The following is a 57,671-nucleotide window of genomic DNA, read 5'->3' as shown; positions in this document are numbered from 1 at the left end:
AAGAGAAACGAATTCACTGGTCTGGCCGTTTTTTATGTTTACTTACATGACGATTCTTGCATACGTTTCCTCGTTCTTGGTCTACCACTCTGCGATATTTCTCGGGTGGAGCTAAAACTCCAAGGGGAAAGAATGAAAAAAATTCCGGCAAATCTACGTATACTCGGGTTCTACGCCTTATGCTTTTTAAGCTTACTTACGATTTTTAGATTCGCGCTTTTAGCGATCTATTTCCCCAAGGTAGGGGATTCTCCCTGGTCGGAGGTCGCTCTTTCTTTTTTGATCGGAATCCGTTTCGATCTTTCGGTAATCGCGATCGTCCTCGGCCCCTCCTGGTTTCTCTCTTCCCTACATTTCGCCAATCGTTGGAAGACTTTCCGATATATTTGGGGAATTCTCCCCATTCTACTCTTTCTCTGGATGACTGGACATCTCATAGGAGACACCATATATTATGGAGAAGCCGATAAGCATTTAGGTTACGAAGGATTCGTATTCCTGGGAAAGGATCTTCTCATATTGATAGAGGCTGGAATCAAAAACGATACCCTAAAAGTGGTCTTAGGGCTCTTCGGAATTATGATCGGCCTACCGTCGTTAATTTATCTTTTCATAAAATACAACGGTTACGAGTTTTCACCCGACAAGAAAAGATCGGAACTCCTGCAAATTCCCATCTCCATCCTCGTCGCCTTGCTTCTATTTCGAGGAGGCTTCCAGTCTAGACCTTTGCGCTCGACCGAAGCCATCCATTCCGAAAACGGATTCTTGAACAATCTTCCATTGAACGGAGTCTTTACGACGATTATGGATCTAAAGTCCAAGTCCATTCTTCCCGAATTGCAGATGCAAAGAGAAGAAGCGATCCGGATCGTCAGAAAGGAAATCGAATATCCTGGAGCAGAATTCGTATCGGAAGAATATCCGATTTTGAGGGAAACGCGAGAAACCAGAAAAGGAACGCCTCCGAATATAGTGATCGTTCTTCTCGAAAGCTGGACCGGTAAATTTCTAAAGCCCAATGGAGACGGAATCGTAGGCGGCAAGGAACTCGCCCCTAATTTCAATGCGCTCGTTCCCCAGGGAAGATATTATCCCCGATTTTTCGCCACCGGAGGAAGGACTGTCAACGGGTTACTCTCTGTTTTGACCGGAATTCCGGACCGCCCGGGCATTACGGTCGTCCGCACGCACCAAGCCTTGGGAAGCTTCGGGGGACTAGGCTCCATACTTAAATCCCAGGGATACTCCACCTATTTCGTCCACGGAGGAGATGTGGGCTTCGATAATATGAGCTTTCTTTTTCCTCATTGGGGTTTCGATACGATCGTAGGAAAAACCGAGATGGAAAAGGAAGGAAAATATAAGTCGGGCGCTTGGGGATTCTACGACGGAGACGTATTAGAAGAATTGAATACGACTCTGGAATCGGCCAAACAGCCCTTTGCAGCGGTCACGCTCACTCTAACCACACACTATCCCTATCAGGTACCTGAGGGGATGCGAGACCCTTTTCCCGAAAGCCTAAAGGATTCGGATTATTTCAATACCTATAAATATTCCGACGATTCGCTGGGAAGATTTCTGAAAAAAGCGAGAAAATCCAAGTATTTCGAGAATACGGTCTTCGTATTCGTAGCGGATCATACCCATCACAGGGACCTGAATCCGTTCGAAGACAGAAACATTCCTTTTTTATTATATTCTCCCAAATACATCCGTCCCGGAACGGATCCCAGAATCTCCTCCCAGCTCGATATCATCCCTACGATACTCGGCCTTGTGGGAAAAAAAGTCCGATTCTCTTCTTTCGGAAAGGATCTGCTTTCTACCCCTACTACGAACTCCTCGGCCTATTTCGCTTTTTCCAGCGTGATAGGATGGATTGAAAACGATTACGCTCTTTATAGGTCAACGGAAGGAGAATTGAGGGAAGCCTATCCCATGCCTTGGAACCGAGCCGGAGAAAAATGTGCCTCCCTCCAAAAGACCTGCGATCTTTACGAATATAAGGCCAAGGCATTCTTGAATCTAAGCTACGATCTTCTGAATTCGAATCGGATCTTTCCGGATAAGTAGAATCTCAGAACTTAAGAATCCGAATACTCGAAAAGGAAGGGAGAAGAATTTCCCGAGAAATCCTTCCCTTCTTTCCCCCATATTCCGATCCTTGTACTATCTAAGTCGGAGGAACCCTAATCCGACGATTACTTACGGGGTAAAATGTCTTTTTCAAAAAGTTTTCGTATCGGGAATCGCTGGGAAATCGGTCCCGAGTCCCGACCCTTCCTTATCGCCGAAATCGGATTGAATCATAACGCGGATGCCGAGATCGGAAAAAGAACCATACAGGCAGCCAAAAAAGCCGGAGCAGACGCGGTTAAATTCCAATCCTACAAAACTTCCGATTTCCTGGACACGAAGAACCCTAAGGCCAAGGTCCTGGTGGATATCTTCCAACAATACGAACTCTCCGAAAGCTTGCACAAAACCTTCCAGAAAGCTGCGGAAGAAGAAGGTCTCTTTTTCTTTTCCACTCCTTTGGATAGCGGAAGCGTGGATCTGCTCGTCTCTCTGGGAGTCAAGGCCCTGAAGATCGCGAGCGGAGATGTCGTGAATCGACAATTACTTTCCAAATGCGCGTCCACAGGTCTCCCACTCCTTCTTTCCAGCGGAGCTGCGGAAGGATTCGAAGTCGTTCGAGCGTTGGAATTCTTGGAAGCCTTATCGGTAAAGGACCTATTGCTTTTTCATTGCGTCTCCTTATATCCGACTCCTCCCGAAAAAGCGAATCTGCAAACGATCCCCTACTATCGATCCATCTTCGAGGGGCCGGTAGGATTTTCCGATCATACTTCGGGAGCCCTGGCGGGGGCTCTTGCTATAAGTCTGGGTGCAAGTGCATTAGAAAAACATTTTACTCTGGATAAGTCCCTTCCCGGGCCCGATCATGGGATCTCCGTGGATCCTAAAGAATTCGAAGAATATGCCAAGAACGCTAGGCTCGCCTTCGAAATGCGGGGAGAAAGAAGAAAGATCGTCCAACCACAAGAAGCCTCCGGACGGTATTTCGGCAGAAGAGCGCTTTACTTAAGCGAGAAGAAGGAACCGATCGCTCTTAGACCGGATTTAAGCCAAGAAGATCCTATGTATCTAGACTCCTGGAAAATCCCGGAAGCGGAGGCCATTTTGAAAAAAGGCGATTCGGCTCCCAAACCGGGCGAGGCGTTCCGTTCCTAAGAATGAAGATTCTACGTTACGCATCCATCCTATCCATATTTTCCTGCGCATTGCATGCGGGACCTAAAAGTCACGGAGCCCTAGGATCCGAACTGGATTTTCTGGATTTCGGGAGAGTTACCGTGGCTCCGTTTTCCTATTCCGCATCTTCTTCCTACCATGAAGAATACGGAGCCTATAATCTCTTCGACGGGGATCCTAAGACATATTGGTATTCCTCCGCGGAACCAAAGCCCGAGTGGATCATAGTGGATTTCGGATCCAAACGTCTGATGAACGCCGTGGAGATCATCGTGCCTATCTTCCGGGGTAAAAGAGCCGTAAGCGAATATGAAATACAAGTACTACAACAGGAAAATTGGAAAACGATCTTTAGAAACGATCGGGTAGATCATATCAATTTCCATAATCTTCCCCCTCTGGATGCCTCCATTCTCAGATTGTATTTTCCTAAAACGGAGGATAAAAGCCTGGTCCTAGGAGGATTTAAGATTCTTTTGAACGGGATCTCCTTAAACTCCATTCCAGATCGTTTTACCGGTTATCTCTATCCCGTCCCAGACGGACTTTTGCCTGATAAGGATTACCAATTACCGGGGGCACCCAGAGAATACAGGAACGGAATCCACAAAGGGCTGGATATCTATTACAAAAAAGAAAAGTTCGGCCCTCCCAGAAGATTAACTTTCCAGGACGGACTCGTTTCTCCCGCAGACGGAATCGTGATCCGGGCTGACCTGGACTATTCTCCTATGACTCTGGCCGATTTCCAAAAGTATTCGGCGCTCGCCCAAAAGAACGGAGTCACTTACGTGGAAAAGGATTTCGGAGGGAGACAGGTTTGGATCGACCATGGAAACGGAATCATGTCGTCCTTTAACCATCTTTCTTCTATCCAGAAAGGAATCCGAGTCGGATCCAAGGTCAAGGCAGGAGAAGAAATCGGCAAAGCGGGAAATTCCGGACTCGTAGGAGAAGCAAAAGGGACCGACGAAAATATACATCTACACTATGAGATCTGGGTGGACGGAGAATATCTGGGTGCCGGGATTCCCACGAACCAGATGAGAAAACTCCTCCAATATTTCTTTTCCAAATCGAACCTAAACTAAAACTCGGAATAAAGATTCCGTAAATCTTCTCGATAAATACGCGTTAGCTGCATTATCAATTTCGAAAAATTTCCCCACCCTAATGGGTGGGGGGCCGAAGCTTGACGGCAGATAGGCTTTACGAGATGCGAAGCTTATAAATGGATCTTAGTATTTGGCAAGCGAAATTCATAAGTTTTCCGCATAATATTTGTTATATTTTATAATATCGGAATGCTTCTTAAATTTACGCGTTAGAGCAACTTGGGAGATCGGTAAACGGAACTATCGTTCCGATCGGATTCTCAGAAGCAGATCCGATTCCACAAGATGCCCGTTATGCAAAGATCGTTTATAATAAGAATTCTTCAAAAATACCTTTTCCTCCTCGCTGAGAGGCCAGTCCGTTCTTTCCTTTCGGACTCGAAGAAGTAAATGTGAAAGTACGATTGCGACCGTGACGGAAATATTATAACTCTCCGTGAAACCGTACATAGGAAGTTTTAGGAGTAGATCGGCTTCTTTCATAGCGTTAGCTGAAAGTCCGAACTCTTCGGATCCGAATAAGATTGCGGCGGGCTTGTCCAAAGGAAGAGCGTCCAACTCGTAGGAATTTTCTCCCGCGTGAGGAGAAGTCGCCACGATTCTATAGCCCCTTTCCTTCAGACCGCTTATACAATGTCTAGTATTGTCCGATCCCGGACTTTGGTATTTATGAATTTGGATCCATTTTTGGGCTCCCATTGCGATACCTTCGTTGGGTCGATAGAGGCTTTTATTCTCCACTACGTGAAGTTCCGTAAGACCTAAGCATTCCGAAGTACGCACCGGAGCACTAGCATTATAAGGTTGGAATATATCCTCCAACACAATTGTTAAGTACTTCGTGCGAAAGGAGACCACTTCCTCGATTTTCGCGGCCTTACTAGGGGATAACATGCTCTTTAGAGATTCTCCGATCTCTAAAGCCTCCTCTAGCTTTATGAAATCTGCATGTTCTCGTCGGCTTTCCATTCGGATCGAGTACCTTTTCCCGAAGAGTAGGTAGAATGCCACTACACATTCGTTTCGCAAATATACCATTCTCATTTTTGCGGACGAGAAAGCGGACTCTAATAGAAAAAATCGGGCTAAAATAAAAAAATTCTAAAGTTTTTTTAAAAAGGGATTGTACTTTGTTTCCGAAAATCTATTATGTCCCCATTCTTGTCCGGTGGTGAAGGAAAATGCCCGAGCAGTTGCAAAAGATTCTGAACAATATCAAGGAATTCTTCGGTTCCTTGGATACTACAAAGAAACTGATTCTAGGAGGAGTCGCTCTTACGGTAGCAATCGCCATAGGATTACTCGCCACGGTTTCCTCCCAAAAAAACCGAATCGTTCTCTTCCAAGATCTAACCGCTAAGGATTTTGCGGAGGTCACAAAGAAACTGGACTCCATGGGCTATTCTTATAGCTCGGGAGACACCAGTGTGATCAGCGTGGATCCGGAACAAAGGCAGGAAATCATCACGAAACTTGCCCAGGAGAACCTGATCCCCGCGGGAGTCCAGGGCTGGGAACTCTTCAACGTGGAGAAATTCACCGAGACCCAGTTCGATAAGGACATCAAGAAATACCGAGCCCTAAAGGGAGCCATCGAGCAATCCTTGATGACTCTCCGCTCGGTGGAAAAGGCCTACGTAAACATCGCCATTCCCGAAGAGGAACTCTTCAGTTCCAACGCCTCCCCGGTCAAGGCTTCGGTCATCTTACATTTCATTCCGGGCGTGGAAGGAATCTCTAAGAAGGAAGTCAAAGGTATCGTAAACTTGGTTTCCAGAGCCGTTCCTAAATTAAAGCCGGAGAATGTTGCGGTCGCCGACGCTGACGGTAAAATCATCTCCGATTTCGAAGAAGATCTCGAAAAGGAAAGATTGGAACTTCGTGTCGTCCAAGAAAAATTGCGGATCCAAGAAGAACAAAGGATCCAAAGACTCATCGACGTTCGCAACACCCTTCGCTGGTATCTGGGCGGAGAAGACAGAGTGGACATCACCCGCTTCGAATATATGTTAAATTGGGACAAGGAATCCTATAAGGACAACCAAGTATCTCCTGTTATAGAAAGACCGGACGATCCGAACACTCCTTACTCCGAATTAAAAATCGTGGACGGATACAGCCTGAAAGTTTCCTCCAAAGAAACCAGCGAAGAATTCAAAGGGAGAGGATTCACTCCTGACGGACCTGCGGGAACCGAACCGAACCTTCCTCCCGGGTATAAAGATACCGATTACCAAAAAGCAGAGTACAACAAAAAAGAGAATATCAATAACTACGAATTCAACAGAAGAGTCAGCGAAGTCCAAAAACAACCCTGGAAAATCGAGAAAGTAAATCTCTCGGTAGTCGTGGACGGGCAATGGACAAAAAAAGAAAACGCGGAAGGAACCGGGTACGATAGAACCTATAGCCCTGTTTCCGACGACGACCTAAGAACCATTCGTAAAAACTTGGAAGCCGCCGTAGGAATCGATAAGGCCAGAGGAGACCAGATCTCCGTAATCAGTATGGCTAAAGATCGCACGGCCCAATTCGCCGCTGAAGACGAAGAATTAAGAAAACAAAAAGCGATTCGCCAAATGGTTATCGCATCCCTCGTTATCGTGCTATTCCTAATTCTGACCATACTCATCTACAGAGCGATCAAGAAAGAGATCGCAAGACGCCGCAGACTCCGCGAAGAAGAACTCGCAGCGATGCAGCAGATGATGAGAGAAGCCGCCCTCCGAGTCATGGACGACGGAAGCGCGGAAGTGGAACTCTCTCTCGACGAAAAACTCAGAAGAGAACTTCTCGAAAACGCGATCAATCTTGCCAGGGAAAAACCGGAAGAAGTGGCACAACTTCTTCGCACCTGGCTCTCTGAAGAGGAAGCAACCTAATGGAAATCCTGTCCGGAAAGAAAAACCGGGCGGGACAGCTCCTCCGAATTCTGGGGGAGCATCTTCCCCCGGAAGTGTTTCGCCATCTCGGTCCCAAGGACACGAGCAAACTACTGGAGAGTTTTCACAGGACCGGAAAACTCGAAGCCAAACAGGAAAGAGAACTTCTCGGATCTTTCCTGCAAGGACTCTCCTCCCTTCCCAAAGAAGGGATCGACGGAGACACCTTAGCTCTCATCCAAGAATTAGAGAGCATCCTAAAAGAAGATATGGTCTCCGAACCGGATTGGCTGGGAGAGCTAAAAAATTACAAGAAGACGGAACTCTCCCGGATCGTGGCCGGAGAGAATTCGGACAGAATCGCACTGGTTTTCTGCTACGCGGATCCCGAGACTTCGGCCCGTGTTTTGGAGGAATTCCCCGAAGAGACCCAAGAGGAGATCCTACTTTCCATTAAGAACCTGGACCTGGCATCTGCAGGTCTTACGGACTCCTTGGAACGTTTCTTAAGATTCAAAAGAGAAGTCTTAAAGTCGCCGGGGACCTCCTCTTCTCCCACACAGGACAGAACCGGCAAGAGAGCCGCGGAACTTTTGGGCAAATTGGACCCTCAAGATTCCCAGAAATTATTCTCCCGGATACGCGAAAAGAGCCATTCGTTTGCCGAAAATATTAATAAGCATTTCTTCCGGATGGAAGACCTAATGGATTTAGGAAGGGAATCGCTAAACAGGTTCCTGGGAGAAATTCATCCCATTGTCACGGCTACCGCCTTTAAGGGCACCGAACCGGAGACAAAGCAGGTCTTATTAGAAAGACTGGATCCGTCCCTGGCCTCCTCGATCCGATTGGAGGAGGATTCCATGGGCCCTGTCTCTCTTGCCGAGATAGAAACCGCCCAAAACGGAATCCTTGAAATCTTTAAGGAATCCGTAGAATCGGGAAGAATCAAGTTCCGGAGAAAGAACTAAACCATGGCTAAACTCGTCTTCAAACCCATCCAAATCGCCGACATGCAGGATCAGGTCGAGCTGCAGATTCCGGATAAGTACAAGAAGTTCCATAGGGACGAAGACGCCGAAGAATTCGAAGTAGACCAGGAAGGAAATATCATCGAGCAATACCAGGGCCCCTCCATCGAGGAGATAGAGGCCGAACTCAACCGTTATAAGGAAGAAACGGAAGAGAATATCAAGACCATGCTCGAAGACTCCCGTCGCAAGGCGGAAGAGATCGAAGAGGAAGGCAGAAAGAAAGCCTTCCAGATGATCCAGGATTCCAAGGAAAAGATCAAACTCGAAGAGGACACCGGCAAGGCTAAGGCAGAGCAAATCTTGGAAAGAGCCAAGATGGAAGCCGAGAGGATGATTAAAGAGGCCGAGATAGAGCACGAGGCTTATTTAAAAGGATTCGAGGCCGGCCGAGAAGTAGGTTTCCGAAAAGGACAGGGAGAGGTGAGACGCCTCATAGACCGTTTGGGGACCATCGTAGGTAAAGCGATCGATATCCGTGCGGAACTCATCCAGGCTTCCGAGAAACAGATGGTGGAGATGATCCTAATCATCGCACGTAAGATCATCAAGGACGAGATCATCGAAAGAAAGGAAATCGTTCTGAATAATATCAGAGAAGCCTTGAAACGTATTAAGGACAGGGACAGAGTCGATATCCGAGTCAACTTTGCGGACTTGGAAATCACTACGGCCCACAAAGACGAACTCATCAAGCTTATGGAGTCCCTTCGGAAGGTCAATATCTACGAAGACTCCCGAGTCGACAGAGGCGGCGTCATCATCGAAACCGATGTGGGCGCCATCGACGCGAGAATATCCACCCAGCTCAAAGAAATCGAAGAAGCGATTCGAAATGCGGAGCCGATTTAATCCACCATTTACGTCCATCCCTAGTCTCCTACCCGACCGCTCCCAAAAGGGGCGGCCGGGTCAGGGGGTATTTCTTTATGAAACCTTCTTCTCCAAAAACGAAAACAGAACCGAAAGATATGGTTCCGGGTCCGGAGTTTGTAGTACCTTCTACCCTAGTGCCTATTCTTCCGTATGTGACATAATTCCATTACTTTCCCATTATCACTTGACTCGGGGGAAATTCCCAAGAAGAGTATGTGGAATCAGGTCTTAAGCTCGGTATGATCGAAAAGAAATTCCACGAGAAAGTCGACGTCATATCCAAGTATTTTCTGATTCTGGATCGGACAGAAACCATCCGTAAGTCCGGGCGTGTCGTTCGGGTTTCCGGAAACGTAATCTATTCGGAAGGACCTCCGGACTCCAAAATCGGCGAGATCATGGAGGTCCAAAAAGCGGGCACGGAAGGCTACCTGCAATGTGAGATCGTAGGTTTCGAAAATCACGTATACACCCTCATGCCTCTGGGCCCCGTCGAAGGGGTATATCCGGATGCGTTCGTATTCTCCTCGGGAAGAAGTTTGAATGTTCCCGTCGGGAAGGAACTCCTCGGCCGGGTATTAAACGGCGTGGGGAGACCCATCGATAAGAAAGGACTCATCATCACCTCCGAGGAAAAATCCCCGGACGGAGAAATCATCAACCCCTTGGATCGCCCTATCATACGGGACGTACTACTCACGGGAGTCAGAGCCATAGACGGAATTCTAACCGTAGGCCGGGGCCAAAGATTAGGTATCTTCTCCGGATCCGGAGTCGGTAAATCCAGCTTACTTGGTATGATTTCCCGATTCACAAATGCGGATGTAAACGTTATCGCTCTCGTGGGAGAACGTGGACGCGAGGTAAACGAATTCATCGAAAGAGACTTAGGAAAAGAAGGGTTAGCCCGGTCCGTAGTATTCGCCGCCACCTCGGACGCTCCTAAAATGGAACAAGTAAACTGCGCCCTACTCGCCACTTCCGTCGCGGAATATTTTAGAGAGCAAGGACTTCATGTAAATCTAATGATGGATTCCTTGACTAGGTTCGCTCATGCAAACCGGGAAATCTCCGTCTCCAATCATGAGCCTCCGATTACCCGAGGATTCAGCTCTTCCGTATTCACCAAATTGGCCAGACTCGTGGAAAGATCCGGGACTTCCAAATCGGGCGGAAGTATAACAGGATTTTATACTATTCTTACCGACACGGACGAAATGGAAGATCCGATCGCGGATGCGGTCAGAGGTTATATAGACGGCCATATCATTCTTTCCAGGAAGATAGCCGAAAGAAATCATTATCCCGCAATCGATATCCCCGCCTCCCTCTCCAGGGTCATGCAATCCATAGTGGACGAGGACCAATTTATGAGAGCCGGGATGATCCGGGAACTTTTATCCACATATAATTCCGTAGAGGAGTTGATTCTCTTGAATGCGTATGTGAGAGGATCCGATCCCAAGGTCGATCTCGCCATCCGAAAAAAAGACAAGATAGACTCCTTTTTAAGGCAAAGGCTCCAAGAAAGAAGCACCTTTCCCCAGACTATCTCTGGACTCAGGGATATTCTGAAGGAAGAAAGAGAAGAAGAGGAATTTTAATCCGTGAAGAAGTTCCGATTCAGACTAGAGCCTATTCTTCGATTGAAGAAGATACAGGAAGATAAAAAATTGAAGGAACTCTCGGAACTAGTCGCCGAGGTGAATCGCAGACAATCCGAGATAGACGGAAACGAGTCCAAGATCCAGAATCTTTCCGCCACCTCTTTGACGGGAACTGCGGACCTCAGAGAATATTCTTACCTTCAAACATACGTTAGGCAACTTCTCACCCGAAACGGAGAACTCCAAACGGAGATCCGTTCCTTCGACGAGCCCGTGGAAAAGAAAAGGGCGGAAGTATCGGAAGCCCGCAAAGAGAAGAAGGTGATAGAACTCCTAAAGGAGAACCGGTTCCGGGAATACATGCATTCATATCGTAAAACGGAGAGAATCCAGGCAGAGGAGCAATTCTTAGCGGAACTCTACAGGGAACAAAGGGAGGAAATTCATGGGGATGATAGATCTAAGCGGGATCCGAAAATATTTACCTACGATACGGGAAGCGTCGAACGCACAGGTACGGAAGATGCGGGACTTTCTGAGCTCAGAAAACTTTACGAGCGTTATAAAAAGTGACCTCCCCTTTTTGGAGGTACGTAAAACCGGATCTTCTTCCGATCCTATCTTAGGAAGCATGTCCGACCTCCAGGAAAAGATTTCCCATTTGGAAGCCAAAGCCGGAGAGTTGGAGAAGAAGATCAGCGGATCCAGATTGGACATTCGGGTTTAAGGAATCATGGCAAGTTTAACCGACAAAGCGAGAGCGGTATATTTAGTTCTTCTTATTTTCTTCCTAGTTCTTATCGGATTCTTCGCATTCGACTATTTTCAGATCATCAACGCCTCCGAGATTTTTCCCTTCTTAAGTAAGGAACCAGGGTTAGTAAACCCCGACTCGGAATCTCCCTCCGAACTGGAAAAACTAGAGTTCCGCAAGGAAATGGAACGCCTGGCGAAGGACAGAGACGAGATCACCCAAAAAGAAGAGGAACTGAAAAAGGAAAAGGAGCGCCTGGAAGCGGAGCTGGAAAAGATCGAGGAATTGAAACGAGGACTGGTCTCCAAGGAAAACGAACTCAAATCCTCCGAATCGGAAAAAAATAGCAGAGGCAAACTCGTAAAAGTCATGGCGGAAAAGGTGGCGAATATGCCTCCGGACAATGCCGTGCAAATGCTCATCAATTGGCCGGACAAGGATATAATAGACGTTTTCATCCAGATGGACAAGGATGCGGAGCAGGACGGAAGACAGACCATCACAACTTACCTTCTCACTCTTTTTCCTGCGGATAGGAGAGCCACGATTACCAATAAATGGCTTTCCCGCTCAGACGTAATTAAGGCACCGGAATCCAGTCCGGAATCGGAAGAACTATAAGGTTTTTATTATGAAACTAAGGATTCTAAACGGCTTTCTTCTTTTAATTTTATTCTCCAACGCGACGACTCTTTTTGCTAAGGGTAAAAAAGCGGCGGCACCGGCCAAACCGAAGTACGTCACCGGAGAGGAACTCGTAAACAATCCGAGTAAGGCAGTAGGAGAAACGGTAAGAGTGGCGGGCTACGTCTCACATGTTCTCTACAAAGGAAATTCCATCCGCTTTGTCGTTCCATTCTCCGGCAAACCGGTGGTATTGGATTCTGACGATTCCGGTCTGATAGGAAGAGTTTCCGTTGGATCTTATGTCGAAGTCTGCGGTTTCTATCTGAAAAACAAAAAATTGGAGTTGGATGGAAAACGCACCGATATGCCTTCGATAGTAATAGAGCAAACCTACTGCTCGAATTAGAATCCAGATCAAGCGGCTTTTTCTCACGAAAGCCGCTAAGAAGAATATACCGATTTTTCTTAATCTACACTATCTCCTATTCGATAGAAACTTTTCCACCCTATCTCTGGCATTCTTTCGGATGCTTGCGTAGAATAAATGGTAATCCACCAAATGTAGACTATCGTCTTTTCCTAAACTAGGAAAACCCCGAATCTCCGGTTCATGGACCCATAGAGCTCCCTTGTTGCATTGTGCGTCTGCAATTCCCGGAACCAAAGATCGGAAATTTCTCGCAATGCTTCCTGAATTTTCGGACCTGGCAGCGTATTCTTCGTCCTTTTTCCAGGAAAGAGGATTGATGCAGAGAGTTTCGGAATCGTATCTTTCTCCCAATCGGATCGGACGACTCCCCCATTCGTAGGAATTCCAATTGATCACGCATCCTGTTTGGAATTCGTTTGCGCAAGGTTGCAATCCCGTATCGCTTGCCTTGTAGGGAAATCCGATCGTATAAGCCGCCACTAGATTTTTAGAATATTCCGAATTTGCGATGAGTTCCTTCAGTAATTTCACGGAATGACGGGTTCCTTGGCTATGCGAGGCCAAAATCCAGGGTCTACCACGATTCCAATTTTTCATATAGTATAGAAATGCGGTCTTTACGTCCTCGTAGGCAAGATCCAATGCTTGTTTACCCTCCGTAGTATCTTCCATAAATGCGAAGAGTGCCGCTTGCCTGTAACGAGGAGCGTAAATCTTACAGCAATCGTTGAATACGCTGGCCTGAGTCCGGATCGGCATTTGGTCCGTTCTCTCGTTTAAACTCTCGTCATCTAAGTCTCCGTTCCAATGTTTCGCCACAAGATAGGTCGTGGGATGCACGAAGAACACGTCGGCCTCCGCCAGATTTTGCCTGTCTTTCAAGACGGACGCTTCCGGAACCGAATCTGCCGGGTCCTTTTTTTCGGGATGAGAGGCCCAGAATTTCAGATCCTCGTATTTAGGAGGAGTGAGGGTTTTGCTTTCGGAAATATCCCGATTCGGTTTCAAAAAGCTCCTACAATCGGAAAAAGATAGAATGAGAAAAAATGCGATCGGAATCCGTTTCATCGGTTCCCTATAAACCAAAATCTTAGGGAATTGCAAACTAAAATACGTTTGCCATCCGAAATCCGAATCTTAGCCTTTAGCATCATCTTCGTAAAATTCCGGCAAAAAGATTCTTAAGGATCCGTTCCTATCTTTTCGCCCTCGGTCGGTACATCCATGGATCATCATACTCACGAACACCATCACCACGAAACGATTCCGTCAAAAGACCCTATTTCGAAACAAGAAGACGTCTATTATTGTCCGATGCACTGCGAAGGGGATAAAACATATTCCCAACCGGGAAATTGTCCCGTCTGCGGCATGAATTTGATCAAATCGCCTAAACCGATAAAGGCCTTGCGTTATACATGTCCTATGCATCCGGAAATCATAAGGGATGCGCCCGGGGCCTGCCCAATCTGCGGGATGAACCTAGTTCCAATGGATGCGAATCCGGAAGAAGAGGATAAGACCTACGAGAATCTTCTCTTTAAATTCAAAATTGCTTCGGTATTCACCCTACCGATCTTCGGAATCGCTATGTCGGATATCATTCCCGGTAATCCATTGCATGAGATCCTGGATATAGGCAAATGGAATGTCATTCAATTGATCCTTTCCTTGCCTGTGGTTTTTTACTCCACCGGAAGCTTCTTCGTACGAGCCTGGAAGTCAGTTCTATCCAGAAATTTGAATATGTTTACTTTGATTGGAGTAGGAGCGGGAAGCGCTTGGGGTTTCAGCGTAGTCGCCGTATTCTTTCCGGGTATATTTCCGGAAGATTTCCAAATGCACGGAGCGGTGCATGTGTATTTCGAGGCTGCAACCGTAATTCTGACGCTTGTTTTACTAGGCCAGGTACTCGAAGCCAGGGCGCATAGCAGAACGAACGCAGCAATCAAGGAATTACTGAAATTGGCTCCTAACGTCGCGACTAGAATCGTAGACGGAAAAGAAGAGATCGCAAGTATAGATGCGATTCAAAAAGGAGATCTGCTTCGGGTCAAACCTGGAGAAAAGATACCCGTGGACGGAATCGTTACCGAAGGAGAAACCTCCATAGACGAGTCCATGATCACCGGAGAGCCTGTACCGGTGAGTAAGAAGCCGGAGGATAAGGTAAGCTCCGGCACCGTAAACGGAAACAGAACTTTTCTCATGCGGGCGGAAAGGGTCGGATCCGAGACTCTCCTTTCCCAAATCATCGAAATGGTGAACCAAGCAAGTAGATCCCAGGCCAATATACAAAAAATCGCGGATCGAATTTCCGGTTATTTCGTTCCGGTGGTTTTAGGAATTGCTCTCGCTACCGGTTTCATTTGGGCTTATCTGGGGCCCGATCCTAAATACGTATACGCTTCGGTGAACGCACTCGCAGTATTAATCATCGCCTGCCCCTGCGCTTTAGGTTTAGCCACTCCCATGTCCGTGATGGTAGGAGTAGGAAAAGGGGCCCAGTCGGGAGTCCTGATCAAGAACGCGGAAGCATTAGAAATACTGAATGTGGTGGATTTGCTTCTCATCGATAAAACAGGAACGGTAACGGAGGGAAAACCTTCGGTCGAAAAGATAATTTCTTCCGGTCCCGAGTTTTCCGAGAATTACCTTCTGGAAAAGGTTGTTTCGTTGAACTCCAGTAGCGAGCACCCGTTGGCCCAGGCGACTCTGCGTCTGGGAAAGGAAAAAGGCATTTTAGGTAAAAACGTAACCGATTTCGAGGCGGTCTCCGGAAAAGGAGTGATCGGTAAAATCGACGGCATTCCGCACGCATTAGGAAACCGTAAATTAATGGAACAGGTGGGAGCCTCGATTTTCCCTGGGTTATCGGAGCTTGCCAAGAAGGAACAACAGGCCGGAAAGACAGTATCCTTTCTTTCCGGCGGAAAGGACATCCTAGGTTTTATCGTGATTTCCGATAAGATCAAGAAAACGAGTCAGGCTGCCATCGCCGCGTTGAAAGAAGAAGGCCTCCAAGTCTTCATGCTCACAGGAGACAACGAGGATACGGCAAAGTCAGTTAGCGAGACCTTAGGCCTGGATGGTTTTAAGGCACAGACTCTTCCAGGAGACAAACTGGAGGAGGTCAAACGATTTCAGTCCCAAGGAAGAAAAGTAGCCATGGCGGGAGACGGGATTAACGACGCACCGGCTCTGGCTCAAGCAGATCTAGGAATCGCCATGGGAACCGGAACGGACGTTGCGATAGAAAGCGCGGATATCACCTTGGTCCAAGGCGATTTGGGCGGAATCGTGAAAGCGAGAAGACTCAGCCGGAAGGTAATGCAGAATATCAAAGGAAACCTATTCTTTGCATTGGCGTATAACGTGTTAGGTATTCCGGTTGCAGCGGGATTACTCTATCCCTCTTTCGGAATCCTACTCTCTCCCATGATCGCCGCTCTGGCCATGAGTCTGAGTTCCGTATCTGTGATCGCGAATTCTCTCAGATTGAGATCGGTTAAATTGGATTAGAATACTATCTTTTCGAGGTCGCGGAGAGCGTTCTGTAGGTCGTCGTTGACTAGAATATGATCGAATTCGTCTTTTTTAGACAATTCTTCTTTGCCGTTTCGGATCCTCTTTAGGATACTCTCTTCGGAATCAGTCCCTCTGCCCCGTAAGCGCTTGATCCATTCTTCTTCGTTCGGAGGAAGGATAAATACGGTGATGACTCCGTCTCCGAGCCTATTTTTAACCTGCTTGGCTCCCTGAACGTCCAGATCCATGATAACGGATCTTCCTGAGGCCAGGCAATCTCTGACGAATCGATCCGGAGTTCCGTAATAATTATCGTGAACCCGGGCCCATTCCAAAAATTCAGAGTTTCGAATCCCTTCCTCGAATCTTTCTTTCGTTAGAAAAAAATACGTTACGCCCTCCTTGTCTCCCGGACGAGGAGGTCTGGTAGTACAAGAGACGGAAAAAGCCAATTCCGGGTGCTTTTCCCGGATCATATGTATGAGTGTGGATTTTCCTCCTCCGGCCACGGAGGATAGCACGATCAGTTTGGGCTCTTTCAGTCCTTTTCTTCCTCGTCTTCGGCGATGGAGTTGTCCCTACTTTCTATACGACGAGTAAGTGCCTCGACTCTTAAATTGGAAAGCACTAGATGGTTGGAGTCGGTGATGATGATGGATCGGGTCTTTTTTCCCTGAGTGGCGTCTATCAGACTATTATTGCTCTTCGCTTCGTTTCGGATTCTTTTTGCGGAAGCCGAATCCGAATGGATAATTCCCACGATTTTGGAAACCATCACGATATTACCGAAGCCTACATTCAAGACGCTGAACTGAGACATCAGACCCTCCTATTTCTCTCCAGCCGGAACCTCTCGATAATATCCACTTCCCCGGTGGCAAGATCCAGCGCTTCGGAAATTTCCTCATGAGAATATCCTTTTTTCAAGAGGAAAACTACCTTCTCTATCTTACTCGCTCCTTCTCCCAAATCCTTGAGAGCGGTTTCGGAGGAAATTTTCACGCTATCCTGTTTTTGAGGAGTGTAACCTGAGATTTTTTTCTCCAATATTTTTTCGAAATTCTCTTCTAGAGGAATCTTATGATCCCGAACCTTGGGTTTCTTCGCATCCGGAGCAGATTGGATTTCCGATTGGTAAGAATAATCCGCCTTCAGAGTACCTCCTCTTTCGTCCTGAGGAATAGAAATCCTATTTTCTTCGAAAGGATCCCCGTCCAAGGAAATGTCGAAAGTCGAACTAGGATTGTACATCGGCTGAGGTGGTCGAGTGGGAGAAGGTTGTCCCAAAACTTCCTGGGGATCCATCCAGCCCATGGTCTCCTTGATTTTCTTTCCGAATATTTTTAAGATCCCTAAAGTTCCCGAATTCGGCTCGGTAATTTCCTCATCTGTATTGAGGCTTCGTTTTGCGGAAGTTCTATTCTCCGGATCTATGAAAGGCTTTTCCTTCTTTTGCGATTCGTTAATATTCTGTTTGTAGGATCTTCCTACGCCCTCGCCCGCCTTTGCCGCCAAGTCCTGGCGACGATTCTCCAAAGAGTCCGTTCTGGGCGCCTGCATTTCTTTCTGCTTTTCCCTGATCAGAGTTAAGTATTCGTTCTTGAATTCGTCCTCTTCCGTGGAACGTATCTCCTCGACGAAGCTTGCCTCCTCGGGAAGTTCAGAATCGACTAACGTTTCAAAATCGGGAAAAGAGGAAATAGAAGGTTCCGATTTTTCGGAAAGAATCCTTTCCGGTAATTCCTGGAGTTTGGATAGAATGCTCTTGTATTTTTCTTCCAAGCTATCCGAGCGCTGGACTAGGATCTTATATGCCTGGATCTTGGAATTCAGTAATTCGATATGACTTTCCGTCTCCGTCTGTACGTCGTCGACTATGCTGCGGATTTCCTCATTGATCCTACGGATCATATGGGAACGGATTCGTTTCGTCACCTGGGCGGAAATCCCCACATAGAGACCCGCCGCGATGAGTATATTTAAGAATAGGACCGTAAATAGTTCCATAGCTATCCGTCCTCTCTTTAGAGTATTTCCAACAACACCCCGGGAAGATCGGCTACGGTTTTTCTAATTATGCTATATAGTCCACTGTGGCTCGAGTAGGAGTACGATATTCCGTCTTTCTGCCCGCCTTATCGTAGGCGAACATTCTTTCCTTGCTACCTTCGGGCTTAGGCCCCTTAAAGGATCGGATTTCCTTTTCTATTTCTCCGATTCTTTGGGTATAAGAATTTCGTAATCTCTCTCTATATTCCGGCGATAGGGAAAAAGTCTCGGTATACATCTGTACCGCGTACTTTTTATCTATGGAATATTCCCGAACGGCTTTCTCGTTTTGGGCGATTACGTTGGTGAGAGTATGGGGATTCTCCACCATCGTACGACGGAGTATATCCGTTGCCGCCCCGTATCCGGAAAGAGGTTCGTTCAGCCTCATAACCGGTTATTTTCCTCTAGATCTGTTTTTTCTCCAGTCTTTTTTGTCCGGTTCCGGATCCTGGTACGGCAATTGTCGGATCATGCCGTTTTCTTCCACAAAGGTCTTATGTTTGATTTCGTTCCTAGTCTTGAAGTCGGAATTACGGATCTTAAGGGTGACCCCGCCGTATAGGGTTTTCTCGATACTGATCTTACCGTTGGCCGCCCTTTCTTCCATGTAATTCCGAAGGTTTTGGATCTCGGTTTCGTATTCATGGACGCGGATCTCCAATTTTTCGGCGGCCTTGGCCGTCTTGGCCAATTGTTGCTCATGGTCCTGGGTAAAGGAGGCAGGGTCGTTTTCCTTCCTGGCTCTCAGAGTTTTGAGGCTTTTGGAAACCTGCTCGAATTTTTCCTGGTTTTCGGCCAACTTCTCTTCGTATTCTGAGATCTGTTTTAGAACCTTGGGATCGGTTCCCACTATGAGTTCGGTAGCCGGGTTAGCGGAAGAACCGATGACCTTGGCTGCGATGAGCTCGGAGGCCCTTACGGTCCCGCCCACGATCTGCCCTCTCTTACCATTGGAGATAACCTTACCCCCGGCACTAATAAAGCAATGTAGAATCCCTTCCTGGACGACCACGTCCTTTTCGGTGATGACGGTTGCGTTCTGGATGAATTTAGCGACTACGTTTCCGCCCGTAGATTCGATGCGAGCCTCGTCCCTACCCGAAACCCCTTGGCGTATGATGATATCTCCGTCGGCCTCTATATTCGCCTTTTGCACGGTTCCATAGATTTCTATATTCCCCGCCGCTTTCACCGAATAATTGTCTTCCACGTTTCCGGTAATAATCACGGAACCTAGGAAGGTGACATTCCCCGTTTTGATTCCCACATCTCCGTTCACCCTATAAACAGTCTCGACGGAGAGACGTCCCGTAGCATAGACCACCTGTCCGTTCACCTCCGCGGTGAGTTTGGTTCTGTCTTCGGAAAGAATAGTACCTTTTCCCTGTTTTAGTTCCGTATCCAGACCGTCTTTGGCGGGAAGCAATTCGTTGAATAGAGTTCGTCCGTATTTCCCTCTTTCCGCAGGAATCTTTTCGGCAAGCAACTGGCCCACCACGACGTTCTCGATGAGATCCATATCCTTGCAGTCTACGCGACCCGATTCGTCCTCTCGGAACACGACGTTCTTTTGGGTACGCACATGGTAGACAACGGTGGCGTTCTTTCCGTTAACAGGAGGATCTCCTTCCGCAGCAGTGAAAGGCTGGTTGAAGAACTCGTCTTCCAACCTTCTCTGGATTTCCTCTTCCTTAATTCCGTATTTGATTCCGGCATTCTTGAGATGATTGACAACGTCCCGGACTTCCAGATCTCTTCCCGCGGGCTTGGGAGGAACGAGAGTCACCTTGGCCCTCATCTTATCCGGAGCGATATCGATCATCATCTTGCCCTCTGCACCTGGGCGAGGTTTCATATTGGAGATAAAGATTGGCTCCCCTTTGACCTCTTTTACGATCTTACGGATCTGAGCATCGTCAACGGGAGAGACTCCTCTCACGGAAAGCCTTCGAGAAACCTCGGAGAGTTCGATCGCCTTGCCTTCTCCCGAAGGCGGGAATACGGTAAGATAAGTGCCGTTTCGGAAGATCTGGACCAGGGCCCTTCCGTCCCTGTCCTTGGGTTGTAGGAACTCCTTCAGATCTTTCGATACGAGCTTTCCCGTTCCTCCGGTCAACTTTTTGTCCAAATCGGATAATTCGTCCAGGAAGGTATCTTCCGGAATGACCGAAGCACGTATATGCCAAGGGTCCGAACCGAAGAGTTTTTTCTTTCCTCTTTTGATGACTATATAATCGATTTCGTGAGGTTTTTTCTTTAAGTGAGAAGCGGCCAGCCTAAGACAAATCTCCAGGGTGGGAGCGATTACTTCCACCTGTTCGTTCTGGAGCTTGTCCAGTTCCTTGGATTGGTCTTTGAGAAAAGAAGTAAGGCTCATTGCATTAGGACCGTAAATTCGGTTTTCTGAATATATTCTTCATTCGGTTACTCCGAGCATCGGGTCCGGGGTTTTTGGGAACTTCCAGTTCCCCGGAGAAGGGGGTGTGCCAAGACCTTAGGCTTGGCACAGGGGGAAACCTTTCCCCCACATCGCGCCCCATAGGAAGCGATGTGCCTTCCGAGATTCGATCCATCGCGCCCCTTAGGAAGCAATGTGCCTTCCGAGATTCGATCCATCGCGCCCCTTAGGGAAGCGACGTAAATTCCGAGAAAGAATATTACTTTTTACTGATTACCGACTTCACCTTTCCTAATTTACTACGAAGTCTGGCTACAGCCCTAGTATGCAATTGGGAAATCCTGGATTCGGTAACTTCCAAGACTTCTCCGATTTCCTTAAGCGTAAGATCCTCGTAATAATATAGGACGATGACTTTCTTTTCCTTGTCCGGAAGAGTTTTGATGGCTTCGACGATTACGTTTTTGATCTCTTCTTTTTCGATGATGGTATCCGGATTCATATTCATCGGAGATTCGAGAGTCTCCATGAAGGAAACCTCGTCGTTCTCATCTCCGAGAAACCAGATATCGTTGAGAGATACTAGAGATGTGCCGCTGATCTTTGTAAGAAGACTGTTGAACTCCTCCACGGAAATCCCCATTTCCTTGGCGATTGCCTCGTCTTCCACATGGGAGCCTTCTTTGTTTTCGAGCATCCCGATGATTTGTTCGAGTTGCTTGGCTTTTTGACGAATGGAACGAGGGATCCAGTCAATGGAGCGTAACTCGTCGAAGATGGACCCCCGGATCCGAGTCATTGCATAGGTCTTAAATTTGATCTGTCTTTCCGGATCGAATTTCTCGATCGCATCCAAAAGCCCGAAGACTCCGTAAGAGACCAGATCATCGAACTCCACATTCTGAGGCATACCGATCGCGATGCGACCAGCCACGTGTTTGACTAGAGGAGAATATTTTTCTACAAGATAACTGCGTATATTCTGGTCTTTACTATCCCGATAGGACTTCCAGAGTTCCGTTTCATCCGTATTATTGTATTTATCAAAAAGTTTGGACATAATATCGGAGTACGAAAGCCCCTCGCTTAAGAGTGTCGTGGACCGAACCGATTTGCAATAGCATTTTTTGACGCAAAAAAAGGGAAATCAAGCGTTTTTTGTCTCATTGGCTCGGAAGCCGGTTTTGGATCGGGAATTCGGGGTTTTTAGTAGGATGAGATCGGGTTGGAAAAAAATTTCTACTTCTCTCCGGCCCCGTCGTCTTTAGCAAGCATGGTTCGGATCGCTTCCGCCATGAGTTTGGGTTCGTTTTTGATCGCGATATTTTCCACGATAATGTGATCGCCGAATTTATCCGCTTTTTTGCGAGGAATTCCCGAGGCGGCGGCCCGAATTTCATCCGCACTAGTCGGAGAATCGAAGTTTACTGTGGAAGTATCCACATCCGTGTGTTCGGAATAAGAGCCCCGACCGCCTTCTGCCCCCTCTTCTCCTTCCGGAACATAGGCACCGCTGACATTTCGCAAGAAATCCAGAAACTCGGGCACCTTCATCTCCAAAATGGAATATACTCCGAAGCCGAAACCGGCCATTCCCACCGTAGACAGGAAAGTAATGAATAGAATATGGCTGAAATAGTTACCGACCATAAAACCGCAGACCAAGCTTACGGCCAGACCGATAAGAGCAAAAAGGGCGAGAAAACCGATCTGAAGGTTCAATCTTCCTCGCTTTGTTGTTTCTCCCGAACATCCACGAAATGGAAGAATTTACGGAAGAATCCAGTGATTCCGGAATCATCCGCGTTGTCCATCTCCTGGTTCAGGAGAGAATAAGTGATTCTGTTCAAACAGGCCGACGCCTTGCTTTTCGGAGAATGGATGATATAGGGCTTTTGCTCCCGGATACTCTTTTCGACCTCGTCGTCTTGGAAAATGAATCCCAGATTCTCCACCCGAACCTCTAAGAATTGGCCGGAAATATCGATGACACGATCCGCCACCTTCTTTCCTTCGATGGCGGAACGCACTCGGTTCACTACCATTTTCAGATTTTTGTCTCTGCTTTGGGAGACGATCGCTTTGATAAGACCGTAAGAGTCCGTAATCGCCGTAGGCTCCGGAGTGGTAACTACGATCACATCGTCCGCAGGAAGAGTGAGACCGATCACGTTGGAACTGATCCCCGCGCCCGTGTCTATGATCATATAATCGTAGGAATCCAGATCGGCGAATCCCTTGATGAGATTATTTCTTTGGGTATCGTTTAAGTTAGCAAGCTGGGAATAACCGCTCGCTCCCGCAATGATATCCACTCCCTCAGGGGCTTGGATGATGATATCCTTTAGACTTTTATGTCCCTTGACCACATGGTAGAGATTGTATTTAGGAATGATGCCTAGAATGACGTTCACATTGGCGAGACCCAAGTCTCCGTCGAAGACCAAAACTTTTTGTCCGGCCTTGGCCATGGAAATGGCCAAGTTTACGGAGATAGTGCTCTTACCTACTCCTCCTTTTCCGGATGCAATCGCGATGATCTTAGTCATAGGTTTGGTTGAAGACACGAGCTTCAAACTCGTATTACCCTCGGTAAGTTTCCGCAACTGAGTCGCTTGGTCCATCCTAACCTCTTTCTCGAACTTGGGTTTCTTGCACCGAAACCCTTAGGCAGAGAAGACCTCTCCCCGAATTTCGATGATTTTTTCCGGGTTTACAGCGCATTCGGCGAGTAAATGTTTTTCAGCAGGTATCATGTCGAACGGAACTTCCTGACCGACGCTTAAATGAGTGAAACCCTTATTAAGTGTATCGGCTAGTTCCAGAAATCCACCTAAAAATTCCGCCTCATCCAGTTTAGTTAATAAAATTCTGCGAAATCCAAGGGGTTCGTAGGCCTTCATCACTGAGTGGGAATGATGATAGGAAGAAGTCGCGGATAATACAAGAATATTTTCCACATTGTCCTTTTCTCCGAATGCGGAGAGATATCCGTGCATTTTCCCCAATTGCTCCACGTTGCGATGGCTATAACCCGCAGTATCTATCAGGATGAGTTCGGATCCGTCCCTGGCCAGGGTCTCCTGGAAACGTTTCAAATCCTTTACCGCATAGAATGGCATTTCCATGGTATCCGCATATCTCTTCAATTGCTCGATAGCGGCGATCCTATAGTTATCGGTGGTATACAGGGAGACTCCTTTTCCCATATGCAGGTGGTACTTTGCCGCGAGTTTCGCGATGCTCGTGGTTTTACCGCTACCCGTAGGACCGACAAAGAATACCACTTTCCTCTGGCCTCTACGCGTTCCTTGGAAAAGATCCGGTTCCGCTTGGACTCTTTCCGAGAGTACCTCTACGGTTTTTTCCTGGATGGAAGCCGCGCGAGATCGATCCAAGGGAGAAAGTCTCAACTCTACCGCCGAGACGATTTCTTCCGCGTAAGATTCCGTCATTCCTTCTTTCACGAGTCGATCCCTCAAACGCAGGATAAGAGAATCCTGTTCCGGCTTACGGATATTAGTCTTAGGCTCGAATTCCCTAGAGAATGAGATTCCTACTTTTTCCGGAACGGTTTCGAATTCTTCCGGCTCGGTCAATTCTTTAGGTAGAGAGGAAGCGGCCCTGGGTCTTACGGAGCGTTCTTCCCAACTGGGCAATTCGTCCAGACTGCGACGTCTCTCCGTACCTTGTACGGATTTTTGCTTTAAGAGTTCCTTCAAGTCTTGGAGTTTTTTCTCCACTTTCTCCCGGGAGCTGGCTTTCTCGGGAATTCCTACTTGGATCTCCACCACCTTCTTGGCCATGAGGCCGGTTCCGAAGACTCCTCCCTCGGTGAGGATACGATGTTCGATGACATGAGCCTCGGGGCCGTATTTCATCTTCATCTGCATCAGGCAATCCTGCAGATCCTTGCCTCTTATCTTTGCGAAATCCATACTATCCTCCTATTTTCCACTTCTAAGAATATACCGTTTTTTTAAACCGTTTCCGCCGGTTCCGCGGCTTGGGCTTGTGCGATTCTCAATTCTCCCGCGATTACCGTAGGAACGGAAGAATGAACTTCTTCCAAAGCGAGTACCGCGAAGTTTCGAGGCGGGAATTCCTTGGCCAGGAAATACGCGAAAGGCATTCTCACTTCCCTGTTGACCACATATATCGGGAATCCCCGTCCTTCCTGGATCCTGCGGTTCATATCCGCCACGGATTCCAAAAGCCTTCTCTGGAAATCGGGAGGTAGGACCAAAATATCCCTTCCTTCCAAGCGATCCTGAGCCAAGGATTTGTTCAGACGATCCAAGAGTCGACCTTCGACCACAACCACCTGTAATTTTCCGTCCACCATATAATCCTTTACTATCGTATTCGAGATACTCTGTCTTACGAACTCCGTAAGAACGTAAGGATTGGGATACTTGGACATTTTGTTGGCCACAGTCTCGAGAATCGGAACCAGATTGCGGATTCCAAGACCTTCCCGTAGAAGATTTTGTAGTACCTGTTGCAACATCCCCAAATTTCCGGGTTTGTCCGCTTCCAATTCCTGGATGAGAGTCGGATACTGGGATCTGTAATGATCGAGTAGCTTCTTGACCTCCTCTCTTCCGAGTAGGCTGGAAGCATGAGTCGCCAGAAGTTCCCGCAAATAAGTGATGATGACCGTGGAAGAATCCACGACGATGAAGCCCTTGGATTCCGCATCTCCCTTGGAGTCGGCGGCGATCCATTTTGCGGTTCTCCCGTAAGCCGGCTCCATAAAAGATTCCCCTTCGATGGAAGATAATTCCTGGCTTTCCGCGGAAGGCATGGCCATGAGTTTTTCGGGACGAATGGTGCTGGAACCCACTTCCACCCCGTTGATCTTGATCGTGAATTGGTCCGGCGGAATTTCTAAATTATCTAATATACGAATAGGAGGAATGACGATCCCGCTTTCCCGAGCGAATTTTCCCCGGAGGTTGGAGATCTGATCCATGAGAGTCCCGCCTTGAGAGGCGTCCACCAAGGGAACCAAATGATAACCGAATTCGATCTCGATGGGCTCGATTCGAAGCTCGTCGTAATAATCCCGAGGCTTGCGATCGCCCACGGATTCTTTTTCCTTCTTCTCCAATACCTCGAGTTGCTCCTGGACAGTCTTTTCCATGGAGTAGGCGAGATAAGCGAGCCCTCCGGAAAGAAGAACCATCGGTAGAAAAGGAAGTCCCGGGATAAAAGCACCGAGTCCCATGGAAGCCGCGACCACATACAATACTTTAGAGTTCGCGAACAATTGGGTCTTGAACTGTTTCGCCAGGTCCGACTCGGATCCGGAACGGGTCACTATGATACCTGTCGCCACGGTGGTGAGAAGCGCCGGGATCTGGGAAACCAGTCCGTCCCCAATGGTGAATTTACCGTAAGTTTCCACCGCGGAAATGAAGGATTCTCCCCGGATGCTCGCGCCTATGATCACTCCTCCGATCAGATTGATCGCGGTGATGATAAGGCCCGCTCTCACGTCTCCCTGCACGAATTTACTCGCTCCATCCATGGAACCGTAAAAATCCACTTCCGCTTCTATCTTTTTACGGCGCTTTCTCGCTTCCGCCTCGTTGATATTCCCGGTGGAAAGTTCCATATCGATGGCCATCTGCTTACCAGGCAATGCATCCAACGTGAATCTTGCGGCAACTTCCGAGATCCGCGTCGCACCTTTAGTGATCACGAGCACCTGCACGATCACTAAAATCAGGAAGATAATGAATCCCACCACGTATTTACTCAGTCCCGATTCGCTTCCTACGATAAAGGAACCGAACGCGTCTATGATCGCGCTATTTACCCCGGGTCCTTTGGAAAGAATCTGACGCGTAGTGGATACGTTCAATGCCAGCCTATAAATCGTGGTGATGAGTAATAAACTGGGAAATATGGAAAACTCCGACGGTTCTTTGATGGACAAAGAAGTCAAAACGATGAGAAGGCTTATGGCCAAACTCAATAAAATGAGTAAGTCCAACATGAATCCCGGAAGAGGAACCACGAGCATAGCCACGATTGCCACGGCTCCCGCGCCCAGGATGAAGTCGGATTGCATGTACCATTTCTTATCCATAAATTTCTCCTAGGCTTAGGAAGCGTTTCGGAACGCTCTCCGGAAAGATTCGAGTTTCGTAAATATAACGCTGAGCGCAGTATAGAATTTGGCGGGAACTTCCTGGCCGATCTCGACCTCGTCGTAGAGCGTTCTTGCCATGGGCCTGTCCTCCACCGTGGCAACTCCGTTGGCCTTTGCCACGCGGATGATTCTAAGAGCGAAATCGTCCACTCCCTTGGCGATAACCACGGGAGCCTTGTGCCGAGAAGGCTTGTATTCCAACGCCACGGCGAAGTGGGTAGGGTTCGTAATCACCACGTCCGCCTTGGGAACTTCCGCGAGCATTTTACTTTTCTTGATGGTATCTCTCGCCATCTGTCTGCGTCTAGCTTGGAGAGAAGGGTCCCCGTCCTGTTCCTTCATTTCTCTTTTGGATTCGGAAGGAGTCATTTTTAAGGCTTCTTCGTATTCGTAACGTTGGAAGAAATAATCCCCTACGCTGATCACCAAAAGAAGGATACCGACCACCACAAAAATCTTAAATGCGGTATAAGTGATTAGGCCCACGGATTCCTCCAGGCCCATATTCCCCAACATAAGAATCTTAAAGAAGTCCTTCTCGATCACGAAATAGGAAACCCAACCGATGATGACCACCTTCAACAAGGACTTGCCCAGACTGAACATAGTCTGACGGTTCGGAAGGATCTTCTTGAAATTGGGACGGATCCTTCCGAAATTGAAAGCGAGCGCCCTAGGCGCGAATAAAAATCCGGTCTGCACTACGTTTCCCACGATCGCGGCGACCACGGTAATTCCCAAAAGAGGCAGAAGCAATTGGGTCACATCCCAAAGAGCGTTCCCCATGAGTTCGGTAACGCTTTCGGGAGAGGCGACACCGGCGGTCCGGATCCCGTGAAAGTATTTTCGCAAAAGATAATACGATCTCATGAAGAAATATTCTCCCATGAGATAGAGTAGCACGATACCCGCGAGAAGAACGATTGCCGAGGCCACCTCCGGACTCTTGGGCACATTCCCCTTCTCTCTTTCTTCCCTTCTACGCCTTTCACTTCCCGGTTGGGTTCGACCTTCGTCCTCGGCTGCGAATAATTGCAGATCGATGCGAAACGGCAGAGGCATAGGTGCGGAGAATACGGGAGCAAGAACCTCTTCTTTAGAGGAACCGGAGAATAAAAAACGAATCCAAGTAAGAAACGACGCGATCATTGGGGCCATTCCTTTAACATCAGATTCAATTTCTCGAAAGAAAGCTGAAAGGCTGCATCCATCTGAGAGATCAGAAAGGGCACCGCCAAAATCATCACGATGAGACCGATTGCGATCTTGATCGGAAAACTCAATTGTAGAATATTCAATTGGGGAGCCGCTTTTCCCATAAGCGCCTCGGATACGGTAACTAGTAGAAGCACTCCCAAAATCGGCAAAGAAATCTTGAAGGCCACAAGGAACATGGCTCCCACGGCACCTTCCATGGCACGGTAGAGTCCATCCTGAATTTCCGGGATCAGTTTCAGGATTTGCACCTTTTCGAAGGAATACACTAAGCTCTCGAAAAGGAATCTATATGCGCCTAAAGAGAGAAAGAGTAGCATGCCTAACATATTCTTAAGAGTACTGATAACGGGAAGACTCGTTTGGGAGATCGGATCCAAAACTTCCGCATACCCGAAACCCAATTGCACGTTAAAAAATTCTCCCGCCATCTGGAAGGCGGCAAAGACCATGCTCACCAAAAAGCCGAGAAGAATTCCGATCAATACCTCTCCCACGGCCACGAGCCCGTAGTCCGCCATATGCCCCGGAATCGGAGGAACGAATCCGGAGCTGACCGGAAATATGATCACGGCCAAAAGAAATCCAAGGCTCATCCTTTGGGCGAAAGTGATGGAGGCAAAAGAGAATACGGGAGCAACCGATAGGAGTCCCACGATCCTAGCCAGGATCAAAAGAAATACTTGGAAATGACCCACGAAGTATTCCATTCTCCTTTATCCTCAAAATCTCTCTATCATCAGGAATAAATCCCGAGTATAATCGGTAGCCGTCTGCAACATCCAGCCCGCGAACACCACGATCACTACGAAGATCGCCAATAATTTCGGAACGAAAGCGATCGTAGGCTCCTGTATGGACGTGGTGGTTTGCAGAATCCCGATCACGAGTCCCACCACCATCGCCGTGAAAAGAATCGGAGACGAGAGTTTGAGAGTCACGAACAAGGCGTCGCGAATCAAAGTGATTACGTCGACCTCCGTCATTTATAACTCCTTACGAGCTCGTAGACGATTAAATTCCAACCATCCGCCAGTAAGAATAAGATCAGCTTAAACGGAAGACTCACCATCACCGGCGGCAACATATTCAGACCCATGGAGAGAAGTGCCGAGGCCACCACCAAATCCACTACGATGAAAGGAATGAAGATGATGATTCCGATCCAAAACGCTTTCTTGATCTCCGAAAGCATGAATGCGGGAATGAGAACATAGCTAGGAACGTCGTCGAAGGATTCCACCTTCTCCACTCTTCCGATTTTTAAGAATAGGGCCACGTCCTTGGCGCCGGAAGGTCCGATCTGTCGGATCATGAATTCCCGCAAAGGCACCATGGACTTATCGAAGAATTCGTTCGTGTCTATCTTTCCGTCCATATAAGGATTCAACGCCTTATCATAAACCACATTCAAGGTAGGAGCCATGATGAAGAATGTAAGAAATAGAGCGAGCCCCACCATGACCTGGTTCGGGGGAAGGTTCTGGATGGACAAAGCCCTTCTCACAAAATCCAAAACGATTACGATTTTGGTAAACGAAGTGAGAGACATCACGATCGCAGGAGCCAAGGAAAGGATGGTGACTAAGAAAAGAACCATCAGGGAGAGACTCGTCTCTCTGGGTCCTTTGGCCTCGTTCACATTGATATTCAAATTCGGAATGGGGATACGAGGAGCGTTCGCTTGCGCGTATACCTCCTCCGGAACGAAGCTAAATAAAACGAATACAAGCAATAGAAGCGAGGGAATCTTCCACATAATCGATTTATGTCTCATCTTTTGAGAATCGCTTTTCTCTGCCTCTAAACCGAGATCTACTCCCACATTCCCCCCTAGTTCAAATCGAATAACCCGTTTTCCAGGTCGTTCCTTTCCTTCTTGATCTCGTCCAATTTCTGCTTCAGCTTCTTTTGCCTTTCTTTTCTGGCGGACGGAGAAGAAGTAAGCTGAGGATCTTCCTCTTCCGATTTTCCTGTGATACGAATATTCAGATCCTTGAGTTGTTCCAGAACCGTCACGAGGAATCCTCCTTCGGGAGGCTGGAACTCGTCCTTCATTCTTTGCAATCTGGCCTTGGTCTCAGGATCCTTGATCTCCGAAATGAGATTAATACCGTTATCCGCAACGCCTAAGACAAAAATCTGACCGGTAACTTCCACGATCTGCAATTGCTTATTCGTTCCGAGGACCAAACTGCTCAAGAGATTCATCTCTCCTTGGACCGGCAGTCTTCCTTCTCTCGTTCTTGCTGCGGTCTTTAAGATCCAGTAAGCCGCTCCGCAAAGGATTCCCAAGACGAGAATGATCCTAAATAGAATTCCTACCAAACTCGGTCCGTCCGAACTGGGCTTATACCTTTCTTCGATCGGATTCGGAGCGGGTGCCGTATTCTCGGAAGGAACGGTGTTGTTTGCGGGCTCGGAAGAAGTTTTTTCTCCCGGAGTCGCGGCCTTTTGTCCTTCCGATTTCAATTCCTGCTTTAGGAGCTCGTCCATCTTCTCCCTTTCCGAACCTTGTGCGAAAAGGGAATTAGAAGAACCTAATAAAACACAAAAGACTCCGATCGCAATCGCGAGGGAGCCGAGTCGTAAACCACTAGACTGATTCACTGGAAGATTCCGGTTCATCCGCCTCCCGACTCCGGCTTGATACGATCGGCGGGACTTACGATATCCGTCACACGAACACCGAAGTTTTCGTCGATGACCACGACCTCTCCTTTCGCAATCAACTTGCCGTTAACCAATAGATCCACAGGCTCACCGGCCAATTTATCCAACTCGATGATGGAACCTTCTCCCAAACCCAGGATGTCTTTGATGTACATCTTGGTTCTTCCCAACTCCACGGTCACGGACATCTGAACGTCCATGAGCAGATTCAAATTCGGGGTGCCTTGGGCCCCGCTTGCTGTAGCTAGATTCGGGAAGGATACGGATTTCATTCCGACTTGAGACATGCCGGCACCGCCGCCCATTCCGCCTTGGTATCCGCCTCCGCCATAATCTCCCCCTCCTCCTCCGGATCTTTTGGAAAGAGAAAGGATATCGTTGGCCATGGATAAAGAGATCAAAAACTGCACTCTAAAAGAAGGAAGTCCTTCGATCGAAAGATTGAAAAAGGTCCGAACCAGCGGATCTCCTTCCGGAAGCACAAGCGCCGCAGGAGAAGTCACATGTCTGGTCTCCGCAGGAGAACCGTTCACGCCTCCTCCGGTTTTCGCAGCAATTTGGGATTGTAGAGCGCCCATGATAGGAATCAAGCTGTCTCGGAGCGTTTGGAGCTGCCCTTCGTCCAGTCCTCCGGAATCGAAACCGCCCATCATCATATTGGCGATACGAGCGGCGTTATCCGCGCCCATGGCCAGAGCCACCCTACCGTTCAGATTTCCCGAATAAGTGGAATAAAGAATAAGAGTATTGGATTTTAATTCCGCCTCTACATCCTTACGGGACTTTGTCTCCGTAGTGGGATTCATAAAATTGGAGGTCTTGGATAGAATAGCGGCCAGAGTATTTCCGGCAGTCATAAAGCAATGAGAAAGGAAATCGGACAGGAGATCCCTATCCACAGGAGACAACCCTGCGGCTTCCTTGGATCCGCCTCCGGCAGCCATGCTACTCGGATCGAACGTTTCATTTGCGCCGGCTAATAAGGCGTCTATTTCTTCCTGGGAAAGGGATCCTTCACCCATATTGGGCACACTCTCTCTGTTTTGGATTAGGAGACATAATAAAAAGAATTTTGTCGATCCCTTTTTTTTCTTGATTGGAAAAACGGTGGGAAATGCCTCGGATCTACCTATTTCACCGGATTTTTGAAAGGATTACAAGTAAAATCCCGTGCCAATAAAACGGGGTGGCCTAAACAGGAATCGTCACATTCTCCCTTTTTTCTACCATTCTTACAAACACGCAAACGGAAGATTTTCCCCGGCGAACCGATATGTCCCGAGTCGAATACGCCGATCGTCAGGGAGAATATTTAAAAGGAGGAATGAAAGAAGTCGGATTGAAACCGGTAACAGCAGGGTCGTTCTCGATAAATTTAAACGCATAGATCGTTTCCGTACTGGCGGAACTACAAGCGTTTCCGACCTTATACGCTTTTATCGTAATCTGTTCAGCTGTGGAATTCATGGGAATATAGTAGAACTTCGCACTGGATGCAATATACCAAATAGTCCCTTTGGCTATGTCGGTGACATATGAGAAGCCGGAGCAATCGGTACTAGTATGGTATGTTATCCAATTTGCCGCGGAATACGCCCCGTAGGCTCCGGTATAGCGATCCAAGTAGAGACTCACCAGACCGCTTACTTCGTAGCCTTTTGTGTTCAGGATTCCTCTAGGTGTCAGGGTTCCTAATTTTGTACCGCCGGAATCTACGACGGAATAATTTCCGCTCGAGGCGCTTGCGGCTTCCACCGCCGTCTTAAGAGCCTGGAAGTTTTCATTCAATTTCGCCGCGGTCAGAATCTCTCCTTCGTTAAAAGTGGAAACGGCAACTGCCACGAGAGAAGTTCCTAGAAAACCGACCCCGAGCCCCGCTCCTAAGCCGATTCCTTTCTTAAAGTAATTTAATATTTCCTTCATATAAGCCCTAATGTAATTTACAGGAACCCAATGCATCCGTTCCCAAAACGCATTCCGGCGCGTTCGGGTCCACAGGAGGGATCGAGTTCTCATCTCCACCCGAAAGACCCATAATCGAAAAAACGGATTTTGCCAGATTGGAAACGCGAGAAGAATCCGAATTTCCTGTCAGATCGGGGACGGTACAGGAGAAGTAAAAAGCGGCGAGAACGATACCCTTCCCCGAGCGAAGCTGTAGGTTTTTGAAAAACCGAATAAGATCGGAAAACCGGAACGCGATTCTCGACATGCAATTCATAGTTAGAAAATGGAACGACACAAACAAAGGATCAATCCGGTATATTTAGCGCCGAAACGCCACATTACGGACACCTTTTATTCCTTTCTCAGACGCACAAAACGTTTTTTCTAGGATTCGCCCCTATCATTCCCGACCAGTTGAGCCGCCGGGCTCCGGCTAAGCATCCACTCTAAAATAGGCTTTTTTTAGGATTTTCTGGACATCGTATCTCAGGCTCGGATCTTCCCCCATACAAAAGAAGATGATTCCATACATTATATTTCCATCAAATAGGGTGAAGGAAAGAGTATGCAGATTGCTGCCCTTGTCCTTGAAATAGATCCTAAACGCCGAATGATTGGCGAGTTTCACGTCTCCCGCCTCTATGATTCGCCCATTTCTTCCCCGGACCGCTTCTATGACTCCCGTCTGGAATTCCCTGTTGGAAGCCTCCACCTCGGATCCCTCCGGGAGTTCCCTGCGAACCACGAGAACGCTCGCCGAATTATGGTAATCCTTCGCGGCAAAAATCCCGCCGGCGAAAGGTTCGATTTGCAACCAGTCGAAGGGAAGAATGAGATTCAGAGTGTTTTGGGGAGGTCTCGCTTCTTTTCCCGTCAGAATACCCGAAGAAGCGAAAATTAAAAAAATCGAAACTATAAAGGAAAGCGGAAATCTTAAGTTCACGTATCTAAATTCCGAAACGAAAAACGGCCTAACGTCCTTTTCCGAGTCGGATCATTCTTCGCGTGTATCAGAAAACTGGCAAATCCTATTTTATATCGATCGTTCAGAGAAGCGGAAGTTCGGCTTCAACCGGGAAGGCCCAGATCCCCTTCTTCTCCCTGCCAGAAAAGACGGAGAGAATCGAAGCTATAGATTCCCGTGTTATGATAATCTCCCCAGACTAAATTCACCGCGTATCTTCCCACCTTGGAAAAAGAGAGAAGCTTAGCCTCTTTGATCTGGCCCGTGCTTGCGCCTATCTTTCCGCCATGCCCGCCCCTACATACCACGCAAGGACATCGTTTACGCAGTTCCAAAAGGGAAAATTCGGAAACGACTCCGTCCTTCCATTCTATCTTAAGAGTATCTTCGTCGAAGCTAATCGTTTCCGGTGTGGTCGCTTTTAAACTGAGTGCCATGGTTTATTTCGGTAGATTCAATACTTTCCTACGGAAGGTTCCGATAGGAGTTCCATAAGTCACTTTATCGTTCAGAGGCAACTCTCCGAAATCGAAACTATCCTTTTCGATCACCAGGATCACCGTGGATCCCATCTCGAATCGTCCCAATTCCGCGCCCTTATCAATCATTATGGATACGTCCTTGTAATCCTCTTCCTTAGCGGTGCGGATAAGAGTATTCGTGATGATCTTCTTGTCGTAGGTAACGCGAATTCTTCCTACGTTGGAAGCTCCCACCTTGATCACCGCCACTAGTCCGTATTCGGTCTGTAGGAAGGTGATCAATCTTTCGTTCTTAGGGAAAAGTCCTCTGATTCCGAAAACGGCCAATTCGTTCACCGGGAATAGCTTTCCGGGTTCATAATAATATCCTAAAATTCTTCCATAAGCGGGAGAATGGATCCTATGATAATCCTGAGGGGAAAGATAGAATGTGATATATTTTCCGTTTTGGAACTTGGAGAGATACTTTTCTCCTCCGATAAGTTCCTTCAGATTATAATCCACTCCTTTTGCCTGTAGGATCACCTGATCGTGTATATCTCCGAATCCGGTGATTCTTGCGTCCACGGGAGATACCATCGCATTCTCCGCGGAATCGATGATTCTCGCTCCTGCCTTCAAAGCCCGAGTGAAGAATTGATTCAGGGAATTGTATTCCTGGATTTCCAATTCTGCCTCGTCCACATTGATCTTGTACGCCTTAGCGAAAGCCCTAAGTATGGGAATCATGATAAAGCGAGGCAATCTTAAGGATGCGAGTATCCCGAATAAAAGAGACACAAGGTTCTTAGGTAAAATCGAAAGTAAAAGAAGGTAGAAGTCTTTAAAGATTTCATAATGCGCTCCCCCTTCCAGGAATTTGCGCAATTCTCCCTGAGCGACTTTCGCGAGAAGAACAAGACTCACCAATACCGGAACCGCAGTCACGAGCGCAAGGCTATATCCGATTCCGAAGATCTGGAGTAGTACGTCCTCCCCGTATACCAAATACCCATAAGCGGACGCGAGAAGGGAGGCTATGAATAGAATACGATATGCGTTCGCGAATTTCTCACCGAATATATAACGGGCATTCTGTTCTCCCGTGTAAAACCAACCGGATATCGCAACCACCGAGAAAAGCAAAAACGAAAGGAATAAGGCGGTTCTTGCCGGATCCACAGGCCCCTGGATCAGTACAACCAGGAAGTTTCGGATCGTTTCCAAATCCTTTACTCCGAAGGAAAATAAGGCGTAAATTACGAATGTGGAAACTACGAATCCCTCGAAGAAGGTCGCAAGCATACTTACGATTCCTTGCTTAGCCGCAGCATCCGTGCGTACAACTCCCGCGACACCGGCGCTCTTACCTATACCGGTTTCCGTGGAAAGGAAGAACATTCCGGTTCCGGTACTGAAAATCCTGAATAGGGAAAATCCTCCCCCTAAAAGAACAGAGAAAGGTTGGGTCGCATCCTTCCATACCGCTTCCATGAAGGAAGTGAAACCAACTAGGTTTCCTCGGAACAAAAGAACGTAACTTAAGAAAAACAAAATGATTCCGATCGGCGCTAGATAGGCGGAGATTCTTCCCACTCTGCGAATACCTCCGAGCACTACGAAGATCACTACGACCGAGATCAGGAAGGGCACCGTCATTCCTTGTATATCCAATCCGTTTTGGGCGAGAAAGGAAACTCCTAACATGGGCATGGCCCCACCCATTGCAAGAACGGTTAATAATCCTGTTAATGCGAAAGCGATCGCAAGCCATCTTGCCTTCAGCGCTTTCTCGATAAAATACATAGGACCGGAAAGATAACGACCGCTTTCTAACTTAATACGGAAACGAATCGCCAGAGTGGATGATACGAATCTAAGAGGCATGATAAGAAAGCTGGAAACCCAAATCCAGAGTAGAACCCCGGGACCGGAAAGTACAAGCGCAAGAGCCGACCCGAGTACCGCTCCCGGTAATAAAGAGGATCCTGTGCCCGCATAAAATGCCTGGGAATGCACGAGCCTTCCCCTAGAACCTTTATAATCCATATTTCCCGAAAAGATTTTAACGGCTAAGAATAAGAAACGGACCTGAGGAAACTTCAGTCGAATCGTAAGATACAAACCGATGAAGAGTAAAAAATAGAAGTACGGTTTGAGTATATCCAGATCCAAGAACGGAAAAAGTTTAGTCGTTAGCATCCCAATCAATCTTTCCTTGCAAATAAAGGCTTTTTAGAATATAGGTCCCGGGAAATTCTGCAGGAATGCCGGGTTCCTACACAGTTTTCTCGTATCGAGTCCCAAAACCACTCCTTTTTGGATTGCCGTCGGTTTGGAAAGGCCTCCGATTCGGGTTCCTTCTACTATTCTATATTGCCGGCCTTTCGGCCGTATTCGGAGAAGAAGCGCCGATCGCTCCTAAAATGAAGGAACTCCCCAAAAACCAGGCCCCGGCCCCAGAAGGAAATTGGGAGATCGGAGCTAGATTCGGATGGGGGATCCGCGGCCCGAACCGTTTCGACCAGAACCTGAACGGATTCAGCTCCACTTTGGATCCGAGGATTCCGAGCAGTACCACTCAGGAAAACAACCGGATGATGACCCAAGGCGAGATGTTCGCAAGAACCAAGTTCGGAGAGAATTTTAAGGTTGGCTTTCTGGGTGGATTTCGTTATTTCCAGAACTTTCACCTAACGAATGTTACTACGGAACCGTTTTATACCAGATTGGATTTCGGAATGGAGAGCATCTATTTTCTCGCCATGGTTTGGCAGGAAGGAAGATTCAACCGACTATTGCGTTGGGAGGCGGGACTCGGAATGGGTTATGCCCAAGCTCTATGGACCACGAAAGGATATGCGACGGACGGCAAGGACTTTTATTCGCAGGAAGGAAACTTGAAAGGTTCTGGAATGGAATTCCGTTTGGAAGGATCCTTGAACGCCCCGATCACCGACACTGTAACGCTCAGTTTCGGAACCTATCTCTCTTGGATCAATATCGCTTCCTTCGATGGCTCTTTTAACGGAGACTACGCCAGCATCTACATACGGCAGGACGGAAGAGTCTCCCCTCTCACCGAATCCGCCAACCAAGATAATATCCTTTTGTCCAACCAGTATTCCAGAAAGTTGGATATGCAGTCCGCCTACGGCGGACTGTTTTTCGGAGTAAATTACAAACTCTGAATTCTATTTGGGAGCCGGTGGTTCGATTACGTCCGGATGTTTGGGAGCGTTTTTGTATTTAGGATCTTCCACCTTCTCCTTCATTTTTTTTAGGGTCTCGTAAGGTATATCGACTACCACGAAATTCGCGATGGAAGTAGGAATACTTCCTCCAGGTTCGCTATGAACCTGGTAAGTCACCTCCACCTCGTCTCCTATCGGCACGAATTTCCAAAAGCCTCGGATAGTTCCTCGGACTATACCGCTTTTTTCCGGTACTACGTTGGATACGGGACGCATCTGGTAGGTGACAGCACCCGTATTCTTATCCTGGATCAATATGGAATGTATTACGAAATCGCGATCATTCAAGGGCCAAGGCACTCCGTTCTGGATGTATATATATTTTTCCTTGGGGTTCAGCACTTTTACTGCTTCCGATTTCTTACAATCCTTTAACCAGGTAGTATAATTGGGATTGTCTTCCATAAGCGCGATCACGGTGTGTAGGCTTGCCTTTAACCTAGTCTTTCCCCGGAATTCCCGGAGTTCCGAACCTTCAATCTGACGAGTATGAACGACTATGCCGTTCTTTTCCTTTTCCAGATCCCAGGCGAAAATCCCGGACGGAATCCAAATTAGTAAAAGCAATAATGGAATTTTCTTCAACATCGAGAAACCATCCTGGAAGTTTGTTTATTCCGAAAGACTCTTCGGACCCATCATTTCTAAGAAGAAAATCGATTCGAATCAAGAATATATTTCTTTAAAAGAATAAGGAACGTTCTAATCGAACATCCGATCACAGGTCCAGGGGGCTCGCGTCCCTTTTGTATTTCAGTGGCTTTTGCAGGTATTTAATGAGTAGGACCTTATTTCCTTTTTCGTTGAACTTGACCACGTCGAACACCTTCTTAGTCATCATGATTCCCCTTCCGTGGGTGTAGCTCTCTTCGTTCAACTTGTCCCCGTCCAGGTTCAGTATCTTCTTAAAATCGAAACCGTCCCCCTCGTCCTCTATTTCGAAACCGATCCTTTTTTGGTTTAGAGAATAGGCGACCTTGATGCTCCTCGCTCCGTAAAACGCCTCTCTCTGGCGCTTTTGTATGAACTCCATATAATTCCCGATCTTCATGGAGTCCGTTTTTTCGTCGAAGCTGATGCCTAGATTGCCGTGCTCTATCGCGTTGATCAGAACTTCCCGAACGCAGGTACGAATCGCGGTGATCACCTCCGACCCCGCGAATTGGCTCAGATTGGAAGTCAATTGCCGGCTGAGAATATCCGCGTTGCGTAGATAATTGTTCACCGTAAAATGCATGCTCTCGGAAACGAGAAAACGGGAGAGTATGTCTTCGGAGATCTCGGATACCTTGCCGAGTACCATTCTTCCGCCCTCCCTCTCGAAAGACTGCAGGCGGATCTTAACCGGTTTAGGTTCCATTACGTATTTCTGTTTGAATTCGGAGTGAAACTCGACCGTTTTTCTGGTCTTGAGATGCTCCTCCATTTTTTCCCTAGCGAGCATGAGTGTGATGGATTCGTCTATGGGATCGAAGGAATAGATCAGATCCAGGAAATTCTTCCCCTCCACATCCGACGGTCTGTGACCGGTGAGTCTGGAGAGAGTACGGTTGGCGTCCCAGATTCTTCCCTGTTCGTCCAATGTAAGAAGAAGTTCTTCCGCTCCTTCGAATAAATTACGAAATCTTAATTCTGACTGCTCTATCGCTTGTTTGGCCTCGTTTAAATCCACCACTTTTCCGGATAGATCCTTGGATAGATCGTTGACTCTGTCCGCTAAGGCAAGAGCCAGCAACAAGACATGTGCTGCAGTTCCGATCTCCACTCCCCAATACACCAAGGGAACGGAATGAGGTAGGATTCCGGAAAAACGCAGTACGAATACGAATGCGCCGAGGACCAAGACCAACCAAGCGGACAAAAAGAATAACGTTGCTCTCAAATTACGAGTCAGTCCCTGGAAGCCCAGATACAGAATCAAGGCGAGGGTAAGAGTAGAGATGGCGACATATAAGGCCAAAGCCGGTCCGAACGGAAGAAAATACCCCAGAACGGTCAACACATAGCAAAGAAAGGAAATCCCGAATAGGATTCGGTCCGCTCTAGGATATTTTCTTTCGGCGTCGAAATAGCTGCGGATAAAATCGGAAGTGGTCGCAGCCACGAAAAACGTAAAACAGGTGACTACATGGCTTGCCCAAACTATGGATTCCGGCCAGAAGAATTGGAAAGAATATCCGTTCAAAGACCATTGTATTAGAAATCCGGAACCTACGTATAAAAAGAATGAAAGATAGGTCTTTTCCTTGGTGGATAAAAACAGAAAAAGATTATATAGCGCCATGACGAGCAAGGAGCCGAAATAGATCCCGAGTAGAATCTGCTCGCTCGACACTTTCTTATAAAAATCCGTCCTTTTATAACCGAAAGCGCTGAAATTCACCGTACTCTTGGTCTCTATTCTTACGTAAACAGTATCCTTTGCCCCGGAAGAAAGCTCCAATGGAAAACTGGGAAAGCGATACTTGATCGGCCTCTCTCGGAAAGGAATACGATCCCCTCCTCTAAAAATCACCCGATTTCCACGGGATTCTAGATAAATCTCCGCACGATCCAATTGGCTATAATGGATCTCTAAAATCCAAGAAAGAGAAGAATGGCCAGTATTCTCCACCGGCACACGAAACCAATGAACATAAGGAGAATACCCCAAAGAAGCCGAATCCAAACGATGGAACTCTTGGTTTCGAACCCGAGAAAAATCCGTGTTTCCCTTTTCATCCACCCAAACTTCCGCGAACGGAGAAAGAGCGAGTCCCTCCTCCGGCAACGAATCCGTATCTAGAGACCACACGGGGAGCGAGGAGAATAGAAGGAGAAGTCCCGCTAAAAAAATCGGAACCTTGCGGAAGAAAGTCGGCTTTTTCGGAATCCTTTCCTTCACTCTTTTTAAAACCGGAGGGAAAAGCTTGCCTGACCTGGCCCTACAAGCAAGCTAAAATTCCATCCTAGGATCGAGAGTTCGGGTTAGTTTTTCTTCGCTTTGGATGCGGCTTCCTTAATGAGTCCCGCAGCGATCTCGTTTCTTTGGATCTGGCTCGTTCCTTCGTAGATTTGTAAAATTTTCGCGTCGCGATAGAATTTCTCCACGGGATATTCCTTCGTGTATCCGTATCCGCCGAAAATCTGGACCGCATCCGAAGCGACGAGTACGGCCGAATCAGAAGCGTAACATTTTGCCATTGCGGAGAATTTAGCCGCATCCTTATTAAAGGTCTCAGCATAAACGCCGGCCTTATAGGTCAATAAGCGGGAACCTTCTATCCGGATCGCCATATCCGCCAGCATATGTTGAATGGCCTGGAAAGAAGCGATGGTGGTTCCGAACTGCTCCCTTTCTCTCGCGTATTCTATCGCCGCGTCGAAAGCTCCCTGCATGAGTCCCACCGCTCCGGCGGCCACGGCCGGACGAGATAGAATCAACGTCTTGAAAGCGTGTAAGAAGCCTTGGTTTTCCTTTCCTCCTACAAGATTCTCCGCGGGAACCTCGCAATCTTCGAAGATCAATTGTCTGGTTTCGGAGCAGCGAATCCCCAATTTATCTTCCTTCTTTCCGAAGGAAAAACCCTTGGCCCCCTTCTCCACGATAAAGCAAGAAATACCTCTGGGTCCCCTATCCTTATCGGTCATAGCGAATACGGTATAGATGTCCGCTTGTCCGGCACTACTGATCCATTGCTTGGTTCCGTTCAAAACATAACGGTCCCCTTTTTTTACGGCCACTGTCGCCATAGCGGGAACGTCGGAACCGGCTCCCGGTTCGGAAAGTCCGAAGGCCGCGGTTTTTTCTCCGGATGCGAGAAGAGGCAGCCATTTATCTTTTTGCTCCTTGGTTCCACCCACATCGATAGGCAGCGCGCCTAACTTTGTAGAAGTGAAAGCAGTATTTACTCCCAGACAACCCCAGGATACTTCTTCTGCCAGAACGATTCCGCCCATCATTCCGTATCCCAGACCTCCGTGTTCCTCGTCGAATAAAGCCTGATAAAGTCCAGCTTCTTTAAATTTTTGTAAAATAGCTTTTGGATATTCGTTCTTCTCGTCGTAATGCATCCGGTTAGGGACCACTTCCTTGCGCACTACGTCGCGGACTAAGTCCCGAAGCTGTTGTAATTCTTCCGGTAAATCAAATTGAAATTTGGTGCTCAAATTAGCCTCCTGCAAACTTATCTATTTCCCGAATGGCGGGGTTGATCGTTTAGCAATCCTGAGAAATTACCGACTGGAGCGCAAGCTAAGCTTGGCAACGAAAAGATTACTTTCTCGACTGTTGGTTTGGAACACTAACTAAGGCTATCTCTTCACGCAGATTGCCTTCAAGAGAGAACCGCTCGCTCCCGTTTCTATGACTTGATCCGCTTGCCAGTATTGGGACTCGTAATTCGAATCCATCGGTAATTGGAATTTATCTTTTTGGGCATACATTCGATCCAATTCATTTTTCCGGACCAAGGTTAGGCCTAGTCGTCTGCAATAATCCGTTGCAGAATTCAGGTCAGGGAAAGAAAGGAAAAATTCCTTTCTAAAAGCTTCGAAGTCGCCGAAGGAAATAAGCTGCTGCTTAGGGGGAACGAAGTCCGTCGAATTCGCGATAAATGAAACACTCGTCTCACCTTGGTAACTCACGCTTTCCTTATCCTTAACGGTAATACAATAGGAACTGAGGCTCAGCTCTCCTTTTACTTTTACCGAAAAAGGAGAATCATCCTTGGCGACTCGCGCATGATAGATTGTGTTAGAAAAATCCCGAAGATCATCCGGAAAATAATATAAATCATCCTCTTTAAATGCAGGAAAGTCCGAAAAACCTAAAGTTGAATATCCTTCTTTTGGATCCGTCTTCAATTTCAATGTCAGAATTACGTAACGGTTCCGAAGACTCCAGAGCAGGGATCCCGGCTTTGGTTCATACTTCTTACCGCCGGAAGCGCAAGACTCTTGGACATCGTAACTCCATTGGTCGAAACTGATTCCGTTCTTTTCCAAATCTTCTTGCTTCAGCGGAGCATAATCCCCGTCGGAGAGCTTATTTGCCTCCTTCAATACTGAATCGAAAATCCAAGCGCCTTGATAATAATACCAATGCCCGGTTTTATCTCCCAACTTATCCGGTTCTTTTTTGCGAACTTGCAAAGTAAGAGCCATCCCCTTCCAAAGCGGATAGGCGTTTGGAGAATTTTCTTCCGGCTTGGTTTTAGCGGAAAAATTTTCGGTAACAACATAATTTGCAGATCGATTCCACTCCAATCGGGAAAGAATTTCAGGATCTAGAATTCCATTCGAGACTCCCCTTTTAGTTTTATTGATCGAGCAGCCCTCATTCTCCCCTTCTCCTAAATATATCTCATCCAAGGCGATCTCTCCGAATCTATCCCTATAACGAAATGCTGCCGGCACAATCTCCCCCTTTAATTTTCCGGGCAGATTGAAATACATCCAATCTCCCAAGGTAGGGTTGGAATCCTCTCTATCCGTATATACGGGAAGATTGATTTTCGTTAAAAGATCTCCCAATTTCTCAGTAGAAAGATTTTTTTCGTCCAACCCGGAGACGCCGAACCAATCCAACTTACTAGAACGAATCCAGCCGTAAGGTCGGGACAAATATCCCGTACGAAGTTTAACAGTGATATTACGAACCGTCCCCGGCGGGACTTCTGAGCAATTTCGAGCGTTCGATAACCGGAATTCCAAGAGATATTCCCAGGATTTTTCCGGATCGGCTCCCGGAGAATTGTCCGTTTTTACTTTATAATATTTTAAAGTAGTCGCGTTTTCCATGATCGGCGGACCTAACACATTCTTGATTTCCTGAGCCTGAGAACCTACGATAATCGAAGAGTCTACGGAAATCTTTCGAGTCCCGCCGAAGAAAAAGGCGACTAAACTAAATAGTAAGACTCCAACGGGAATCGCTTCGTAGGGTTTAGAAATCCATTCCTTTGGCGCAGAAACGATTTGCTCTCTATTCTTCCAAAGACTGGGAAGCAAATATCCCATCCCAAAAAAGAATAGATGCAAGGAAACACTGCGCAATAAACCGAACTGGGAGGTATACACACCCTCATCGAATTCATAAAAGGACGCCCAGACGGCAAATGCGGCAAAGACTAGGATCCTGTAGTAAAATAGAATTTGCCTGACGATAGTTCCCTTTTTAGATTCCGGCCATTCAGTGATAGACTTACGGATTTCGCTCCCGAATAATAAAAGCAGAAGAAGAGAAATATGATGGTCGAATCTATAATATTCTAATTTCGTAAAAATTTCAGGTCTCCAGGAAATAAAACGGGAGAGAAAGACCCCGACTGTGAACGAAAAAAGTATTACGGAAAATTCGGTTTTCCGTCCTTTACCGATCCAAATGGGAGAAAATAGAAGTGCGACCGCCAAGCTGATCGATAGTATATTCGGAAAAAGAACGAAATAAACCCCCGTAAAGATCAGGCAGGCAAAGAAAAGCATCGCCCCATTTTTTCCTCCTTCCGACTTCAGGTTCCGAATCCATTCATAAATTAGGAATGCATAAACCAGATAAAACGGATATTGGATCGTCTCCGGAGCTTTTTGGTATTCTCCGAAATCCGGATTCGTAAGACGCAAATGCAATTGCAACGCTGGAATGAGAAGAATGCAACCGGAAACGACCAAATATAGAATCGTTCTTTCTTTGGTTAGAACGTAATTGCCGTTTTGTTTTTTTACGAAATCATAGGTCCATAATACTACCGCAGAAATGAAAACGAATATGAAGGGGCCTAGATAAATCGAGAATAGCAGCCAGAGATCCTTCTCTCCGAATTTTTCCGGAGCGATCTTATAAAGTTGCGATTCTTTTTGGGATAAATAGCAAAATCCTACGGATAAAAGAAGAAAGAGTACCTCGTAGATCCCCGCCGTAAATCTCCAGGACTTCCTCCATCGGGTCGCCAAAGAGGAAAAGCGAGAAACGATAGGCGAAATAAGGAAAATAAGCAAAATGGAGAAGATACTCCAAAAAAACGGAAACCCCTTTTCACCGGCTTTAGAATACTGCCACACATCCAGGGAAGTACCAGCAGGAAGAAGAATCAGAATAAGCAAGAAAAGAAGCAATATCAGCATTTAAGAGTTCCTACAAAAAAGCTGAAAATTGCCCGATTTTCTCTTTTGTCCAACGAATTCGGAGGGCCGGCCGATGCGCTTTAAAAAAAGTAAAAGAGTCCGAGGCTTAGAAACTTGATTCCTTCCCATTTCCAAATTCCCTTCCTTCCGTCCCAAAGAAGCCCCAACAGGAAAAAGGCGAAAATAAGCCAGATAGAAGAGCCTAGATAAAAGCCTGTGGAAACCTTTCCTAGTTTGATCAATTTCAAAAGATATACGGAAGCTCCCGCGAGAAGAATGAACTGAAGTATCCCGTATATCTTCCAGGAATTCGGAATTTCCGGATCGTATTTTCGGTATTTGGTCCGATCTATCTCAGGGACTTCCTTTTCTCCACCTAGAAATACGGGTCTCCAATCCGGTTTTTTGAATATTAGAAGAATCTTATCCTTCCAAGAGGGAGTTCTGGAAATCAGATCCCAAAGGGAAAAATAGACGTGAAAATTGGCCCAAACCGGATTGAAAGTGGGTAAAGGTTCCGTAAGTCCGTAAATAGGCTCCTTCTTTTCCTCCGTATAGGTTCCGAACCATTTATCCCAAAGGATCAGAATCCCTCCGTGATTTTTATCCAGATACTCCGGATCCCTTCCGTGGTGTACCCTATGGTGGGATGGAGTCAGAAGAATTTTTTCCATCCATCCCAATTTTCCGACGAGCCTGGTATGTACCCAGAATTGATAGATCTTTAGAATGGAATGACAAACGAAGAACATCCACCATGGAATCCCCAAGAGCGCCAGAGGCAAATTGAAGGCATATTCGAAAATTCTTTGGAACATGGATTGCCTTAAGGCCACGGTCAGATTGAATTCTTCGCTGGAATGGTGGGTCACATGGCAGGCCCAAAGAAAATGCACTTCATGAGTGGCCCTATGAAACCAGTAATAAATAAAATCCACCGCGATCAGTACGAAGCCCCAGGCGAGAAGGTTTTCTAGGCTAAAAACGAATCCGCCTTCTCCCTTCTGCAAAGGAGATCCGCTCGGAAATTCTCCCCATCCGAATAAGGTCTGAACGGAAGAATACATTCCGATTTCCTTATATAAGAATAGGGCCGCGATCGTAATCAGAACCCCGCTCAAGGAATACAGAATTCCGGTCGCCAAATCTCCCACCGAGTCGTTCCATCTATAGACGCCTTTTCGTCTTCCCCAAACGGCTTCTACGACGACGAGACCTAAAAAGAAAGGGACCGCCTTGTCTAAAAGGGTTTCTTCCATTTTGTCTGAATCCTAGCCTACAGTATTCAGTATCCTGGCCAATTTTCTCACCAGGAAGCGCGGAGATATCCGAACGGACTGAGCCATGAGTTTGTTAGCGATCCCAGAGACCACGACGGTTCTACCGGATTTTACCGCCTCATATCCGATCTTGGCTACGTCGGATGCGTTTGCTTTAGGTACAAGGCCGCTATTTAAGATCGCGGAACCGTCCATTTCCGCCCTCTTAAAGAATTCGGTTTTGGTGGGTCCGGGGCAAAGACAGGTAACGGTCACGCCGTCTTTTCTTACTTCTTCCGCGATTCCTTCCGAGAAATACAACACGTATGCTTTGGAAGCGTAATAATTGGTCATCATGGGTCCCGGTTGGAAAGCGGCGGTGGAAGCCACATTTAGAATTTTTCCGGAGTGCCTATCTCTCATATCCTTCAGGAAAAGATGAGTGAGTTCCACCAAAGAAGTCACATTCACTTGGATGAGATTCAATTCTTCCTTTAAATCCAAGGCATGGAACTTACCGTTCGTCCCGAATCCGGCGTTATTCACGAGAAGATCCACGATCGCTTTTTTCTTTTTCGCAAAGTCGTAGATTTTCTTAGGAGATTTAGGATCGGAAAGATCGGCGGAAAGAATTTCGACTCCGGCTCCTAGCTTCTCCAATTCTTTTTTTGCAGAAGCCAAACTCTTTTGATTTCTCGCCACTAAGATGAGATCGTATCCGTCCTGTGCAGCAAGCTTCGCAATTTCATAGCCGATCCCCACCGTCGCTCCGGTGATCAAAGCCGTTTTTTTCATGATTCCATTATCCCTTCCGAACCGAGGTCCGTTTATTTGGAGGTCAATCTTAGGACTCGAATTCTATTAAGGAAAGAAGAAAACGGAATTCGAAACTAGGCTTTAAGATCCTACATTTTGTAGGAGGAAAAAAGTTTGACCTCTTTTCCGGCTTAGACCATTCTCCTCTACTCTTATGATCAAACTATACGGCTACCCGATAAGTAATTATACGAATAAGGTCAAATTGGCCCTTTTGGAAAAAGGTTTGGAGTTCGAAGATATCCGAACGCCTTTCTCCCAAGAGGAGGAATTCCTGAAAAAAAGTCCTATGGGAAAGATTCCCTATTTGGAAGTGGACGGAGTCTATCTTTTCGAATCCCAAGCTATTCTAGAATTTCTGGACCAGGCATATCCTTATACCAAGCGTCTCATCCCTTCCGATCCTTTAGAGGCCGCATTGGTTCGATCCATTATCGTTTTTATCGAAAATTATATAGATATTCCCGCTCGTAGGATCTATACGTTACTAGTCGCCGGAGACCCCGTTCCTCCCGAAACGGTGGAATCCGTCAAAAAATCTTTGGAAAGAGGGGCCAAGGCTCTTTCCAGAATCGTAAAATTCGATCCGTACATCGCAGGTAAGAATTTTACCGCGGCCGATTGCTCCGCATATGCCACTTTTCCGATCGTATTAGAACATCTCGCAGATTGGATTTCTCCGAATCCTGTGGAGCAAATTCCCGGATTAAAGGAATATCTAGAAAGGATCTCCGCGACCCCTAACGCCGCGAAAGTGGACAAACCGAGATCCGTGGTTATGAAGGCTTTGAAACGGATTCGTAAATGATCTGAGTTGCGAAGGGTTCTAAACTTCGATCCGTTATTGTGCGCTGCGTGACTGATTCTTCGGAAAACGGAAGGAACAGGTCGAGCGGGAAAAATCTGGTTGACTGGTTCGATTCGGAAATTAACCTGCTGGTGTCCTTATGGAAGCAGAGAAAGTCATTTCGGTCCCCATCAAAGAACTTCCTCATCTAAAAGTAATCTTAGCAGGTTGGTATAACTTTTTAAAGGATAACTACGATCAGAAAAAAATCGACGCCAACTCCTTCAAAGAGTCTTTGAAGACGAACGTAGTCTATAATATTGATTTAGATCAGATTGAATTATTGCTGTCCGGTACGGAACAGCTATTGCAGAATTTCCGCAAAAAACTCTCTTAAGGAAAATCGAATGCACTCGTAGAACTACTGCGAGTACATTCTCCCTTAAGCCCTCAAGCTACCAAATCGTACAGCTTTAGTAGCGCATCCGGCTCGGGATCCCTTCCTAAAAATCTTTTGAATAATACCATCGCGTTCTCCGAGCCTCCCTTCTCCAAAATTTCCGTTCTATATTTTTCGGAAAGAATCGGATCGAAAATCCCTTTGGAACGGAAGGCGAAGAAAGCGTCCGCAGCCAGCAACTCGGCCCATTTATAGCTATAGTATCCTGCGGCATAACCTCCCGAGAAAATATGTCCGAATCCGTTTTGGAATTTATTATAAGAAGGCGGAACGATCACACTCACTTCCTTTCTTACTTGGTCCAGAACGGTTTGCACTTCCGTTTCGGAATGTTTTTTCAAATGAATTCTAATATCGAAAATTCCGAATTCTAATTGTCGGACCACTCCCATCCCGGCCAGGAAATTCTTGGTTCCTTTCAATTTCTCGGAAAGGGACGCAGGCATGGGCTCACCCGTCTTATGGTGTTTGGCGAAAAAAGACAAAACTTCGGGCTCATAGGCGAAATTTTCCAGAAATTGGGAGGGAAATTCCACCGCGTCCCATTCCACTCCGTTGATTCCGCTCACTGGAGGTTCTTCGATTTTCGCGCATAGATGATGCAGGGCATGGCCCATCTCATGGAAAAAAGTCACTACGTCGGAGTGTTTCAGAAGAGAAGGGGCCGATTCTTTGGAGGGAGGAAAATTACAGACCACGAACGCGGACGGCAGAATCGTGTCCTGTCCCAGACGATTTCTGGTTTCCCAATGGTTCATCCAGGCACCGCCCTGCTTTTCCTTTCTGGCTTCCAGATCCAAGTAGAGCCTTGCGATCGTTTCGTTTTTATTCTTCACATGAAAGACTTCCGTTTTGGAATCCCAGCTCTGCACCTCCACTCTTTCGAAGCCAAGGCCCAGCAATTTTTCGAAAAAGGAGAATGCTCCCTTGACTACGGTATTCTTTTCGAAATAAGGTCTAGTTTCCTCCTCGTCGAAATCGTACAGCTTCTTCTTTAATTTTTCCGAAACGTAAGTGGTATCGTACGCTTGGAGATCTCGGATTCCCAGAGTGCCGGCGAATTCTTTTAACTCCGAGAATTCCTTCTCCGCTACGGGCTTAGCTAGTTTTCCGATCCTCTCCAGAAAATCCAAAACTTGAACGGGAGAATCCGCCACCTTAGTTGCGAGGGAACATTCTGCAAAATTAGAATATCCTAATATTTTAGAGGATTCGTCCCTAAGAGCCAGGATTTCCTCGATCAATGCTCCGTTTTTAGGAGCACGAGTCACGTACGCCTTATAGAGTTCCTCCCTTTTTTCCCGATTGGTGCCGTAAGTCATATAGGCACTGTAACTCGGGAATTGTAGAGTGAAGGTGTAAGTTCCGTCCTCGTTACGATACAATGCCTTATCCGATTCGGGAATCTCTGCCACGTCCTCTTCCGAATCGATTCGTAATTCGAACTCGTTTGTGGAATCCAAAAGATTCTGGGAGAATTGATTTTGCAGATCTGACAAACGAAGTTGGATCTCCTGCAATCTGGCTTTCTTTTCCGGAGGAAGCCCGACACCGCCCAGGCGGAATTGTAGAATCGCATCCTCTAAGACCTTCTTACGAGGTCCGCTTAAAAAAGTTTTTTCCTTTTCGTAGATCTCTTTGTATCTCCGAAACAGTTCCTCGTTTTGGCCGAGTTCGCTATAAAACTCCGTAACTTCTGGCAGAATTTCCGTATAATTGCTTTGGGTCTCTTCGCTATTCTTCACACTATTGAGATGGGAGAGAACGGTGAACTCTTCTTGGAGTTCTTCCATAGAATCGTTTAATGGACGGATTACGGATTCGTAAGAAGGATCTTTTTTATCTAAAATTTCGGATAATACCTGTTTGGTGGACCGTAACTTTTCCCGAACCGCTTCTTTTCGGGTCTCCAGGGGAGTATTCGGGAAGTTTCGAAATGACATGGATAGATCTCCTAAAAGCAAGCTTCCTGCGACGGGACGGGAAAGCATCCATTTTCCATCTTGACAAAGACCTAAAACCGAGGTCGAATCGCCCGGAAGTTCCTACAATGAAAGCTTTCCTTCTTCTCCTCCCCCTTTATATTTTAAGCTGCCGGTCTCCCGAACTTCCTGTGTTTCCTGCCCAAGAAGGGATTTGTCCAAAAACGAATTTTCTTTTGGTTTCCCAACCTGAAACGGATGTGAAGTCGGGAAATGTGTTGCTCGCCGTTTACTGCAAAAGCGAGATGATTCCCCAAGGATCGGAACTTCAAATCAGTCTGGTATTTCGGGACGAAATCCATCCGAACTCTTGGAAGGACTTCTTTTACAGAATCTATCGTAGATTCCGTTACGGTAGGACCTACGATATAGAATCCTTTCGTCTGAAACTGGATCCGAACGGAAAGCCGGTATCTCTGGAACTCGCCAACGTTTATTCCGGAGATCAAATCTTCCTACAAGATCCGGTGGAACATTTCGATAAGACTCTTTCTTCTTCGCAAATGAAGGAGAAGAATTCGATTCCGATTTTATATTCGAATACTTGGAATCATATGTTCGGGGAGAAGGACAATAATCCGGATTTACCCAAACAAGAATTACCCATAGCAGGTTCTCGCTTCGGAACGAGGAGCCAATTGGATGATTATTTCGGCGGTAAATAGACGAGAAAAAGCCTTTTCCGAGAATCGAATCCCGAAATCCTGGAAGAAACTAAAAGTGCAAACAGGAGTTCTCTCATGGCAAAAATCCCTACTCCCCCTTTTGCGGAATTGGGTCCCAAAACTCCGGTAGAAACCGGTAAAGTAAAACGGGGCATATACGGACGTTATTTAGAAGAGTTTACGGAAGGAGCCATCTTCGAGCATCCCAGAGAACTTACCATAGACAGAGCATTCGCTCAGGAATTCGCAACCACCTTCATGGAAGCGAACCCTCTATACCTTTCCGCTCCTTACGCCCAGGCACATGGATTCAAGGACCTTCTCGTTTCCCCTTTAATGGTCTTCAACCTGGCTCTTTCCTTAGGAGTCCAAAACGATTCCGAAAAGGCTCTCGCAAACCTAGGTTACTACGACGTTCAATTTCTAAAGCCGGTATATCCGGGAGACACACTTTCCGCTAAGACCAAAATCATCAAAATTGACGATAAAGGTCCTGATAAGCCGGGAATCGTTCATGTCAGAACCATCGCCTTGAACCAAAACAAGGAACTCGTCATACAATACGAAAGAAAGATCATGATCTATCATTCCAACGGAAAACCGAAAGGAACTCCGAAACCGGTGATCAAGGACGCTTTCTTTCCGGATACTAATAGCCCTACGATCGAATTGCCTGAGTTGAAATTTCCGAAAGGATTCGAAACCGCAACTTGGAGCGATACGTATTTCGAAAGCTTCGAGCCGGGTCAGATCTATATCCACCAGAACGGAAGAACGATCACAGACGAACATTTCCCTTGGACCTACAGAGTCGGAAACACACATCCTCTTCACTACGATAAACTTTATTCCGCGGGGATCTCCGGCCCCATGGGAGGAGAACCTGTGGTTTACGGAGGTTTGGTATTCGCATGGCTTTGCGGACTCGCATCCAGAGATACCACGGAGAATGTTCTCTGGGATCTTGGCTTCACGGAAGGTTACCATACCCAACCGTCCTTTAGCGGAGACACTGTGACCGCAATCTCAAGAATCCTAACGGTGAAAGATAGAGGAACCGAGTTCGGAATTCCGGCGGGAGAAGTTCATATCCAGTTCATCGGACTCAAGAATATCAAGGCCAACGATGCCTTCGAAAAATTCGGAGAGGACCTCTTCCTGAAAGAAAACGATAAGAAGAAACACGGGAAGGAAAAGCTTCCTGAGAAAATCTTCGAAATCGAAAGAAAGATTTTAGTTAAGAAGAAGTAATCCCCCTCGATACGACGGACAAGTCCCTATTGGAAACTGAGGGACTTGTATCGAGGGATCAGTCCCCTTCCAAAGTGGCGCTCATGGAGCCTTTGGAAGCGGGAAGTAAAGGATCGGGTCCGTAGTTTAGGATTCTATCTTGTATATGCTCGGCGTGTTCGAGTTCTCCCGCAAAGACGATCGTCTTTTTTTGGGCGTCCACTTCCACCGCGTGACCGAATGCCTGCTCGGGAGTCATCTTACAAACTTCCATGAGCATCTCGATCACATATTCGTAGGTATGCTCGTTATCGTCCCAAAGAATGACTCTCCAAGGCCCTCCCGTATAAACAGGATCTTCTGTAGTCGTTTCTTCAATTGTGGGAGAGAGAGGCATGACTGTATCCGGCCGCCGGAGAAACTCTACCCGGCGGATTCTCTTTTACTTGGATTGGACCGCTTTTTTCGCTAATTCCACGATGTTTTTCGCTCTTAGACCGAAATAATCCAAAAGCCCGGACCAGGTACCGGATTTCCCGAAAGTATCCTTCATACCTATTTTCAGGACTCTTACCGGATACACTTCGGATAAGAATTCGCTCACTGCAGAACCGAGTCCGCCGATCACATTATGCTCTTCGCAAGTGATCACAAGTCCGCAAAGTTTTGCGTATTTTAGAATGGCTTCCTCGTCGATAGGCTTGATGGTCGCCATATTCAGAAGAGTGGCTTGGATGCCTTGCGCTTCCAATTCTTTCACCGCGATCATAGCCTCGCCGACGAGAACTCCGTTCGCAATGATTAGAACGTCCTTTCCTTCTCTCATGACCTCGGCTTTACCGATTTGGAATTGGTAATTTTCCCTTTCGATCACGGGAACATTCGGACGACCTACTCTTACGTAAACCGGTCCTTTATAATCCGCGATAGTATGGATGATCTGCTTGGTCTCATTATAATCGGAAGGACAAATCACTACCATTTCCGGAATCGCCCTCATAGTGGCGAAGTCCTCGATACATTGGTGGGAAGCACCATCTTCTCCCACGGTGATTCCTCCGTGAGACGCCACGAGTTTTACGTTCAGGAAGGGATAAACCACGCTATTTCGAACCACTTCCCAAGCGCGCCCGGAAAGAAACATCGCAAATGAAGAAGCGAAAGGAACATATCCGGAGAGCGCAAGCCCTGCCGCATGACCGACTAAATTCTGCTCCGCCACTCCCACGTTAAAGAAACGATCGGGAAAAGCCTTCGCGAATTTATTCGTTTTGGTGGATCCGGAAAGATCCGCATCCAAGACAACGATATCCGAGCGCTTGGCGCCTAACTCGTGCAACGCGTCCCCGTATCCGTCACGGGTCGCCTTTTGGTCTGCTGTAGATGCGGAAACTGCTCCCATTATCCTTTCAATGCTCCTGCTTTATCCGTTTTTTCCCAGGTAAAGGTCTCGCCGGATCTACCGAAGTGACCGTAAGCCGCGGTTTCGCGGTATTTTCTTCCTTTTTCCAGAAGCTGCAAAGACTCGGTGATTCCTCTAGGAGTCAGTCTGAAGTTAGCTCGGATTCTTTTTACGATTTCTTCTTCGGATTGTTTTCCGGTTCCGAAAGTATCCACGTGAACGGAAACAGGCTCTGCCACTCCGATCGCGTATGCCAATTGCACTTCACACTTGGAGGCAAGCCCTGCGGCTACCACGTTTTTGGCGATATATCTTCCCATATACGCTGCGGAACGATCCACTTTGGAAGGATCCTTTCCGGAGAATGCGCCACCACCGTGACGACCGTAACCGCCGTAAGTATCTACGATAATCTTACGGCCGGTGAGTCCCGTATCCCCGTGAGGCCCACCGATGATGAACTGTCCGGTAGGATTGATGAAATATTTAGTATCCTTCAGGAAATTAGCCGGAACTACTTTCTTGATACATTCTTCGATTACTGCTTCCTCGATTTGCTTATGGGAAACGTCGGGAGTGTGTTGGGTGGAGATTACGATGGTATCGATACGAACCGGCTTACCGTCCTTGTATTCTACGGTAACTTGAGACTTTGCATCCGGACGAAGCCACTTGAGTTTTCCGGAATGGCGTAGTCCTGCAAGATGCTTAACGAGTTCATGAGAATAATAGATAGGCATCGGCATGAGTTCGGGAGTCTCGTCGATTGCGAAACCGAACATTAATCCTTGGTCTCCGGCTCCTTGCTCTTTAAAGAGACCTTCCCCTTCGGTCACACCTTGGGAAATATCCGGACTCTGAGCGTGGATATGAGCGGAAACCACGGCGAACTCCGCATCGAATCCGAGGGATATATCATTATAACCGATATCCTTAATCACGTTGCGAGCAATCTCCGCCGCATCGATCTTTCCTTTGCTCGTAACCTCCCCTGCGATGACTGCGAGGTTGGTAGTTACCAAAGATTCGCAAGCTACCCTGGATTTAGGATCCTGTGCGAGATACGCGTCCAAAATCGCGTCGGAAATCTGGTCGCATACCTTGTCAGGATGACCCTCCGATACGGATTCCGAGGTAAATATAAAGTCTTGCAGGGACATTCGGTTTAGATTCCTATTTTTACTGTTCTAAGAGGCCGCCTCTTTAGCGCCCTAAAACTATAAACCTACCTAAGTCGCCGATGTCAAGTGAATCCGATTCGAATTGCTCCTTAGGTTCGGCCTCGACCGGAAATTTAATAAAAACCTTAGAATTTGATTTGTAGGATTTTCCAGGTGAAAAAAGGATTTCTTAGATGAAAATTCGGGTCTCCGATATAAAAGTTAAGAACCGCATCCGCAAAGACTTAGGCGATCTCCAGAGCCTTAAGACCTCCATCCAAAACCTCGGACTCTTACATCCTATTATTATCGATTTGGACAATAAATTGGTCTCCGGAGAACGAAGGCTGGAATGCGTAAAACTCCTAGGCTGGGAATACGTGGACGTACGAATCGTAGACGTCAGGAGTAAAAAGGAAAGAATACTCATCGAAGCCGAAGAAAACAATGTGCGTCTCCCTTTCACCCCGGAGGAACAAGAGAGAGCCCAAAGGCTTTTGCGCAGATATTCGAATACCGGACTCTTCGGGCGGCTGATCGCTTGGCTCATCGACCTGTGGGAATGGTTTTTGTCCTGGCTTTTCAGTCGACAAAATCGATAATCGAAAGGTTTCGCAAAAACAAACGAATCCTTACCGTTTGATATCTTTTTTCCAATGAGACAGTTTTTCGGAGTTAAGCGATCCGAAACAAGAACCCGTTTATATTCCGAGTTTAAAACGCAGAACAGGCGAGTCTCGGAATCCGATTCCGAAACGGGACCCGAGAATTTCCTGCCGGTTCGAATTTTTGCACCGCAAAAACACCCCTGGAAACAAAAATTTATTAATTAGATTTACAAAAAGGAATCTCTTCTCTATCTTGAGCAATCCATACCAAGGAGATCTCTCGAATGAAGAAAACTTCGATCCTTACTTTCTCCGCCGCTATATTGGTCAGCTTTGCTGCTTGTATCGGTGGACTACCATCATTAAAAAGTTCTTTTGTGATTGGTGAGCACGACGTTCCCGGAGTAGGAGTTCAAAAAGCTTTTGCCCCTTATTCCGAAACGGTAAACTATTGGGGATACATCAAACCAGGACAAGCTGCTGACGCAGTCGTAAACGGAAAGAAATCTTATTTCTTGTATGTTTGGGTTCCTGCAGCGATCGCTGAACTCGGCGTTCGTCTCATTTCCCCTACCGGCGAAATCGGTGATCCTTCCAGCGAAGACTTCCAAAGCGACGCTTTCAAAGCTGCAACTCCGGAAGAAAAATCCATGCCGAACTGGTTCGACACCTGGATCCGTGTTGAGCGTTTAGCAGCTATTATGCCTAACCAAATCGAAGGCGCTGCTAAAGGAAAAGCTCTGCAAAACCTCGGAGACAATGATGACGGAGACGACACTTACAACGAAGAGCGTCACGCTAAGTACAACTCTTTGCTTCGCATCACCATCCCTAACCTGCCTAAGAGCCTTGATGAACTGAAAAACCTCGATACTAAAAAACTTTTAGTTCGCGGTCTTTACAGAATCACTTTCACCACTTACAAAGTGGGCGAAGTTAAAGGATCTTTCGTAGCTACCGTTGGAGTTCTTGGCCCTCCGGGTGTTCCAGGACTTTCTCCGATTCTGCACGCTAACCCTGCAGAACTGCAAAAGCAAGCTACCGCTGCTGAAGAAGCTTTGAAAAAAGCTGTTGCAGGCGACAAGAAGTAATCCTTCTTAAAATCGGCTCTGCCGGAAAGCCGCTCATTCGAGCGGCTTTTTTATTTCCCGGAGAAAATTTAGAAATTCCTTACATACTCATTCGCCCCGTCGAACGGCGTTCGATCCGCAGAGTTATTATTCTTATTCCAAACCTATTCTGGTGTATTCCGGGGATTTATCTTTTTCTTCTTTCCATTCTCCGCAGGGCGAAATAAGGCATCCTTAAGAACAAGATCCGGAGTGAACCATTGTTCACAAGCTATGATGGAGAGCGATCATGATAGAGAATAATTACTTTTCCGAAAACGAGGATTTACTCCTACATTTCGATTCCATAATCGATTGGAACGAAATAGTGGATGCATTCGAGCAAGGCTTCTCAGACCGGAAAGAATACGAAAGATCCGGAAAAGAGGAACTCTCCCTGGCTCCGGGAAGTAAGGAAGAAGCTCTGGAATTCTATCGTTCCGTATTGGAGGCTGCGGGAGATATAGCCGGAACCACGATCGCTCCGGTCGCCAAGGAAATGGACAAAGAAGGATTAAATTTTCATAATGGACAGGTGCGATTCCCTAAAGCGATGATCGACGGAGTGCGTAAGGTGAAGGAAGCAGGCATTCTACCCTATTCTATCGGTCGTAAACACGGGGGACTCGGTCTTCCCTCTTCCGTTCAAGCGATGCTCATGGAGATTTTTTCCAGAGCGGACGGATCTCTCGCAATCGCTTTGGGATGTATGAATTTAGCCGAAACTGTGGAAAGATTCGGAACAAAAGAGATGGTGGAAACCTACGTATCTAAGATGGCTGCCGGTGAACTTTGCGGAGCCATGGCCTTAACCGAACCGAATTACGGATCCGATCTTCCGAATTTACAGACAAAGGCGATTAAAGGAGAGGACGGAGTCTGGAGAATCACGGGAGCGAAAAGATTCATTACTCACGGTTGCGGTTTCGACGATAAACCTTCCATTATTCTAACCTTGGCGAGAACGGGAAGCCCTACTAGCGGAGCGAGAGGACTCTCCTTCTTCTTGGTAAAAAGCGAGGACGTGCAGATCGCAGGAATAGAACACAAGATGGGATTGCATTGCTCTCCTACCTGCGAAGTAGTCTACGAGAATACTCCCGGAATACTCATAGGAGAAGAAGGGTACGGACTCGTAAAATACTCGATGGCCATGATGAACGGCGCAAGACTTTCCATCGCCGGCCAAGCCATGGGGATAGGAGCCGCGGCTTATTATGAGGCAAAAAAATATGCGGATGAAAGAGAACAATTCGGTAAAAAGATCCGTAATATCCCAGCAGTGAAGAAAATGCTCGATCTTATGGATCGCGAAATCGTCGCCATGCGTTCTATTCTACAAGAAGCTTCCCGTTCCATCGATCTATACCACTGGAAATCGGAGAGATTGAAAGAAGAAGGCGTCGAGGAAAGAGAGATCAAGAAAGACGAAAGCATCCGCAAATGGGAAAAACTCGCGAACCTATTTACTCCCCTTTCCAAATATTATATTACCGAACAGGCCAATAGAATCGCTTTCGACGCCCTGCAAATCCATGGGGGTGCCGGATATACTTACGATTACGATATTTCCCGTATTTATAGGGATGTGCGCATCACGAATATCTACGAAGGAACGACTCAACTACAAGTGGTAGCCGCAATCGGAGGAATCGTAACCGGTCTAGGCACCAAAGGAATCCTAAGACAATATCTGGAAGAGGAAGCGAATCTATTCGAACCGAGTACGGAACTAAAGGGTCTTCGGGAAAAATTGGACGAATCACATGAACTATACGTTTCTTTGGGGAACGGTCCGGATAAGGACGAGGTATCTTTCGAACTCGTGGAATCCGCGACCAGAGTAATCATTGG

General features: G+C 47.0%; 53 protein-coding genes (2 of these 53 only partly in view). 20 read left to right on the top strand and 33 right to left on the bottom strand.

The genetic code is table 11. The annotated features are described in order from the left end of the window. The 4 genes from feoB to LEP1GSC061_RS01355 all read left to right on the top strand — a co-directional run. On the top strand, positions 1-115 hold the end of the coding sequence (gene feoB, locus LEP1GSC061_RS01370) for a ferrous iron transport protein B (RefSeq protein ID WP_016544014.1). Its footprint begins 2,027 nt before the window's first position; 115 of the gene's 2,142 nt are visible here — the last part of the coding sequence; the start codon falls outside the window, past its left edge; the stop codon is at positions 113-115. Between the two features lie 17 nt (positions 116-132). Further along, positions 133-2,079 (top strand): LTA synthase family protein, encoded by a 1,947-nt coding sequence (locus LEP1GSC061_RS01365; protein ID WP_040507553.1) that lies wholly within the window; start codon positions 133-135, stop codon positions 2,077-2,079. Positions 2,080-2,223: 144 nt separating this feature from the next. Next, on the top strand, positions 2,224-3,240 hold the full coding sequence (locus LEP1GSC061_RS01360; RefSeq protein ID WP_016543557.1) for an N-acetylneuraminate synthase family protein: 1,017 nt from the start codon (positions 2,224-2,226) through the stop codon (positions 3,238-3,240). A 2-nt stretch (positions 3,241-3,242) separates the two neighbouring features. Further along, positions 3,243-4,352 (top strand): M23 family metallopeptidase, encoded by a 1,110-nt coding sequence (locus LEP1GSC061_RS01355; RefSeq protein WP_016543508.1) that lies wholly within the window; start codon positions 3,243-3,245, stop codon positions 4,350-4,352. Between the two features lie 264 nt (positions 4,353-4,616). Here the strand turns inward: LEP1GSC061_RS01355 and LEP1GSC061_RS01350 are convergent, their stop codons facing one another. Then, entirely contained in the window at positions 4,617-5,345 is a 729-nt protein-coding gene (locus LEP1GSC061_RS01350; RefSeq protein ID WP_040507550.1) for a TrmH family RNA methyltransferase, read from the bottom strand. Between the two features lie 212 nt (positions 5,346-5,557). Here LEP1GSC061_RS01350 and fliF point away from each other — a divergent pair, with 212 nt between their 5' ends. The 7 genes from fliF to LEP1GSC061_RS01315 all read left to right on the top strand — a co-directional run bounded on the left by fliF (position 5,558) and on the right by LEP1GSC061_RS01315 (position 12,559). Further along, on the top strand, positions 5,558-7,258 hold the full coding sequence (gene fliF / locus LEP1GSC061_RS01345; protein WP_040507548.1) for a flagellar basal-body MS-ring/collar protein FliF: 1,701 nt from the start codon (positions 5,558-5,560) through the stop codon (positions 7,256-7,258). Then, on the top strand, positions 7,258-8,229 hold the full coding sequence (locus tag LEP1GSC061_RS01340; RefSeq protein WP_016544093.1) for a FliG C-terminal domain-containing protein: 972 nt from the start codon (positions 7,258-7,260) through the stop codon (positions 8,227-8,229). The genes fliF and LEP1GSC061_RS01340 overlap by 1 nt, the downstream gene beginning before the upstream one ends. Positions 8,230-8,232: 3 nt before the next feature. Next, complete coding sequence (gene fliH / locus LEP1GSC061_RS01335; protein ID WP_016543630.1) at positions 8,233-9,141, top strand: flagellar assembly protein FliH; 909 nt, start codon at positions 8,233-8,235, stop codon at positions 9,139-9,141. A 263-nt stretch (positions 9,142-9,404) separates the two neighbouring features. After that, the gene (locus LEP1GSC061_RS01330) at positions 9,405-10,769 is read left to right on the top strand and encodes a FliI/YscN family ATPase (protein WP_016543366.1); all 1,365 of its coding nucleotides are present in this window, start codon (positions 9,405-9,407) and stop codon (positions 10,767-10,769) included. 3 nt (positions 10,770-10,772) lie between these two features. Next, positions 10,773-11,345, top strand: coding sequence for a flagellar export protein FliJ (fliJ, locus tag LEP1GSC061_RS01325; RefSeq protein WP_016543948.1), 573 nt, complete (start codon positions 10,773-10,775; stop codon positions 11,343-11,345). A gap of 160 nt (positions 11,346-11,505) precedes the next feature. Further along, positions 11,506-12,147, top strand: coding sequence for a periplasmic-type flagellar collar protein FlbB (locus LEP1GSC061_RS01320; RefSeq protein ID WP_016543791.1), 642 nt, complete (start codon positions 11,506-11,508; stop codon positions 12,145-12,147). 10 nt (positions 12,148-12,157) lie between these two features. Beyond that, positions 12,158-12,559 (top strand): hypothetical protein, encoded by a 402-nt coding sequence (locus LEP1GSC061_RS01315; RefSeq protein WP_016543553.1) that lies wholly within the window; start codon positions 12,158-12,160, stop codon positions 12,557-12,559. 69 nt (positions 12,560-12,628) lie between these two features. Here LEP1GSC061_RS01315 and LEP1GSC061_RS01310 read toward each other — a convergent pair whose 3' ends face one another. Next, positions 12,629-13,651, bottom strand: coding sequence for a DUF3089 domain-containing protein (locus tag LEP1GSC061_RS01310; RefSeq protein WP_052006484.1), 1,023 nt, complete (start codon positions 13,649-13,651; stop codon positions 12,629-12,631). A gap of 156 nt (positions 13,652-13,807) precedes the next feature. Between LEP1GSC061_RS01310 and LEP1GSC061_RS01305 the strand changes: the two genes are divergently transcribed. Further along, complete coding sequence (locus tag LEP1GSC061_RS01305) at positions 13,808-16,105, top strand: copper-transporting P-type ATPase (RefSeq protein WP_016543589.1); 2,298 nt, start codon at positions 13,808-13,810, stop codon at positions 16,103-16,105. Here the strand turns inward: LEP1GSC061_RS01305 and gmk are convergent. The 21 genes from gmk to asd form a co-directional block, all read right to left on the bottom strand. Next, positions 16,102-16,632, bottom strand: coding sequence for a guanylate kinase (gene gmk, locus LEP1GSC061_RS01300; protein ID WP_016543455.1), 531 nt, complete (start codon positions 16,630-16,632; stop codon positions 16,102-16,104). The two genes, LEP1GSC061_RS01305 and gmk, sit on opposite strands and share 4 nt — an antisense overlap. Positions 16,633-16,649: 17 nt before the next feature. Beyond that, on the bottom strand, positions 16,650-16,931 hold the full coding sequence (locus tag LEP1GSC061_RS01295) for an extracellular matrix/biofilm biosynthesis regulator RemA family protein (RefSeq protein ID WP_016544078.1): 282 nt from the start codon (positions 16,929-16,931) through the stop codon (positions 16,650-16,652). Beyond that, the gene (locus LEP1GSC061_RS01290) at positions 16,931-18,118 is read right to left on the bottom strand and encodes a hypothetical protein (protein WP_016544132.1); all 1,188 of its coding nucleotides are present in this window, start codon (positions 18,116-18,118) and stop codon (positions 16,931-16,933) included. The genes LEP1GSC061_RS01295 and LEP1GSC061_RS01290 overlap by 1 nt, the downstream gene beginning before the upstream one ends. A gap of 67 nt (positions 18,119-18,185) precedes the next feature. Next, the gene (locus LEP1GSC061_RS01285) at positions 18,186-18,551 is read right to left on the bottom strand and encodes a hypothetical protein (protein ID WP_016544125.1); all 366 of its coding nucleotides are present in this window, start codon (positions 18,549-18,551) and stop codon (positions 18,186-18,188) included. Between the two features lie 6 nt (positions 18,552-18,557). Then, on the bottom strand, positions 18,558-20,540 hold the full coding sequence (locus tag LEP1GSC061_RS01280) for a FapA family protein (protein ID WP_016543793.1): 1,983 nt from the start codon (positions 20,538-20,540) through the stop codon (positions 18,558-18,560). Positions 20,541-20,820: 280 nt separating this feature from the next. After that, entirely contained in the window at positions 20,821-21,621 is an 801-nt protein-coding gene (gene whiG / locus LEP1GSC061_RS01275) for an RNA polymerase sigma factor WhiG (protein ID WP_016543524.1), read from the bottom strand. Between the two features lie 179 nt (positions 21,622-21,800). Beyond that, positions 21,801-22,283: a hypothetical protein gene (locus tag LEP1GSC061_RS01270; RefSeq protein WP_016543868.1), complete on the bottom strand. Its 483-nt coding sequence runs from the start codon at positions 22,281-22,283 to the stop codon at positions 21,801-21,803. Further along, entirely contained in the window at positions 22,280-23,185 is a 906-nt protein-coding gene (locus tag LEP1GSC061_RS01265) for a MinD/ParA family protein (RefSeq protein WP_016543778.1), read from the bottom strand. The genes LEP1GSC061_RS01270 and LEP1GSC061_RS01265 overlap by 4 nt, the downstream gene beginning before the upstream one ends. 42 nt (positions 23,186-23,227) lie before the next feature. Beyond that, positions 23,228-24,499, bottom strand: coding sequence for a flagellar biosynthesis protein FlhF (gene flhF / locus LEP1GSC061_RS01260; protein WP_016544025.1), 1,272 nt, complete (start codon positions 24,497-24,499; stop codon positions 23,228-23,230). A gap of 41 nt (positions 24,500-24,540) precedes the next feature. Continuing rightward, the gene (locus tag LEP1GSC061_RS01255; protein WP_016543967.1) at positions 24,541-26,658 is read right to left on the bottom strand and encodes a flagellar biosynthesis protein FlhA; all 2,118 of its coding nucleotides are present in this window, start codon (positions 26,656-26,658) and stop codon (positions 24,541-24,543) included. A 15-nt stretch (positions 26,659-26,673) separates the two neighbouring features. After that, positions 26,674-27,783: an EscU/YscU/HrcU family type III secretion system export apparatus switch protein gene (locus LEP1GSC061_RS01250; RefSeq protein ID WP_156844488.1), complete on the bottom strand. Its 1,110-nt coding sequence runs from the start codon at positions 27,781-27,783 to the stop codon at positions 26,674-26,676. Between the two features lie 83 nt (positions 27,784-27,866). After that, positions 27,867-28,646 carry a flagellar biosynthetic protein FliR gene (gene fliR, locus LEP1GSC061_RS01245; RefSeq protein ID WP_016544008.1) on the bottom strand — a complete coding sequence of 260 codons (780 nt, stop codon included), beginning with the start codon at positions 28,644-28,646 and terminating at the stop codon, positions 27,867-27,869. 12 nt (positions 28,647-28,658) lie between these two features. Beyond that, positions 28,659-28,922 (bottom strand): flagellar biosynthesis protein FliQ, encoded by a 264-nt coding sequence (gene fliQ, locus LEP1GSC061_RS01240; protein ID WP_016543518.1) that lies wholly within the window; start codon positions 28,920-28,922, stop codon positions 28,659-28,661. After that, positions 28,919-29,713 carry a flagellar type III secretion system pore protein FliP gene (gene fliP, locus LEP1GSC061_RS01235; RefSeq protein ID WP_198014231.1) on the bottom strand — a complete coding sequence of 265 codons (795 nt, stop codon included), beginning with the start codon at positions 29,711-29,713 and terminating at the stop codon, positions 28,919-28,921. Before fliP ends, fliQ begins: the two co-directional genes overlap by 4 nt. A 56-nt stretch (positions 29,714-29,769) precedes the next feature. Then, complete coding sequence (locus LEP1GSC061_RS01230) at positions 29,770-30,564, bottom strand: FliO/MopB family protein (RefSeq protein WP_016543919.1); 795 nt, start codon at positions 30,562-30,564, stop codon at positions 29,770-29,772. After that, positions 30,561-31,631 (bottom strand): flagellar motor switch protein FliN, encoded by a 1,071-nt coding sequence (fliN, locus tag LEP1GSC061_RS01225; protein WP_016543938.1) that lies wholly within the window; start codon positions 31,629-31,631, stop codon positions 30,561-30,563. The genes LEP1GSC061_RS01230 and fliN overlap by 4 nt, the downstream gene beginning before the upstream one ends. A 277-nt stretch (positions 31,632-31,908) precedes the next feature. Beyond that, a complete protein-coding gene (locus LEP1GSC061_RS01220) occupies positions 31,909-32,532 on the bottom strand; it encodes a hypothetical protein (RefSeq protein WP_040507544.1) in 624 nt (207 codons plus the stop codon). Between the two features lie 7 nt (positions 32,533-32,539). Continuing rightward, the gene (locus LEP1GSC061_RS01215; protein WP_016543391.1) at positions 32,540-32,821 is read right to left on the bottom strand and encodes a hypothetical protein; all 282 of its coding nucleotides are present in this window, start codon (positions 32,819-32,821) and stop codon (positions 32,540-32,542) included. A 168-nt stretch (positions 32,822-32,989) separates the two neighbouring features. Next, positions 32,990-33,499, bottom strand: coding sequence for a hypothetical protein (locus tag LEP1GSC061_RS01210; RefSeq protein ID WP_016543335.1), 510 nt, complete (start codon positions 33,497-33,499; stop codon positions 32,990-32,992). Positions 33,500-33,624: 125 nt separating this feature from the next. After that, the gene (locus LEP1GSC061_RS01205; RefSeq protein WP_016543615.1) at positions 33,625-33,957 is read right to left on the bottom strand and encodes a DUF971 domain-containing protein; all 333 of its coding nucleotides are present in this window, start codon (positions 33,955-33,957) and stop codon (positions 33,625-33,627) included. A gap of 3 nt (positions 33,958-33,960) precedes the next feature. Continuing rightward, entirely contained in the window at positions 33,961-36,183 is a 2,223-nt protein-coding gene (gene asd, locus LEP1GSC061_RS01200) for an archaetidylserine decarboxylase (RefSeq protein ID WP_016543513.1), read from the bottom strand. Positions 36,184-36,305: 122 nt separating this feature from the next. Between asd and LEP1GSC061_RS01195 the strand changes: the two genes are divergently transcribed. Next, positions 36,306-37,172, top strand: coding sequence for an LIC_11366 family protein (locus tag LEP1GSC061_RS01195; protein WP_232218339.1), 867 nt, complete (start codon positions 36,306-36,308; stop codon positions 37,170-37,172). A 3-nt stretch (positions 37,173-37,175) separates the two neighbouring features. On the opposite strand, the gene LEP1GSC061_RS01190 is transcribed toward LEP1GSC061_RS01195, so the two are convergent. The 6 genes from LEP1GSC061_RS01190 to LEP1GSC061_RS01165 all read right to left on the bottom strand — a co-directional run bounded on the left by LEP1GSC061_RS01190 (position 37,176) and on the right by LEP1GSC061_RS01165 (position 46,393). Further along, entirely contained in the window at positions 37,176-37,823 is a 648-nt protein-coding gene (locus LEP1GSC061_RS01190; RefSeq protein ID WP_016544169.1) for an START domain-containing protein, read from the bottom strand. Positions 37,824-37,953: 130 nt separating this feature from the next. Then, the gene (locus LEP1GSC061_RS01185) at positions 37,954-40,119 is read right to left on the bottom strand and encodes a 7TM diverse intracellular signaling domain-containing protein (RefSeq protein ID WP_016543383.1); all 2,166 of its coding nucleotides are present in this window, start codon (positions 40,117-40,119) and stop codon (positions 37,954-37,956) included. Positions 40,120-40,202: 83 nt separating this feature from the next. Continuing rightward, entirely contained in the window at positions 40,203-41,384 is a 1,182-nt protein-coding gene (locus tag LEP1GSC061_RS01180; RefSeq protein WP_016543882.1) for an acyl-CoA dehydrogenase family protein, read from the bottom strand. 144 nt (positions 41,385-41,528) lie between these two features. Next, positions 41,529-44,339, bottom strand: coding sequence for a hypothetical protein (locus tag LEP1GSC061_RS01175; protein WP_016544030.1), 2,811 nt, complete (start codon positions 44,337-44,339; stop codon positions 41,529-41,531). 80 nt (positions 44,340-44,419) lie between these two features. After that, complete coding sequence (locus LEP1GSC061_RS01170; RefSeq protein WP_016543763.1) at positions 44,420-45,598, bottom strand: sterol desaturase family protein; 1,179 nt, start codon at positions 45,596-45,598, stop codon at positions 44,420-44,422. A gap of 12 nt (positions 45,599-45,610) precedes the next feature. Further along, positions 45,611-46,393, bottom strand: a complete 783-nt coding sequence (locus LEP1GSC061_RS01165) for an SDR family NAD(P)-dependent oxidoreductase (RefSeq protein WP_016543739.1) — start codon at positions 46,391-46,393, stop codon at positions 45,611-45,613. 175 nt (positions 46,394-46,568) lie between these two features. Here LEP1GSC061_RS01165 and LEP1GSC061_RS01160 point away from each other — a divergent pair, with 175 nt between their 5' ends. Beyond that, positions 46,569-47,222: a glutathione S-transferase family protein gene (locus tag LEP1GSC061_RS01160; RefSeq protein WP_040507539.1), complete on the top strand. Its 654-nt coding sequence runs from the start codon at positions 46,569-46,571 to the stop codon at positions 47,220-47,222. Positions 47,223-47,361: 139 nt separating this feature from the next. Further along, positions 47,362-47,598: a hypothetical protein gene (locus LEP1GSC061_RS01155; RefSeq protein ID WP_016543541.1), complete on the top strand. Its 237-nt coding sequence runs from the start codon at positions 47,362-47,364 to the stop codon at positions 47,596-47,598. Between the two features lie 53 nt (positions 47,599-47,651). Here LEP1GSC061_RS01155 and LEP1GSC061_RS01150 read toward each other — a convergent pair whose 3' ends face one another. Continuing rightward, entirely contained in the window at positions 47,652-49,652 is a 2,001-nt protein-coding gene (locus LEP1GSC061_RS01150) for a M3 family metallopeptidase (protein ID WP_016543497.1), read from the bottom strand. A gap of 59 nt (positions 49,653-49,711) precedes the next feature. On the opposite strand from LEP1GSC061_RS01150, the gene lsa23 reads away from it, so the two are divergent. Both lsa23 and LEP1GSC061_RS01140 read left to right on the top strand, forming a co-directional pair. Then, a complete protein-coding gene (gene lsa23, locus LEP1GSC061_RS01145; protein ID WP_016543795.1) occupies positions 49,712-50,308 on the top strand; it encodes a surface adhesion protein Lsa23 in 597 nt (198 codons plus the stop codon). A gap of 75 nt (positions 50,309-50,383) precedes the next feature. Beyond that, positions 50,384-51,559 (top strand): MaoC family dehydratase, encoded by a 1,176-nt coding sequence (locus LEP1GSC061_RS01140; protein WP_016543700.1) that lies wholly within the window; start codon positions 50,384-50,386, stop codon positions 51,557-51,559. A 58-nt stretch (positions 51,560-51,617) separates the two neighbouring features. Here the strand turns inward: LEP1GSC061_RS01140 and LEP1GSC061_RS01135 are convergent, their stop codons facing one another. The 3 genes from LEP1GSC061_RS01135 to metK are packed head-to-tail and all read right to left on the bottom strand — an operon-like array spanning position 51,618 to position 54,100. Further along, entirely contained in the window at positions 51,618-51,935 is a 318-nt protein-coding gene (locus LEP1GSC061_RS01135; protein WP_016544000.1) for an ATP-dependent Clp protease adaptor ClpS, read from the bottom strand. A 45-nt stretch (positions 51,936-51,980) separates the two neighbouring features. Continuing rightward, on the bottom strand, positions 51,981-52,940 hold the full coding sequence (locus LEP1GSC061_RS01130; RefSeq protein WP_016543895.1) for a transketolase family protein: 960 nt from the start codon (positions 52,938-52,940) through the stop codon (positions 51,981-51,983). After that, positions 52,940-54,100, bottom strand: a complete 1,161-nt coding sequence (gene metK, locus LEP1GSC061_RS01125) for a methionine adenosyltransferase (protein ID WP_016543398.1) — start codon at positions 54,098-54,100, stop codon at positions 52,940-52,942. Before metK ends, LEP1GSC061_RS01130 begins: the two co-directional genes overlap by 1 nt. A 194-nt stretch (positions 54,101-54,294) precedes the next feature. Here metK and LEP1GSC061_RS01120 point away from each other — a divergent pair, with 194 nt between their 5' ends. The 3 genes from LEP1GSC061_RS01120 to LEP1GSC061_RS01110 form a co-directional block, all read left to right on the top strand. Continuing rightward, complete coding sequence (locus tag LEP1GSC061_RS01120; RefSeq protein WP_016544113.1) at positions 54,295-54,702, top strand: ParB N-terminal domain-containing protein; 408 nt, start codon at positions 54,295-54,297, stop codon at positions 54,700-54,702. Between the two features lie 290 nt (positions 54,703-54,992). Then, positions 54,993-55,799: a major surface lipoprotein LipL32 gene (gene lipL32 / locus LEP1GSC061_RS01115; protein ID WP_016543704.1), complete on the top strand. Its 807-nt coding sequence runs from the start codon at positions 54,993-54,995 to the stop codon at positions 55,797-55,799. A gap of 268 nt (positions 55,800-56,067) precedes the next feature. Then, positions 56,068-57,671 carry the 5' portion of an acyl-CoA dehydrogenase family protein gene (locus LEP1GSC061_RS01110; protein ID WP_016543658.1) on the top strand. 151 nt of this gene lie beyond the right edge of the window, so the window shows 1,604 of its 1,755 coding nt (coding positions 1-1,604); its start codon is at positions 56,068-56,070; the stop codon falls past the right edge of the window.

The organism is Leptospira wolffii serovar Khorat str. Khorat-H2, assembly GCF_000306115.2.
GTDB lineage: Bacteria > Spirochaetota > Leptospiria > Leptospirales > Leptospiraceae > Leptospira_B > Leptospira_B wolffii.
The sequence above is the reverse complement of the archived record's forward strand: the minus strand, read 5'-3'. Positions and strand labels throughout refer to the sequence as shown.

What these genes read in the sequence shown, in the direction of transcription:
- LEP1GSC061_RS01365 (WP_040507553.1), top strand. Translation starts at nt 133, where the DNA reads ATGAAAAAAATTCCGGCAAATCTACGTATACTCGGGTTCTACGCCTTA.
- LEP1GSC061_RS01360 (WP_016543557.1), top strand. Translation starts at nt 2,224, where the DNA reads ATGTCTTTTTCAAAAAGTTTTCGTATCGGGAATCGCTGGGAAATCGGT.
- LEP1GSC061_RS01355 (WP_016543508.1), top strand. Translation starts at nt 3,243, where the DNA reads ATGAAGATTCTACGTTACGCATCCATCCTATCCATATTTTCCTGCGCA.
- LEP1GSC061_RS01350 (WP_040507550.1), bottom strand. Translation starts at nt 5,345, where the DNA reads ATGGAAAGCCGACGAGAACATGCAGATTTCATAAAGCTAGAGGAGGCT.
- fliF (WP_040507548.1), top strand. Translation starts at nt 5,558, where the DNA reads ATGCCCGAGCAGTTGCAAAAGATTCTGAACAATATCAAGGAATTCTTC.
- LEP1GSC061_RS01340 (WP_016544093.1), top strand. Translation starts at nt 7,258, where the DNA reads ATGGAAATCCTGTCCGGAAAGAAAAACCGGGCGGGACAGCTCCTCCGA.
- fliH (WP_016543630.1), top strand. Translation starts at nt 8,233, where the DNA reads ATGGCTAAACTCGTCTTCAAACCCATCCAAATCGCCGACATGCAGGAT.
- LEP1GSC061_RS01330 (WP_016543366.1), top strand. Translation starts at nt 9,405, where the DNA reads ATGATCGAAAAGAAATTCCACGAGAAAGTCGACGTCATATCCAAGTAT.
- LEP1GSC061_RS01320 (WP_016543791.1), top strand. Translation starts at nt 11,506, where the DNA reads ATGGCAAGTTTAACCGACAAAGCGAGAGCGGTATATTTAGTTCTTCTT.
- LEP1GSC061_RS01315 (WP_016543553.1), top strand. Translation starts at nt 12,158, where the DNA reads ATGAAACTAAGGATTCTAAACGGCTTTCTTCTTTTAATTTTATTCTCC.
- LEP1GSC061_RS01310 (WP_052006484.1), bottom strand. Translation starts at nt 13,651, where the DNA reads ATGAAACGGATTCCGATCGCATTTTTTCTCATTCTATCTTTTTCCGAT.
- LEP1GSC061_RS01305 (WP_016543589.1), top strand. Translation starts at nt 13,808, where the DNA reads ATGGATCATCATACTCACGAACACCATCACCACGAAACGATTCCGTCA.
- LEP1GSC061_RS01295 (WP_016544078.1), bottom strand. Translation starts at nt 16,931, where the DNA reads ATGTCTCAGTTCAGCGTCTTGAATGTAGGCTTCGGTAATATCGTGATG.
- LEP1GSC061_RS01290 (WP_016544132.1), bottom strand. Translation starts at nt 18,118, where the DNA reads ATGGAACTATTTACGGTCCTATTCTTAAATATACTCATCGCGGCGGGT.
- LEP1GSC061_RS01285 (WP_016544125.1), bottom strand. Translation starts at nt 18,551, where the DNA reads ATGAGGCTGAACGAACCTCTTTCCGGATACGGGGCGGCAACGGATATA.
- LEP1GSC061_RS01280 (WP_016543793.1), bottom strand. Translation starts at nt 20,540, where the DNA reads ATGAGCCTTACTTCTTTTCTCAAAGACCAATCCAAGGAACTGGACAAG.
- whiG (WP_016543524.1), bottom strand. Translation starts at nt 21,621, where the DNA reads ATGTCCAAACTTTTTGATAAATACAATAATACGGATGAAACGGAACTC.
- LEP1GSC061_RS01265 (WP_016543778.1), bottom strand. Translation starts at nt 23,185, where the DNA reads ATGGACCAAGCGACTCAGTTGCGGAAACTTACCGAGGGTAATACGAGT.
- flhF (WP_016544025.1), bottom strand. Translation starts at nt 24,499, where the DNA reads ATGGATTTCGCAAAGATAAGAGGCAAGGATCTGCAGGATTGCCTGATG.
- LEP1GSC061_RS01255 (WP_016543967.1), bottom strand. Translation starts at nt 26,658, where the DNA reads ATGGATAAGAAATGGTACATGCAATCCGACTTCATCCTGGGCGCGGGA.
- LEP1GSC061_RS01250 (WP_156844488.1), bottom strand. Translation starts at nt 27,783, where the DNA reads ATGCCTCTGCCGTTTCGCATCGATCTGCAATTATTCGCAGCCGAGGAC.
- fliR (WP_016544008.1), bottom strand. Translation starts at nt 28,646, where the DNA reads ATGGAATACTTCGTGGGTCATTTCCAAGTATTTCTTTTGATCCTGGCT.
- fliQ (WP_016543518.1), bottom strand. Translation starts at nt 28,922, where the DNA reads ATGACGGAGGTCGACGTAATCACTTTGATTCGCGACGCCTTGTTCGTG.
- fliP (WP_198014231.1), bottom strand. Translation starts at nt 29,713, where the DNA reads ATGAGACATAAATCGATTATGTGGAAGATTCCCTCGCTTCTATTGCTT.
- LEP1GSC061_RS01230 (WP_016543919.1), bottom strand. Translation starts at nt 30,564, where the DNA reads ATGAACCGGAATCTTCCAGTGAATCAGTCTAGTGGTTTACGACTCGGC.
- fliN (WP_016543938.1), bottom strand. Translation starts at nt 31,631, where the DNA reads ATGGGTGAAGGATCCCTTTCCCAGGAAGAAATAGACGCCTTATTAGCC.
- LEP1GSC061_RS01220 (WP_040507544.1), bottom strand. Translation starts at nt 32,532, where the DNA reads ATGAAGGAAATATTAAATTACTTTAAGAAAGGAATCGGCTTAGGAGCG.
- LEP1GSC061_RS01215 (WP_016543391.1), bottom strand. Translation starts at nt 32,821, where the DNA reads ATGTCGAGAATCGCGTTCCGGTTTTCCGATCTTATTCGGTTTTTCAAA.
- LEP1GSC061_RS01205 (WP_016543615.1), bottom strand. Translation starts at nt 33,957, where the DNA reads ATGGCACTCAGTTTAAAAGCGACCACACCGGAAACGATTAGCTTCGAC.
- asd (WP_016543513.1), bottom strand. Translation starts at nt 36,183, where the DNA reads ATGCTAACGACTAAACTTTTTCCGTTCTTGGATCTGGATATACTCAAA.
- LEP1GSC061_RS01190 (WP_016544169.1), bottom strand. Translation starts at nt 37,823, where the DNA reads ATGTTGAAGAAAATTCCATTATTGCTTTTACTAATTTGGATTCCGTCC.
- LEP1GSC061_RS01175 (WP_016544030.1), bottom strand. Translation starts at nt 44,339, where the DNA reads ATGCTGATATTGCTTCTTTTCTTGCTTATTCTGATTCTTCTTCCTGCT.
- LEP1GSC061_RS01170 (WP_016543763.1), bottom strand. Translation starts at nt 45,598, where the DNA reads ATGGAAGAAACCCTTTTAGACAAGGCGGTCCCTTTCTTTTTAGGTCTC.
- LEP1GSC061_RS01165 (WP_016543739.1), bottom strand. Translation starts at nt 46,393, where the DNA reads ATGAAAAAAACGGCTTTGATCACCGGAGCGACGGTGGGGATCGGCTAT.
- LEP1GSC061_RS01160 (WP_040507539.1), top strand. Translation starts at nt 46,569, where the DNA reads ATGATCAAACTATACGGCTACCCGATAAGTAATTATACGAATAAGGTC.
- LEP1GSC061_RS01155 (WP_016543541.1), top strand. Translation starts at nt 47,362, where the DNA reads ATGGAAGCAGAGAAAGTCATTTCGGTCCCCATCAAAGAACTTCCTCAT.
- LEP1GSC061_RS01150 (WP_016543497.1), bottom strand. Translation starts at nt 49,652, where the DNA reads ATGCTTTCCCGTCCCGTCGCAGGAAGCTTGCTTTTAGGAGATCTATCC.
- lsa23 (WP_016543795.1), top strand. Translation starts at nt 49,712, where the DNA reads ATGAAAGCTTTCCTTCTTCTCCTCCCCCTTTATATTTTAAGCTGCCGG.
- LEP1GSC061_RS01140 (WP_016543700.1), top strand. Translation starts at nt 50,384, where the DNA reads ATGGCAAAAATCCCTACTCCCCCTTTTGCGGAATTGGGTCCCAAAACT.
- LEP1GSC061_RS01135 (WP_016544000.1), bottom strand. Translation starts at nt 51,935, where the DNA reads ATGCCTCTCTCTCCCACAATTGAAGAAACGACTACAGAAGATCCTGTT.
- LEP1GSC061_RS01130 (WP_016543895.1), bottom strand. Translation starts at nt 52,940, where the DNA reads ATGGGAGCAGTTTCCGCATCTACAGCAGACCAAAAGGCGACCCGTGAC.
- metK (WP_016543398.1), bottom strand. Translation starts at nt 54,100, where the DNA reads ATGTCCCTGCAAGACTTTATATTTACCTCGGAATCCGTATCGGAGGGT.
- LEP1GSC061_RS01120 (WP_016544113.1), top strand. Translation starts at nt 54,295, where the DNA reads ATGAAAATTCGGGTCTCCGATATAAAAGTTAAGAACCGCATCCGCAAA.
- lipL32 (WP_016543704.1), top strand. Translation starts at nt 54,993, where the DNA reads ATGAAGAAAACTTCGATCCTTACTTTCTCCGCCGCTATATTGGTCAGC.